At 65.3% G+C, this 55694-nt stretch carries 57 protein-coding genes, 1 tRNA gene and 1 riboswitch (2 of these 59 running past the window's edge); of the genes, 36 read left to right on the top strand and 22 right to left on the bottom strand.

Annotated elements, in window-relative coordinates; translation table 11 throughout:
* Positions 1 to 674, bottom strand: partial view of a LysR family transcriptional regulator gene (locus LWC34_RS19600; protein WP_233726627.1) — the 5' portion only. It extends 268 nt beyond the left edge of the window; only the first 674 of its 942 coding nucleotides appear in the window; its start codon is at positions 672 to 674; its stop codon lies beyond the left edge, outside the window.
* Between the two features lie 90 nt (positions 675 to 764).
* Here LWC34_RS19600 and LWC34_RS19595 point away from each other — a divergent pair, with 90 nt between their 5' ends.
* Complete coding sequence (locus LWC34_RS19595; RefSeq protein ID WP_233726626.1) at positions 765 to 1967, top strand: MFS transporter; 1203 nt, start codon at positions 765 to 767, stop codon at positions 1965 to 1967.
* On the opposite strand, the gene LWC34_RS19590 is transcribed toward LWC34_RS19595, so the two are convergent.
* A complete protein-coding gene (locus tag LWC34_RS19590; protein WP_233726625.1) occupies positions 1936 to 2724 on the bottom strand; it encodes an IclR family transcriptional regulator in 789 nt (262 codons plus the stop codon). The two genes, LWC34_RS19595 and LWC34_RS19590, sit on opposite strands and share 32 nt — an antisense overlap.
* Before the next feature lie 122 nt (positions 2725 to 2846).
* Here LWC34_RS19590 and LWC34_RS19585 point away from each other — a divergent pair, with 122 nt between their 5' ends.
* From LWC34_RS19585 to LWC34_RS19575, 3 genes are read left to right on the top strand one after another with little or no spacing between them, the layout of a single operon-like run.
* Complete coding sequence (locus LWC34_RS19585) at positions 2847 to 3164, top strand: bifunctional 3-phenylpropionate/cinnamic acid dioxygenase ferredoxin subunit (protein WP_233726624.1); 318 nt, start codon at positions 2847 to 2849, stop codon at positions 3162 to 3164.
* Positions 3164 to 4303: an NAD(P)/FAD-dependent oxidoreductase gene (locus LWC34_RS19580; protein ID WP_233726623.1), complete on the top strand. Its 1140-nt coding sequence runs from the start codon at positions 3164 to 3166 to the stop codon at positions 4301 to 4303. The genes LWC34_RS19585 and LWC34_RS19580 overlap by 1 nt, the downstream gene beginning before the upstream one ends.
* Positions 4300 to 5415 carry an aromatic ring-hydroxylating oxygenase subunit alpha gene (locus tag LWC34_RS19575; RefSeq protein WP_233726622.1) on the top strand — a complete coding sequence of 372 codons (1116 nt, stop codon included), beginning with the start codon at positions 4300 to 4302 and terminating at the stop codon, positions 5413 to 5415. The genes LWC34_RS19580 and LWC34_RS19575 overlap by 4 nt, the downstream gene beginning before the upstream one ends.
* Before the next feature lie 217 nt (positions 5416 to 5632).
* Here the strand turns inward: LWC34_RS19575 and LWC34_RS19570 are convergent, their stop codons facing one another.
* Positions 5633 to 6388, bottom strand: a complete 756-nt coding sequence (locus tag LWC34_RS19570; RefSeq protein ID WP_233726621.1) for an SDR family NAD(P)-dependent oxidoreductase — start codon at positions 6386 to 6388, stop codon at positions 5633 to 5635.
* Positions 6389 to 6430: 42 nt separating this feature from the next.
* Complete coding sequence (locus LWC34_RS57020) at positions 6431 to 6565, bottom strand: hypothetical protein (protein WP_284051630.1); 135 nt, start codon at positions 6563 to 6565, stop codon at positions 6431 to 6433.
* A gap of 125 nt (positions 6566 to 6690) precedes the next feature.
* A riboswitch (ZMP/ZTP riboswitch) is annotated at positions 6691 to 6772 on the top strand.
* A gap of 20 nt (positions 6773 to 6792) precedes the next feature.
* Here LWC34_RS57020 and LWC34_RS19565 point away from each other — a divergent pair.
* The 3 genes from LWC34_RS19565 to LWC34_RS19555 are packed head-to-tail and all read left to right on the top strand — an operon-like array spanning position 6793 to position 8362.
* Positions 6793 to 7629, top strand: coding sequence for a bifunctional 5,10-methylenetetrahydrofolate dehydrogenase/5,10-methenyltetrahydrofolate cyclohydrolase (locus LWC34_RS19565; protein WP_233726620.1), 837 nt, complete (start codon positions 6793 to 6795; stop codon positions 7627 to 7629).
* 22 nt (positions 7630 to 7651) lie between these two features.
* On the top strand, positions 7652 to 7948 hold the full coding sequence (locus tag LWC34_RS19560) for a type II toxin-antitoxin system Phd/YefM family antitoxin (RefSeq protein ID WP_233726619.1): 297 nt from the start codon (positions 7652 to 7654) through the stop codon (positions 7946 to 7948).
* Positions 7949 to 8362, top strand: coding sequence for a type II toxin-antitoxin system VapC family toxin (locus LWC34_RS19555; RefSeq protein WP_233726618.1), 414 nt, complete (start codon positions 7949 to 7951; stop codon positions 8360 to 8362).
* On the opposite strand, the gene LWC34_RS19550 is transcribed toward LWC34_RS19555, so the two are convergent.
* Positions 8359 to 9321 carry an aldo/keto reductase gene (locus LWC34_RS19550; RefSeq protein WP_233726617.1) on the bottom strand — a complete coding sequence of 321 codons (963 nt, stop codon included), beginning with the start codon at positions 9319 to 9321 and terminating at the stop codon, positions 8359 to 8361. The two genes, LWC34_RS19555 and LWC34_RS19550, sit on opposite strands and share 4 nt — an antisense overlap.
* 138 nt (positions 9322 to 9459) lie before the next feature.
* Between LWC34_RS19550 and LWC34_RS19545 the strand changes: the two genes are divergently transcribed.
* Positions 9460 to 10740 (top strand): UDP-glucose dehydrogenase family protein, encoded by a 1281-nt coding sequence (locus tag LWC34_RS19545; protein ID WP_233726616.1) that lies wholly within the window; start codon positions 9460 to 9462, stop codon positions 10738 to 10740.
* Positions 10741 to 10773: 33 nt separating this feature from the next.
* Positions 10774 to 12564, top strand: coding sequence for a gamma-glutamyltransferase family protein (locus LWC34_RS19540; RefSeq protein ID WP_233726615.1), 1791 nt, complete (start codon positions 10774 to 10776; stop codon positions 12562 to 12564).
* 672 nt (positions 12565 to 13236) lie between these two features.
* On the opposite strand, the gene LWC34_RS19535 is transcribed toward LWC34_RS19540, so the two are convergent.
* The 4 genes from LWC34_RS19535 to LWC34_RS19520 form a co-directional block, all read right to left on the bottom strand.
* Positions 13237 to 14529, bottom strand: a complete 1293-nt coding sequence (locus tag LWC34_RS19535; RefSeq protein ID WP_233726614.1) for an alginate O-acetyltransferase AlgX-related protein — start codon at positions 14527 to 14529, stop codon at positions 13237 to 13239.
* Between the two features lie 26 nt (positions 14530 to 14555).
* A complete protein-coding gene (locus LWC34_RS19530) occupies positions 14556 to 17333 on the bottom strand; it encodes a glycosyltransferase (RefSeq protein WP_233726613.1) in 2778 nt (925 codons plus the stop codon).
* Complete coding sequence (locus LWC34_RS19525) at positions 17326 to 18657, bottom strand: hypothetical protein (protein WP_233726612.1); 1332 nt, start codon at positions 18655 to 18657, stop codon at positions 17326 to 17328. The genes LWC34_RS19530 and LWC34_RS19525 overlap by 8 nt, the downstream gene beginning before the upstream one ends.
* 100 nt (positions 18658 to 18757) lie before the next feature.
* Positions 18758 to 19747: a hypothetical protein gene (locus tag LWC34_RS19520; protein ID WP_233726611.1), complete on the bottom strand. Its 990-nt coding sequence runs from the start codon at positions 19745 to 19747 to the stop codon at positions 18758 to 18760.
* A gap of 389 nt (positions 19748 to 20136) precedes the next feature.
* Between LWC34_RS19520 and LWC34_RS19515 the strand changes: the two genes are divergently transcribed.
* The 3 genes from LWC34_RS19515 (at position 20137) to LWC34_RS19505 (ending at position 22817) form a co-directional block, all read left to right on the top strand.
* On the top strand, positions 20137 to 21879 hold the full coding sequence (locus tag LWC34_RS19515) for a hypothetical protein (protein ID WP_233726610.1): 1743 nt from the start codon (positions 20137 to 20139) through the stop codon (positions 21877 to 21879).
* Positions 21880 to 21934: 55 nt separating this feature from the next.
* Positions 21935 to 22204, top strand: coding sequence for a YiaA/YiaB family inner membrane protein (locus tag LWC34_RS19510; RefSeq protein WP_233726609.1), 270 nt, complete (start codon positions 21935 to 21937; stop codon positions 22202 to 22204).
* Between the two features lie 277 nt (positions 22205 to 22481).
* Positions 22482 to 22817 carry a hypothetical protein gene (locus tag LWC34_RS19505; RefSeq protein WP_233726608.1) on the top strand — a complete coding sequence of 112 codons (336 nt, stop codon included), beginning with the start codon at positions 22482 to 22484 and terminating at the stop codon, positions 22815 to 22817.
* Positions 22818 to 22902: 85 nt separating this feature from the next.
* Here LWC34_RS19505 and LWC34_RS19500 read toward each other — a convergent pair whose 3' ends face one another.
* A complete protein-coding gene (locus tag LWC34_RS19500) occupies positions 22903 to 23247 on the bottom strand; it encodes an EthD domain-containing protein (RefSeq protein WP_233726607.1) in 345 nt (114 codons plus the stop codon).
* Between the two features lie 231 nt (positions 23248 to 23478).
* Positions 23479 to 23551: transfer RNA gene (locus tag LWC34_RS19495), tRNA-Gly, on the bottom strand.
* 262 nt (positions 23552 to 23813) lie between these two features.
* On the opposite strand from LWC34_RS19495, the gene LWC34_RS19490 reads away from it, so the two are divergent.
* From LWC34_RS19490 to LWC34_RS19470, 5 genes are all read left to right on the top strand, one after another.
* Positions 23814 to 25223: a sigma-70 family RNA polymerase sigma factor gene (locus LWC34_RS19490; protein ID WP_233726606.1), complete on the top strand. Its 1410-nt coding sequence runs from the start codon at positions 23814 to 23816 to the stop codon at positions 25221 to 25223.
* Between the two features lie 116 nt (positions 25224 to 25339).
* Entirely contained in the window at positions 25340 to 25780 is a 441-nt protein-coding gene (locus tag LWC34_RS19485; protein WP_233726605.1) for a DUF983 domain-containing protein, read from the top strand.
* Positions 25781 to 25789: 9 nt separating this feature from the next.
* Positions 25790 to 26041 carry a type II toxin-antitoxin system Phd/YefM family antitoxin gene (locus LWC34_RS19480; RefSeq protein ID WP_308200108.1) on the top strand — a complete coding sequence of 84 codons (252 nt, stop codon included), beginning with the start codon at positions 25790 to 25792 and terminating at the stop codon, positions 26039 to 26041.
* 45 nt (positions 26042 to 26086) lie between these two features.
* Entirely contained in the window at positions 26087 to 26950 is an 864-nt protein-coding gene (locus tag LWC34_RS19475) for an Fpg/Nei family DNA glycosylase (RefSeq protein WP_233726603.1), read from the top strand.
* A gap of 51 nt (positions 26951 to 27001) precedes the next feature.
* Entirely contained in the window at positions 27002 to 27460 is a 459-nt protein-coding gene (locus LWC34_RS19470; protein WP_233726602.1) for a hypothetical protein, read from the top strand.
* 60 nt (positions 27461 to 27520) lie between these two features.
* Here the strand turns inward: LWC34_RS19470 and LWC34_RS19465 are convergent, their stop codons facing one another.
* Genes LWC34_RS19465 through LWC34_RS19455 form a run of 3 tightly spaced genes read right to left on the bottom strand, consistent with a single transcriptional unit; the run spans position 27521 to position 30262 of the window.
* Complete coding sequence (locus tag LWC34_RS19465) at positions 27521 to 28111, bottom strand: LutC/YkgG family protein (RefSeq protein ID WP_233726601.1); 591 nt, start codon at positions 28109 to 28111, stop codon at positions 27521 to 27523.
* The gene (locus tag LWC34_RS19460) at positions 28104 to 29531 is read right to left on the bottom strand and encodes a LutB/LldF family L-lactate oxidation iron-sulfur protein (RefSeq protein ID WP_233726600.1); all 1428 of its coding nucleotides are present in this window, start codon (positions 29529 to 29531) and stop codon (positions 28104 to 28106) included. The genes LWC34_RS19465 and LWC34_RS19460 overlap by 8 nt, the downstream gene beginning before the upstream one ends.
* Positions 29513 to 30262 carry a (Fe-S)-binding protein gene (locus LWC34_RS19455; RefSeq protein ID WP_233726599.1) on the bottom strand — a complete coding sequence of 250 codons (750 nt, stop codon included), beginning with the start codon at positions 30260 to 30262 and terminating at the stop codon, positions 29513 to 29515. Before LWC34_RS19455 ends, LWC34_RS19460 begins: the two co-directional genes overlap by 19 nt.
* A 90-nt stretch (positions 30263 to 30352) precedes the next feature.
* Between LWC34_RS19455 and LWC34_RS19450 the strand changes: the two genes are divergently transcribed.
* From LWC34_RS19450 to LWC34_RS19390, 13 genes are all read left to right on the top strand, one after another.
* Entirely contained in the window at positions 30353 to 31639 is a 1287-nt protein-coding gene (locus tag LWC34_RS19450) for a histidine kinase (RefSeq protein ID WP_233726598.1), read from the top strand.
* A gap of 10 nt (positions 31640 to 31649) precedes the next feature.
* A complete protein-coding gene (locus tag LWC34_RS19445; protein ID WP_233726597.1) occupies positions 31650 to 32522 on the top strand; it encodes a S49 family peptidase in 873 nt (290 codons plus the stop codon).
* Positions 32523 to 32601: 79 nt separating this feature from the next.
* Complete coding sequence (locus LWC34_RS19440) at positions 32602 to 33456, top strand: LytR/AlgR family response regulator transcription factor (protein WP_233726596.1); 855 nt, start codon at positions 32602 to 32604, stop codon at positions 33454 to 33456.
* A gap of 82 nt (positions 33457 to 33538) precedes the next feature.
* Positions 33539 to 33970 carry a hypothetical protein gene (locus LWC34_RS19435; RefSeq protein WP_233726595.1) on the top strand — a complete coding sequence of 144 codons (432 nt, stop codon included), beginning with the start codon at positions 33539 to 33541 and terminating at the stop codon, positions 33968 to 33970.
* A 79-nt stretch (positions 33971 to 34049) separates the two neighbouring features.
* Complete coding sequence (locus tag LWC34_RS19430) at positions 34050 to 35795, top strand: sodium/solute symporter (RefSeq protein WP_233728761.1); 1746 nt, start codon at positions 34050 to 34052, stop codon at positions 35793 to 35795.
* A gap of 263 nt (positions 35796 to 36058) precedes the next feature.
* Positions 36059 to 36412, top strand: a complete 354-nt coding sequence (locus LWC34_RS19425; RefSeq protein WP_372496553.1) for a DUF485 domain-containing protein — start codon at positions 36059 to 36061, stop codon at positions 36410 to 36412.
* Positions 36409 to 38007, top strand: coding sequence for a monocarboxylic acid transporter (locus LWC34_RS19420; protein ID WP_233726594.1), 1599 nt, complete (start codon positions 36409 to 36411; stop codon positions 38005 to 38007). Before LWC34_RS19425 ends, LWC34_RS19420 begins: the two co-directional genes overlap by 4 nt.
* 42 nt (positions 38008 to 38049) lie before the next feature.
* A complete protein-coding gene (locus LWC34_RS19415; RefSeq protein WP_233728758.1) occupies positions 38050 to 38373 on the top strand; it encodes a rhodanese-like domain-containing protein in 324 nt (107 codons plus the stop codon).
* Positions 38374 to 38375: 2 nt separating this feature from the next.
* Positions 38376 to 39305, top strand: a complete 930-nt coding sequence (locus LWC34_RS19410) for a DUF4328 domain-containing protein (RefSeq protein WP_233726593.1) — start codon at positions 38376 to 38378, stop codon at positions 39303 to 39305.
* 35 nt (positions 39306 to 39340) lie between these two features.
* Entirely contained in the window at positions 39341 to 39844 is a 504-nt protein-coding gene (locus LWC34_RS19405; RefSeq protein WP_233726592.1) for a SigE family RNA polymerase sigma factor, read from the top strand.
* Positions 39844 to 40734: a hypothetical protein gene (locus tag LWC34_RS19400; RefSeq protein WP_233726591.1), complete on the top strand. Its 891-nt coding sequence runs from the start codon at positions 39844 to 39846 to the stop codon at positions 40732 to 40734. The genes LWC34_RS19405 and LWC34_RS19400 overlap by 1 nt, the downstream gene beginning before the upstream one ends.
* 469 nt (positions 40735 to 41203) lie before the next feature.
* A complete protein-coding gene (locus LWC34_RS19395; RefSeq protein ID WP_308200107.1) occupies positions 41204 to 41806 on the top strand; it encodes a hypothetical protein in 603 nt (200 codons plus the stop codon).
* Positions 41803 to 42513, top strand: coding sequence for a fibronectin type III domain-containing protein (locus LWC34_RS19390; RefSeq protein ID WP_233726590.1), 711 nt, complete (start codon positions 41803 to 41805; stop codon positions 42511 to 42513). Before LWC34_RS19395 ends, LWC34_RS19390 begins: the two co-directional genes overlap by 4 nt.
* A gap of 4 nt (positions 42514 to 42517) precedes the next feature.
* Here the strand turns inward: LWC34_RS19390 and LWC34_RS19385 are convergent, their stop codons facing one another.
* On the bottom strand, positions 42518 to 43681 hold the full coding sequence (locus tag LWC34_RS19385) for a M14 family metallopeptidase (protein WP_233726589.1): 1164 nt from the start codon (positions 43679 to 43681) through the stop codon (positions 42518 to 42520).
* A 38-nt stretch (positions 43682 to 43719) separates the two neighbouring features.
* On the opposite strand from LWC34_RS19385, the gene LWC34_RS19380 reads away from it, so the two are divergent.
* Positions 43720 to 44292 carry a TetR/AcrR family transcriptional regulator gene (locus LWC34_RS19380; RefSeq protein ID WP_233726588.1) on the top strand — a complete coding sequence of 191 codons (573 nt, stop codon included), beginning with the start codon at positions 43720 to 43722 and terminating at the stop codon, positions 44290 to 44292.
* Here the strand turns inward: LWC34_RS19380 and LWC34_RS19375 are convergent.
* The 7 genes from LWC34_RS19375 to LWC34_RS19345 form a co-directional block, all read right to left on the bottom strand.
* Positions 44251 to 45534 carry an ABC transporter substrate-binding protein gene (locus LWC34_RS19375; protein WP_233726587.1) on the bottom strand — a complete coding sequence of 428 codons (1284 nt, stop codon included), beginning with the start codon at positions 45532 to 45534 and terminating at the stop codon, positions 44251 to 44253. The genes LWC34_RS19380 and LWC34_RS19375 overlap by 42 nt on opposite strands.
* A gap of 12 nt (positions 45535 to 45546) precedes the next feature.
* Positions 45547 to 46638: a branched-chain amino acid ABC transporter permease gene (locus tag LWC34_RS19370; RefSeq protein ID WP_233726586.1), complete on the bottom strand. Its 1092-nt coding sequence runs from the start codon at positions 46636 to 46638 to the stop codon at positions 45547 to 45549.
* A complete protein-coding gene (locus LWC34_RS19365) occupies positions 46638 to 47534 on the bottom strand; it encodes a branched-chain amino acid ABC transporter permease (RefSeq protein WP_233726585.1) in 897 nt (298 codons plus the stop codon). The genes LWC34_RS19370 and LWC34_RS19365 overlap by 1 nt, the downstream gene beginning before the upstream one ends.
* A gap of 82 nt (positions 47535 to 47616) precedes the next feature.
* Positions 47617 to 49413 carry an AMP-dependent synthetase/ligase gene (locus LWC34_RS19360; protein WP_233726584.1) on the bottom strand — a complete coding sequence of 599 codons (1797 nt, stop codon included), beginning with the start codon at positions 49411 to 49413 and terminating at the stop codon, positions 47617 to 47619.
* A complete protein-coding gene (locus tag LWC34_RS19355; protein WP_233726583.1) occupies positions 49410 to 50186 on the bottom strand; it encodes an ABC transporter ATP-binding protein in 777 nt (258 codons plus the stop codon). The genes LWC34_RS19360 and LWC34_RS19355 overlap by 4 nt, the downstream gene beginning before the upstream one ends.
* Positions 50174 to 50956, bottom strand: coding sequence for an ABC transporter ATP-binding protein (locus LWC34_RS19350; protein WP_233726582.1), 783 nt, complete (start codon positions 50954 to 50956; stop codon positions 50174 to 50176). Before LWC34_RS19350 ends, LWC34_RS19355 begins: the two co-directional genes overlap by 13 nt.
* Positions 50957 to 51087: 131 nt before the next feature.
* Complete coding sequence (locus LWC34_RS19345; protein WP_233726581.1) at positions 51088 to 52242, bottom strand: cytochrome P450; 1155 nt, start codon at positions 52240 to 52242, stop codon at positions 51088 to 51090.
* A gap of 61 nt (positions 52243 to 52303) precedes the next feature.
* On the opposite strand from LWC34_RS19345, the gene LWC34_RS19340 reads away from it, so the two are divergent.
* The 5 genes in view from LWC34_RS19340 to LWC34_RS19320 are tightly spaced (at most 57 nt apart) and all read left to right on the top strand, a layout consistent with a single transcriptional unit that may run on beyond the window.
* Positions 52304 to 53032 carry a glycerophosphodiester phosphodiesterase gene (locus tag LWC34_RS19340; protein ID WP_233726580.1) on the top strand — a complete coding sequence of 243 codons (729 nt, stop codon included), beginning with the start codon at positions 52304 to 52306 and terminating at the stop codon, positions 53030 to 53032.
* Between the two features lie 9 nt (positions 53033 to 53041).
* Complete coding sequence (locus LWC34_RS19335) at positions 53042 to 53995, top strand: DUF5926 family protein (RefSeq protein ID WP_233726579.1); 954 nt, start codon at positions 53042 to 53044, stop codon at positions 53993 to 53995.
* The gene (locus LWC34_RS19330; protein ID WP_233726578.1) at positions 53992 to 54336 is read left to right on the top strand and encodes a DUF952 domain-containing protein; all 345 of its coding nucleotides are present in this window, start codon (positions 53992 to 53994) and stop codon (positions 54334 to 54336) included. The genes LWC34_RS19335 and LWC34_RS19330 overlap by 4 nt, the downstream gene beginning before the upstream one ends.
* 57 nt (positions 54337 to 54393) lie before the next feature.
* Entirely contained in the window at positions 54394 to 54912 is a 519-nt protein-coding gene (locus LWC34_RS19325) for a SigE family RNA polymerase sigma factor (RefSeq protein ID WP_233728756.1), read from the top strand.
* A 1-nt stretch (position 54913) separates the two neighbouring features.
* Positions 54914 to 55694, top strand: partial view of a hypothetical protein gene (locus LWC34_RS19320; RefSeq protein WP_233726577.1) — the 5' portion only. 8 nt of this gene lie beyond the right edge of the window; 781 of the gene's 789 nt are visible here — the first part of the coding sequence; its start codon is at positions 54914 to 54916; the stop codon falls past the right edge of the window.

Raw genomic sequence — 55694 nt, 5'->3', positions numbered from 1 at the left:
TCCCAGCCGTAGACCTCGCAGGCGATCTGCCTGGTCAGCCCGTTGGCCCGGAACGCGTCGTCAAGCGTCGCGCGAATCGCCCAGCCGCTGGGTGGTTCCACGAATCGCTCGCCGTCCAGTTGCGACAGTCGTATCGCGGTGTTGGTCGCAAGTGGATGATCCGGTGCGCAGGCAAGCACAAGCGGCTCGACGACCAAAGGCAGCACGACCAGGCGGGTATCGCTGGTCGCGGGCACCAGCGCACAGTCGAGTTCGCCGTTGTCGACCATGTCCAGCATCTGCTGCGCGCCTTCCTGGACCACAGTGATGTGGACGCCGGGATGTGCCAGCGCGAACTCGGCGAGCCAGGTCGTGAACGGCAGCGTGTGCCCGACGCTGTTCAGCGCGCCGACCCGCAACCGTCCAGCTAGGACACCTTGGACGTCCTGGACGGCCTGCTGTGCCGCGGCCGCCGCGTCCAGGGTGTGCCTGGCCTGCACGAGTAGCGCCTCGCCTGCCGCGGTCAGCCGGACCGGACGGCTGCCGCGCACGAACAGCCGGGCGCCCACGTCCTTCTCCAGCGCCCGCACCGAAGAGGACAAACCGGACTGGACGATCAGCTCCCGGCTCGCCGCGTTGGTGAAACTCTGCTCCTCGGCGAGAGCGACGAAGTGCCGGAGATTGCGCAGCTCCATGCCTCAGTATCTCTCACGGAGCTGATTGTCATCTCTTCTTGCTCTGTCAGAAATGAACTATCGCTGGCCTGGATGTTCTTAAGTACGACCATGACCGTTCTCGCTGTACGTCCACCGCGGATCAAGCACGCGCCAGGGTTCTGGTTCGTCGCCGTGGCCGTCCTGTCCCTGATGGCCTTCGGCACCGCACCAACCCCGCTATGGCCGCTCTACCAGGCACGCGACCACTTCGGCGCGACCACAGTGACCGTCGCCTTCGCGATCATGGTCGTCGGCACCGCGCTGAGCCTCGTCCTGCTCGGCCACATGTCCGACCGCTTCGGCCGCAGGCGGATCATCGCGCCCGCCCTGCTGGTCGGGATCGCCTCGGCAATCGTGCTGGCGGCCTGGCCGGACATTCCAGGCCTGATGGTCGGCCGCATCCTGACCGGTGTGGCGCTTGGACTGATGGCCTCGACCGCGACCCCGTACCTCACGGACCTGTATCACGAGGCGTATCCGGAAAGGACCGGTTCACCGGTGCCAGGACTGGTTGCCACAGCAGCGAATCTCGGCGGCCTCGCGGTCGGCCCACTGTTCGCGGGAGTCATGGCCCAATGGGTGCCCGCGCCACTGGTGACGTCCTATGTGGTGCTTGCCGTGATCATGGCAATCCTGCTGGTCATGGTCCTCTCGTCACCGGAGACAGTGGACACCGAACTGGTCGAACAGCCCAGCAGGTTCGCTTTGGAACCAGGACAGAAAGCCGCTTTCGCCAGCGCCGCGATGATCGGATTCTTCGCGTTCGCGGTTCTGGGGGTGTTTTCATCCCTCGGCTCGGTGATGGTCCGAGGTGAACTCGGAATCACCTCAACCTTCATCCTCGGCCTCGCGCCCTTCACCGCATTCGCCGCGTCGGCCGTCGGTCAACTCGCGGTTAGCCGCCACCAACTGGTGATCGGAGCCTGGCTTTTCCCAATCGGCCTCGCGGTGACGGCTATCGCATTGGCCGACCCAGCACTCGGAACATTTCTGGCAGGCGCGGCTTTGGCTGGCGGCGGCGCAGGTTTGCTGTTCAAAGGTGCGGTTACGCAGACCGTGATGGCAGCCGAGCCCGCGTCCCGGGCGGGTGTGCTCGCCGCGTTCTTCGTCATTTCCTACATTGGCATGGGTTTGCCATCGATCGCGTTCAGCATCGTCATCGAGTACGCCGCGATGGCGCCGACAATGATCGGCTTCGGCGCCGTTCTCACGCTCGGCACCATCGCGGCGGTGAGGGTGTCTATTCGCCGAAATAGCCCACACGTGAACTGATTTCGGCCGCGCCAATGCAGAGCTTCTCGGCCACCGTCGCGAACGACTCGACGGTGAGCCGATAGGCCGGTCCGGAAACGCTGACCGCGGCGATCACTTCGCCGCTGCTGCCCCTGACCGGTGCGGCGATCGCGTTCAGGCCGATCTCCAGTTCCTCGTTGGTGCTGCTCCACCCTCGGTCGCGGATCAGGTCAAGTTCGGACAGCAGTTTCGAGCGGCTGGTGATCGTGGCAGGTGTGTAGCGCTCCAGGGTGTCCATCGCGGTGGTCAACTGGTCTTCGTCGGCCCACGCCAGCAGGACTTTCCCGCTTGAGGTCGCGTGCAGCGGGGTTCTCTGCCCGATCCAGTTTCTCGTGGTCACGGCGGCGGTGCCGTAGACCTGGATGATGTTGGTCGCCTGCCCGGAGTCGAGGACCGCCACGTTCACGGTCTCGTCCAGCTCGTTGGCGAGTCGCTCGCAGACGGGCTGGCTCTCTCTTGGCAGGTCGAGTCTGGCCGTGGTGGCGCCGGCGAGCCGGACGATCCCGAATCCGAGGCGGTACTTGCCGCGCTCGGCCACCTGTTCGACCAGCCGGCGCTGTTCCAGTGCGCCGATCAGCCGGAACGCCGTGGACTTGTGCACATCGAGTTCGGCCGCGATCTCGGTGACCCCGGCCTCCCCTCGGATGGCCAAGATGTCCAGGATCGCCAGCGCACGGTCCACGGACTGCACAGGTGTCGACTGTGCTGGGACTGTTGCGGGCTTTTCGTTCCCCATGTCGCAACTCTACTCACGGGTCACGTAGTTCCCCTGGTTGAAGTCTTGACGCGTCCCCGCGTAAGCCTCACTCTGTTGCTTATCGCACGACATGTTGTGTATCGCACAACGGAGGCCCGAACATGATTCCAGTCTGCGCGCTGGGTGACATCCACCCTGGCGAGGCGGTCCGGCTTGACGGAGAACCCCCGATCTCCGTGTTCAACGTCGACGGTGAGCTGTACGCGATCGACGACACGTGCACCCATCAAGACGCCTCGTTGGCCGACGGCTGGCTCGACGGCTGCTTGATCGAGTGCCCGTTGCACGCCTCGTGTTTCGACCTGCGGACCGGTAAGCCCACCGGACCGCCAGCCAAAGTTCCAGTACGTACCCATCAGGTGGTCGTCCAGGACGGTCACATCTATGTCGTCGTAGCTCCGGTCCCGGCAGTTACCTGATGCGCACCATCACCGTGGTCGGCGCGTCACTCGCCGGCCTCTCAGCCGCGCGTGCGTTAAGGGCGCAGGAATTCGCGGGCCGCATCATCGTGCTCGGCGACGAGTCGCACGAGCCCTACGACCGGCCGCCGCTGTCCAAGGAATTCCTTGGCGGCACAGCGTCTGTCGACGACATCTCGCTGATGACGCCGGACGACAAAATCCTGGACCTCGACTGGCGCCTGGGTTCCCGCGCGGTTTCGCTGGATACTGCCGAGCGCGCCATTGTTCTTGATTCCGGCGAGCGCATCGTCACGGATGGAGTCGTACTGGCGACGGGTGCCCGTGCTCGCGAAATGCCTGGCGTTCACACGCTCAGGACACTCGACGACGCCGTGGCCTTGCGTTCTGCTTTCGTCCATGGCGGATCTGCTGTGGTGATCGGTGCGGGTTTCATCGGCGCCGAAGTCGCGTCCACCGCACGTCAGCTGGGACTCGACGTCACGGTCATCGAAACCTTGCCGACACCGATGGCTGGACCGCTCGGCCCGGAGATGGGCGCCGCGTGCGCGGGATTGCACGCCCGCAACGGCGTCACTCTGATCACGGGTGTGACGGTGTCCGGGGTGACAGCGCACGAGGTCTCGTTGGCTGACGGCCGCAAGATCCCAGCGGACATCGTGGTCGCTGGAATCGGCGCGATCCCCAACGTCGAATGGCTGGCCGGATCCGGTCTGGTGGTCGATGGAGGCGTGGTCACGGACGCGCGGTGCGTCACGAACATCCCGCAGGTCGTCGCTGTGGGGGACTGCGCGTCCTCGTTCAACGACCACGCGGGTGCGGTGATTCGCCTGGAACATTGGACGAACGCGTTGCAGCAGCCCAAGATCGCCGCCGCGAGCTTGCTCGGCCGGACAAGCGTGCACGCCGCACGGTTCTCGGTGCCGTACTTCTGGTCCGACCAGTACGGCGCACGTCTGCAGTTCGCCGGTCACCGTCGTGACGGTGACGAAGTCGAAGTCGTCGAAGGCTCAGTGGAAGGGTCGTTCGCCGCCGTCTACCGCCGCGACTCGCGGCCCGTTGCCGTGCTCGCCGTCGACCAGCCGCGTGTGTTCGGCCGCTGGCGCCGTGAGCTTGCGTCCGAAGGGGTGTTGAGTTGACCCTCAGCCTGCCGCCCAGCCTGCTCGCCACGCTGCCCGGCCACTACTACACGGATCCGTCGATCTTCCGGGTCGAACAGGAGCGGATCTTCGAATCGATGTGGTTCGCGGTGGCCAGATCAGCGGACATCGCCACCCCCGGCAAGTTCGAAACCGTGACCGTCGGCAGAGAAAGCGTGTTGGTCGTCCGTGGCCGAGACAGCCAACTGCGCGCGTTTCTCAATGTCTGCCGACATCGCGGCGCCAAGCTGTGCGTCGAAGACTCCGGCGAGGCCAAGCGAAACCTGCAATGCCCCTACCACGCCTGGACCTATGGCCTGGACGGCAAGCTGGTCGCCGCGCCGAACCTGACCAAGATGCCCGACATCGACCGAGTCGAATACGGCCTGATCCCCGTGCATCTTCGCGAATGGCTCGGCTATGCCTGGGTCTGTCTCGCCGACACGCCACCGTCCTTTGAGGACACGGTGACCGGCGCGGCCAGGGACCGCCTCGGCGACGCGGACATGATCAACCAGTGGGAAGTCGACACATTGGACGTCGGCCGCCGAATCGTCTACGACGTGAAGGCGAACTGGAAACTGATCATCGAAAACTTCATGGAGTGCTACCACTGCGCGACGATCCACCCGGAACTGACCGAAGTCCTGCCCGAATTCGCCGACGGCTACGCGGCACAGTACTACGTCGGCCACGGCGCGGCTTTCGCCGAAGAAGCCAAGGGCTTCACGGTCGACGGCAGCGCAGGCTTCGCCAAGATCGGCGGCGTAGGGGACGAGCAGGACCGGAAGTACTACGCGATCACGGTGAACCCGCAGGTGTTCATCAACCTGGTGCCCGACCACGTGATCTTCCACCGGATGTTCCCGATGTCCGAGGACCGGACGGTGGTGATCTGCGATTGGCTCTATACAAAGGAAGTGGTGGCCAGCGGGAAGGACGTGTCGCGCTCGGTCGAGCTGTTCCACCGGGTGAACGTGCAGGACTTTGACGCGTGTGAGCGGTGTCAGCCCGCGATGTCGTCACGGGCTTACGCGAGAGGTGGCGTGTTGGTACCGAGCGAGCACCACATCGTCGCCTTCCACGAGTGGCTCACGGCAAAGCTGGCTTAGTGGTGAGGCAATGCGGCCCGGTGAAACGCCGCATTGCCTTGCCAGCCAACGGATAGCGCGCCATCGCCCAAAACTGTCGTACCCCCGGAGTATCGTAAAATCAGGGGTCCCCCTGGGGAATTGCTGTTGCGGTGCAAGGCGCGCGAAACCCGGAATTGTCGTACCCCTGCGGTAACGTGAAATCAAGGGCGCCCCTGATGGCGGGGTTTGTCGCTTCTTAGCGAGGTGCCATTCGCAACGCGCCATCCATGCGGATGACCTCGCCGTTCAGGTAGTCGTGGTCGATGATCGCCAACGCCAGCTTGGCGTACTCGGCAGGCAGGGCAAGGCGCTTCGGGAACGGAACGCCTTCGCTCAGCGCGGCCCGGAACTCGTCGCTCACCCCAGCCAGCATCGGGGTGTCGACAACCCCGGGAGCGATGGTCATCACCCGAATCCCGGAAGTGGCGAGGTCCCGAGCGGCGGGAAGCGTCAAACCGACCACGCCACCCTTGGAAGACGAATAAGCGGCCTGGCCGATCTGTCCGTCGAAAGCAGCGATCGAGGCGGTGTTGATGATGACGCCACGCTGGCCGTTGTCGTCCGCGTCGGTTTTGGCGATCGCGTCAGCCGCCAGCCGCAACACATTGAACGTGCCGATCAGGTTGATTTCGATGATCTTGCGGTACACGTCCAGGTCATGGATGCCCTTCTTGGACAGGATCCGTCCGGCCGTGCCCACTCCGGCGCAGTTCACCGCGACCCGCAATGGCGCTGAAGCGGCTGCCTGGTCGACGGCGGCTTGGACCTCCGCAGGGCTGGTGACGTCGGCCGCCACGTATGTCACGCCGTCGACCGTTGGTGCCTTTGAGATCGCGCCGGGCAAGTCGAGTGCGAACACCTGGGCGCCTTGTTTCGCCAGTGCCTCGGCGGTCGCTCCGCCAAGACCCGACGCCCCACCGGTGACAACCGCCGCGATACCGCTGACCTGCATGCTTGCTCTCCTTCGGACTCCGACCCGGAGAGAGGCTATCGGTCAGGCGCGGTCGTGTGTTGTGACGTCCTTAACGGGCTGCCTGTGGTCGGTCGCGTGCAGCAGCAGTACCAAGGGCACTGCTGCGAGCACGGCCAGCACCACGAATGCGAGCACGATGGCCAGTACCTCGAACATGTCATCAATGGTCGTCTTCGCAGGCCACGGGCGCGTCGGCCGAGAGTGCGGTCTTCATGTCCGTCCGAGGGACTGCTCGGCTCACCGATTGCTACTACTCAGGTCTGACACAGCCCTTACCATGGAGCTCGGGTCGTGACTGGCGTTCGGGTGGATCACCACCGGGGAGCGGCCCCACCGAGCCTGCCGCGCGCCTGGGCGATTTCCGCACTACGAGGAGTCGCTGTATGGCATTGATCAACGGCACTGATGTCGCCCGCGACATCACCGAGCAGACCACGAAGCGGGCCTACGAATTCGAGCAGCGCACCGGGCGTAAGCCCTGCTTGGCCGCTGTTCTCGTCGGCGAGGACCCGGCGTCGGTCACCTACGTGAAGATGAAGCGCAACCGTAGCGCCAAGGCGGGCATCGAGTCCCGGTTCGTGCAGCTGCCCGCGGAGACCACGACCGAGCAGCTGGTCGCGGAGATCACCAAGCTCTCCGAGGATGACGGGGTCGACGGGATCCTGCTGCAGCACCCGGTGCCCGGGCACATCGACGAGCGGGCGGCGTTCGAGGCGATCGCGCCTGGCAAGGACGTCGACGGCGTCACCATGCACTCCTTCGCCGCCATGGCCTTCAGTGAGCCGGGATTCCACTCGGCCACGCCTGGCGGCATCATGCGGCTGCTGGAGGCCTACGACGTCGACCTGAAGGGCAAGCACGCGGCCGTGATCGGCCGTAGCCCGATCTTGGGCAAGCCCGTCGCGATGCTGCTGCTCGCGAAGGACGCGACCGTCACGATCTGCCATTCCAAGACCGCGAATCTCGACGAGATCGTCCGGACCGCGGACATCGTGGTTGCCGCGGTCGGCAAGCCCAACTTCATCACCGCCATCAAGCCCGGCGCCGTGGTGATCGACGCGGGCTACAACGAGGGCAATGTCGGTGACGTGGACTTCGATCAGGTGGCGGACGACGCGAGCCTGATCACGCCGGTGCCAGGTGGAGTCGGCCCGACGACCATCGCAGTCCTGCTCGAACAGACCGTGTCAGCGGCGATCCGGAGAAGTGAAGACATGTAACCACATGTGGTAACATTGGTCCATGACAGCTCCCACTGAGCCAGAACAGCCAGAGGTCGGGATGCGCGAGCTCTCCCAGAAGACCTCGCGTGTCCTGGCGCTGGTGAAAGCGGGCATCACCGTCACGGTTACCGACCGCGGGCAGCCCATCGCGCGGATCGTGCCCGCGGTCGGCGACCGGTATGAGCAGCTGGTCGCCGCCGGTGTGATCCGGCAGGCGAAGCGTCCGTTCGACGTGGCCGACCTGCCCGAGCCCGCGGAGAACAGCAGCGGCCGGGACTCGGCTGACTGGCTCGACGAGCTGCGAGGCGACCGCTGAATGCCCACCCGGATCTACGTCGACACGTCCGCGGTGGCGAAGCTGTTCGTGGCCGAGCGGGAATCGCTCGACCTACGGCAGTGGCTGGCCAGTCAGCCAGAGCTGCGGCTCCTCTCGTCCGCATTGCTTGGCGTTGAGTTGATCCGGCTGCTGAACCTGATCAACCCAACTGTTGTGCCCGCGGCTGAAGCCTTTCTGGCCAACCAAGTGGACATCGTGGAGATCACGCCGCCCGTCCTCGCCGACGCGACTGTGGTCCCGCCGCGTCGGTTGCGCACGTTGGACGCGATTCACCTGGCCACTGTCCTTGACCTTGGCAACATCGTCGATGCCGTGCTCACGTACGACAAATTCCTCGTCGAGGCAGCGCGCGAGGCGGGAGTGCCCGTGGCGTTTCCTGGCGCCGAGTACTAGCGGCGGCCCGGGGGACAGATCTCGTCGATGTAAGCGAGGTCCTCGGCTGACGGCCGCCACTTGACCGCGGTCGCGTTCTCGGCGACCTGCTCGGGTGTGGTCGCGCCCGCGATCACCGACGAGACCGGGCTCTGCGCGGTCAGCCAAGAAATGGCGAGCGTGGTCATCGAGATGCCGCGCTCGTCCGCAAACGCTTGCAGCCGCTCGATCCGGTCCCACGGCGCGTCGGCGAGCAGCTTGCGCCTGCCTGCCAGCCGGGTTCCTGCCGGTGGTTCGGTTTCCCGCCGGTACTTGCCCGTGAGCAGGCCGTTGGCCAGTGGGAAGTACGGCAGCACGCCGAGGCCGAACCGTCGGGCGGCCGGGTTGACGTCCCGCTCGGCCTCGCGCTCGAGCAGGGAGTAGTGGTTCTGCGCGGCGATCGGCTGGGACACGTGCTGGGTCTTGGCTGTCCACGCGGCGTCGGCGATCTGCCAGCCGGCGAGGTTGCAGACCCCCGCGTAGCGGATCTTGCCCTCGGTGATCAGCTCGGACAGCACGCCGAGGGTCTCGCCGATCGGTGTCTTCGGGTCCGCCCGGTGCAGCTGGTACAGGTCGATCCAGTCGGTGCCGAGGCGCCGCAGCGACGATTCGACCGCGCGCCGGACGTACCGCCGCGAACCGCGTGCGCCGAAGTCAGGGCCGTTGCCGCCTTGCATGTCGACGCCGAACTTGGTGGCGATCACCGCGTGGTCTCGCCGACCGGATAACGCCTGGCCGAGCAGCTCTTCGCTGCGGCCACGCGGCGCGCCGTAGACATCGGCGACGTCGAAGAACGTGATTCCGGCGTCGAGTGCGGCGCCGACGACGGCCCTGGAACCGGCGAGGGACTCCGCTGGTGTGCCCGGCCGGCCAAGGTTGTTGCAACCGAGTCCGACGGCACTGACCACGAGCCCGGACTCACCGAGATGTCGGTGCTCCATGCAGCGGGACCCTATGTCGGAGCGAGCCGGGAGAGCCAGCCGCGTACGTCGCATGGAGTATTCGAGCTCGCCAGCTGAAGTTTCTACGTAGGTCAACTCCGGCTGCGACGGTGCCACTGACAGGATGGGGTGGTTCGGGTGCAGCGAAAGATCGCAGTGGTCGGCACCGGTTATGTCGGCCTCACCACCGGTGCTTGCCTGGCGGCGTTGGGACATCACGTTGTCTGCGCGGACATCGACTCGGCAAAAGTCGACCGGTTACGACAGGGCCACGTGGACATCCTCGAGCCGGGCCTTGACGAGCTGGTCACCAAGGGACTCGCGGCAGGCAACCTCGAGTTCGTACTCGGTGCCAGCAATGCCGTTTCGCCCGACACCGAAGTGCTTTTTCTCTGCGTTCCCACGCCAATGGGCGCGGACGGCGCCGCTGACCTGCGCGCGGTCGAATCCGTGCTGGCCGAGGTCGGCGACTTGTTGCCGCCCGGATGCGCGGTGGCGACCAAGTCGACAGTCCCGGTGGGAACCGCGGAACGCTTGCGGCACATGGTGAACGTGCCGATCGTGGCCAATCCCGAGTTCTTGCGCGAAGGCACCGCGGTCGACGACTTCCTGCACCCCGACCGGATCGTCGTTGGTTCGGCGGATCGCGAAGCAGCACAACGGGTTGGCGATCTCTACGCGAAACTGCAAGCGCCGACGCTCGTGCTCGACGCAGCCAGCGCCGAGATGGTCAAGTACGCCGCGAACTGCTTCCTGGCGGTGAAACTGTCCTATGTCAACGCGATCGCGCAACTGTGCGACCGGGTCGGCGCGGATGTCCGTGAGGTGACCGAGGGAATGGGCCTCGACCCGCGGATCGGCCGATCGTTCCTCAAGCCGGGACCGGGCTGGGGCGGATCGTGCCTGCCCAAGGACACCAACGCGTTGCTGCACGTCGCGGAGCAGGCCGGGCTGGACTTCGGGTTGCTGCGGTCGGCGATCGAGCAGAACGAACGCCAGCAGGAAGACGTGGTCGCACGGATCAGGACGGCCTGCGACGGGACCATTCGTGGCGCGCGGATCGGCTTGCTCGGCCTTGCCTTCAAGGCTGGCACGAATGACCTGCGGGATTCGCCCGCGATCCGGATCGCCGACGCGCTGGTGGCCGAAGGCGCGGAGATCACCGCGCACGACCCGGCCATTACGGGCGAATTGCCGGGTATGCGGCTGGTCGATGATCCTTACGAGGCAGTCAAAGGCGCGATCGCGGTGGTCGTATTGACCGAATGGCCGGAGTTCCGCACATTGGACTGGACCAGAGTGGCCGAGCTGATGGACGGGTTCACCGTCGTGGACACCCGTGACCTGCTGGATGGAAACGACCTCGGCAAGGCAGGGCTGCGCTGGACAGCGATCGGCAGGCCATCCGGCTCCGGTTGAATCGATCGAACCGCGTGACTTAAATGATGAGCTATGTTCACGACTCGCCCCGAGCTGGCCGGTACACACGGGATGGTCGCCTCCACCCACTGGCTGGCCTCCGCGGCGGGAATGGCGATGCTGGAGGACGGCGGCAACGCGTTCGACGCCGCGGTCGCCGCGGGTTTCGTGCTGCAGGTTGTTGAACCGCACCTGAACGGCCCCGGCGGCGAAGTGCCCGCGGTGTTCCAAGCCGCGGGGGAGCCACGGCCGCGCGTGTTGTGCGGCCAGGGCGTGGCGCCAGCGGCAGCGACCATCGAGCACTACCGTGACCTCGGCTTGGAACTCGTTCCTGGCAGCGGATTGCTGGCCGCGACCGTCCCCGGCGCGTGGGATGGCTGGCTGATCCTGTTGCGTGACTACGGAACCAAACGTTTGCGGGACGTGCTCGACCGGGCAATCGGCTACGCCCGGCACGGATTCCCCATCGTGCCAAGGATTCCGGAAACAATCGACGCGGTCGCCGACCTGTTCAAGGACCATTGGCCCAGCTCCGCCGCACTCTGGCTGCCCGACGGTCGCTCGCCCGCCGCAGGCTCGCGCTTCTGCAACCCGGCGCTCGCCGACACCTGGGAACGCTTGTTGGCCGAAGCCGAAAGCGCGGGCACGGACCGGGACGCGCAAATCGAGGCCGCCCGGCGCGCCTGGTACCAAGGTTTCGTCGCGGAAGAGATCGATTCCTTCGCGCGCAACACCTTCCGTGACGACTCCGGACGCGACCACGCAGGAGTCCTGACCGGCCAGGACATGGCGAGCTGGCAAGCGTCCTACGAGGACGCGCTCACAGTGGACTTCGGCCCGTGGACGCTGGTCAAGTGCTGCGCCTGGACCCAAGGACCGGTCCTGGCGCAACAGTTGCGTCTACTGGACGGCTTCACCGACCGACTGTCCTATATAGACGGTATACCCACCGCGGAGACCATCCACCTCGCGATCGAATGCGCCAAACTGGCCTTCGCCGACCGGGAAGCCTGGTACGGCGACTGCCCAGACGTGCCGTTGACCGCGTTGTTGTCCGAGGAATACGCCGCCAACCGGCGTTCGCTCGTGACAGAGCAGGCCTCGTACGAACTGCGTCCAGGCTCACCCGGCGGCCAACCACCCAGGCTTCCTGCGTTCGCGGTGCCGTATTTCGTGCCAGCAGACGAGATTTCCGGTGCACTGGGCGAGCCGACGGTTGGCAACAGCGGAGTTGTCCGCGGCGACACCGTGCACGTCGATGTGGTGGACGCGGCCGGGAACATGATCTCGGCGACCCCGTCCGGCGGCTGGCTACAGTCCTCGCCGACCATCCCGTCATTGGGCTTCTGCCTCGGCTCACGCGCCCAGATGTTCACCCTGGAACACCATTTCGCCAGCTCACTGTGCCCAGGTCACCGACCACGAATCACCCTCTCGCCCTCGATGGCGTTGCGGGACGGCGTGCCCCGACTCGCGTTCGGCACACCCGGCGGAGACCAGCAAGACCAATGGCAGCTGTGTTTCTGGCTTGCTCACATCGGCGCCGGACTGAATATGCAGGAAGCGATCGACGCGCCGAACTGGCATTCCGGCGCGTTTCCGAGCTCGTTTTTCCCGCGCTACTGGCAACCTGGTGAGCTGGTGGTGGAGTCACGGATTGGTGAGGCCGCGATGACTGAGCTTCGAGAGCGCGGTCACCTGGTGACCGACGCGGGCCCTTGGGTATTGGGCCGGATGTCAGCGGTATCGCGTGATCCGGCGGATGGCATGCTGCGCGCAGCCGCGAATCCACGTGGAATGCAAGGGTATGCCGTGGGTCGCTAGACCTTGTTCTTACCGGGCCGTTTGAGCAACACGTGCACTAACCGGCCGAGAAAGAACGCCGTGACCAGAGCCACGAGCGCGACATGAACCCACATGAGGCCTCCGTCGGGGTGGTGGGTCTTACGTTCTTTGGACGCCTACGAGGCTGCGCCGGTTGAGTGTGTGATCTGGGTAACACCGCGCCGACACGCGCAAGCACTCCCCAATCGGGTGACTGTTGTGCCGTGAAGGTCACCTTCGCGGCGTTAGACGCGCGAGGGCCTCCTTTGACGCGTTAGATGCAAATGCCGGAACTTGACCAAGTCCGCGGGCTGACCGCTTCCGCGCACCTCAAGGTCCATTAAGGACAGAAATTCGCCTCGTCAGTCACACATGTCACACCAGCCCCACCTACCACGGAACGCACTGCCGTGAAGGCCACCTTCACGGCGTTCAACGCACCCAACTCGGCCCTCACACCCCTGAACGTCACGCAATGCCCGCACCCCTCGCCCGGGCGGCCACACCCCACCCACGCCAGCCACAGATCATCGCAGGTCAACCGCCCGCCCCCGGCTACAGTCTCGATCGAACTCCGAACCTTAAGTTCCTGGCATGCGCGAGGGCCTCCTTACGCGCGTTAGATGCCGCGAAGGTGGCCTTCACGGCGTGGCATTGGTCCTCGCACCTTGCCTACCGGCGGATCGGCCGGTCCTTCAGTTCCTTCACGATCCCCGCGACCACCTCGGGCTGTAGCACCTGGCTGTTGCCGGACGCGATCGTCCGCTCGACGATCTCCACGGCCACGACATCGTTCTGGGCCAGCATCTCCCCGGCGGCCTTGCCGTTGTCATCCTTCGTCGTCGCGTAGTGCAGCACGGTCAAGTCACCGAACGAAGCCGCGAGATAACGCAAGGCCCGGATGGTGAACGAGTCGCTGAGCATTCCCACCGACTCCGTCACGGTCCCCTGCCCGGTCGCGTGCCCCACCTGGACCGGCGTCCTGAACTCCGGTGAGAGGTCACGGGTCTGGTCCCGCTCGCCATCCGCCTTCAGCGAGTACGAGAAGCCCGTGTTTGTCCCGGTCAGGCCGATCAGCGGCGGTGTGTCCGCCCCGATCGAGTACTCCTTGACCGGCTGCGTCACCCATTTCCGGGTGATGGTCGGGTGGATCGCCTCGGCCAGCCTGCGGGTCATCACCAGGCCGCCTTCGTCCCACCAGTGGCCGTCCAGTGGCGGATAGACCGGTTTGCCGAGCTGCTGGCCTCTGGCCTGCAGCTCGCCGCGCAGGTCGAGCACGCCTTTCTCGGCGGTGAGCAGCGGCCAGAGCTCGTTGTTCACCTTCTGCAGGCAGTCCTTGCCCGCGAAGGTGTTCGGCAGGTTCTCCGGCACGATCGTCGTCTTGTCCGGCGCCACCACGAGCACGAACTTGCGGCCGGATGCTTCGACGCCTTCCCGCAGCTTGCGGATGGAGTCCATTGTGGAACGCAGGTCCCGCGCCTGGTTGCAGCGGCTGACCACGTCGTCGCCGTAGTACATCCAGCCGTTTTTGCCCTCGATCGCCAGCGGGACCGTCACACCCGGGTTGATCTGGCGTTTGTCGCTGCCTTGCGGTCCGGGCACCACGGCGACCGGGCCGGAGGACTGTGGGCTGCGACCGAGGTTCGGTGGTTCGCCGAACACACCTCGGCTGATGCCGTTCACCGCGTCGATCGCTTCCTTGCGGAAGGGCAGGTGGTCGTTCGACCAGCCGTTGAAATTCGTGAAGAACGCCCAGCCGTCACCGGGGTTCGGAAATGACGCGAGCCGATGGTTTTCTATTTCGGTCGGACGTAAACCTAATACCCAGGAAATGGCCGGAAGGCCGAAGAAAACAAGGGCGCAAATGATCGCCGTCAGCTGCCGAACACCATGCCGTGGCCGGTAGAGGGTGTGTTCGCGGGGCAGCCACGCCTCGTGCACGGGAGGCAGCGTCGATTGCGCCATATCCTCACCCTAGCCCGAATAAGCGGTCAAGATCCGTGATCATCGGACTCCCTGCGGGCGAGGCGTTCGTCCAGCATCCGTTCCACCTTGCCGAGCTGCTCGGTCAGCTGCTCGATCCGGTCGGAGACCTGGTTTTCCAGCAGATCGATCCGGATGTTCTGCGCGTCGGTCGTGTCCACGAACCGGCGGTTGAGCCGGTCGAGCGCGGTCTGTACGCCGTCGGTCAGCGCGCCCATGACCTTGCGCTGGTGCACGTCGTAGTGGTCGATCAGGCGAAGGACCATGCGACGTAACGCGGGCGCGAGCGGCATGCGTGACGGGGCGTTTGTTTCGGCACGCCACCGAACGGCTTCACGCGCGTCAGCCAGCGGCCGGAGCACGGGATCGGTCACAGCCAAGGACTGCGTTGGCCGCTCAGACTCGCCGGTCCGCCAATGCCGGTACGCCTCCTGCAGCTGAATCTTCACCCAGGAAGCGGCGGCCTCCGGCGAACGGTGGCGCAGCACGTACTCCCGCGCGGCGCGGCCACGCCGGTCGGCTTCCGTCGGGTTGTCGGCGATTTCCCGCATGGCGGCCGCGGCGGCGTCGAGATCGGGATCCGCCCACAGCGCGTGCTCCTGATACGGCGGCCAGCCCTTGCCCACTTCGACCATCTTGTACGGGATCGGCCAGCCGACATCCGCGTTGAAGAACTCCGTGGTGCTGGAGTAATCCGTTGAGATGACGGCCATTCCGCGCATCATCGCCTCGGCGACGGTCAGCCCGAAACCTTCGCTGCGGTGCAACGACACGTATCCGTCGCTGTCGGCGTACAGCTTGTTGAGCTCGGCAACGCTGAGGTACCGCTCGAGAAGTTCGATCCGCGGGTCGCCGCCGATCTCGTGCAGCAAGCGTTCCACCGCGGCGGCGTGCAGCTGACCGTTGGTGGCCTTGATGACCAGCTTGACATCGGTGCGGCCGTCGAATGCCTTCTTGAAGGCTTTGACCACGCCCCAAGGGTTTTTGCGCTGGCCAGTGCTGTTGTAGTCGAAGGCGAAGAAGAACTGGACCGGTTTGCCGGACGCACGCGGCGGCCGCGGTGGCAGACCTGGATCCAGCACAGGCACCGGGATCACCTTCACCGGCACCGAAGTGTGTTTGGCGAACGCCTTGGCGCAGAACTCGCTGACCGTCCAGATCTCGTCGACGAAGTCGTAGCCGCCGTGCTGCGACGCCGGGAAGTCCTCGAGTTCCCACGCCCACAGGCCGATCCGGTAGCGCTCGTGGCCGATCTCCGGGTAGCTGGACATCAGCAGGTCGGTCTGGTCGCCGTTCACCGCCATGATGGTGACCGGGAACCGTGGCCTGCCAGCGGTCGGCGGCAGGTCCAGCGCGGTGCTGCAGGCCAGCGAGTGTTCCTCGACCACCGACACCAGCGGGACACCGGCCTGTTCGACGACCTTGCTGATGATCCGGCCCATCTCGCCGAGACCCAGTTCCGCGGTCAGGTAACCGGCGATGTTCACGCCGAACTCGTCGACTGGGGCGCGCAACGCGCGAGGTTCCTTGGGCAGCGCCCACTTCGGGAGCTTGGCCTCCTGCACGCCGTAGGTCCGGCACCACTGGCGGAATGCCGCCGCGTCCAGCCCACACGGCGACGGGAACGCGCGCTGCAGGTCGGTGCGTTTGTTCCAGATCGCCATCACCAGCCGGTTCATTCCGGCTGCTTCTTCCGACGGCGAGCTCGGTGTGGCCAGCCAGCGCTGGAAACCGGCGCCGCCGTCGGTCCCGAACGGGTGCGGCGGGATCTCGGTGATGGCCCGCTTGAACCGCATGTGTTCAGCGTCCGGCTCTTCGGCTTCTATCCACGCCTCGCGGAACATCCGGCGCAACGGCTTGGTCAGCTTCGTGCCGTCCGGCAGCTGGTCGAAGCCGTAGCGGACGGACTCGCGATATCCGTTGGCCAGCAACGATTCCCGGTATGCCGCGGACAGCGTGGCGACCTCGGGGTGCTCGGAGAGCCGGATCCGCGGCTTGAGCTCGCAATGCTTGCTCAACAGCCACGGGTTCTCCGGCCGGTAGCCTGCGAAGTGGAAGAACCGCACAGGGATCTCGCCCGCGAGCAGCGCGCCGTCCGCGTTCCGGCTCAACGGTCTCTCGTGCAGGTTCCAGTAGGCGACGTTGAATCCCGCGTCCCGCAGCACGGTGTGCTTGAACAGGGCCGGGACCTGATCAACCCAACGCTGGTCGGCGAACATCTGCTCGCCCGCGTTCATGATCGCGTTCTGGCGCAGCCGCTCGGCCCAGTAGTCCAGGAAACCGCTGGCGCCCTTGCCGACCGCGAGGAACCCGAGGTCGAACGTGCCCTCGGCGAGAATCGCCGACTCTTCCGGTTGCTTGCCGTCACGCGGAAGCGGGCTGAAAAACCGTGGCGTGAGCACGATGTCATCGCTCGCCGCGAGCGCGGCCACCTCGGGCATCGGCGCGTAGACCTGGATGTCCGGGTGCAGGTACACGACAACGTCGCTACGGGTGAGCAAACTGCGTAGCAGCAACGGTTTCACCGCGCTGGCCAGTTCGGCGGCGGTGTACGAGGTCGCCATCCGCAGATAGTCGGCCTCGTCGATGTCCAGCAGCTCCGGACCGACCAGCTGATAGCCGGTCTCGGTTTCGCCCCCTGGCACGCCATCGGTCACGAGTACGACGAACTCGTGGCCTGGATGGTGTTCCAGGAACGACTTCGCCAGTACGCGCGCGAACGGAAGGTAGTTGCGCGCGACGACCGTGCACGCCGTGGACGCGATGGCGCTGGGTTCGTCAGCCATTCGCGGCCAGGATCTTCAACTGCTCGGCCAGGATGTCGTTGTACAGCTCGGTCACGGTGACCAGGTCGTCACCGGTGACCTGGATCCGCACCAGGGTGCCCTTGTGCGCGTAGTGCGCGCGGATCACCGCGGGTGTCTTGTCCGACTTGTCGATCTTGGCCGCGAGCACACCGGTCGGCTGGTTCGGGATCGCGGTCAGTCCGTAGATCAGCTGCTGCTCGCCCAGCTTGTCCTTGGTCGCGGACGCGGTCTCGGCCGACGTCGTCTCGACGGTGAAGATCGACGGGTGCAGGTCCTCGGGGGTGGCGGACTCCGACATCCGGGCCTTGCCCGCACCGGCGTCGGTGATGATCTTCTGCTCGTCGGTGGTGAGGAATTTCACTTGCTGGGCTTCTGTCCAGGTCGTGATCCGGTTGTAGTCCTCACGGACCTTGCCGGGCAGATCCATGATGGACAGATTGTCCCTCGGCTTCACCGTCGTGGTCGGCGGCTGCGTCGGCGTTGGCGGCGGGGTGATGGCGCCGGGCTCGTTGTTGTCCGAGCCGCCGGCGAAGATGAAGTAGCCACCGACCGCGAGGCCGATCACCAGCACGACAGCGACAAGGATCTTCGCGGTCTTGCCGCCCTTGGACTTGGTGTCCTCGGCGAAGACCTCCGGCCCCTGCGCGAGCCACGTCGGCTGCAGCGACGGCATCGGCTGGTCCTCGACGCCCCACTGCGAACCCTGGTTGGGGTTCGGCGGCGTGGACTGCCACGGCGCCTGGTGCTGCATGCCGGGCGGCTGTACCGGCCGGACGACCTGGGTGCGCTCGGCCTCGCTACCACCACCGGACTGTGAGCTGACGACCTGCGTCACATCCGGGTTGCCCGCCTGCTGCTGGCCGACGACCTGGGTCGAGTCGTTCGTCGGCTCCCAGCGGAAAGCCTGCGGGAACGGCCCGCTGCTCGGCTGCTGGCCCGGCTGGTGGACCTGGGTGACCTCAGGCGGCTGCTGGGCCGGGAAGGGGTTGCTCGGCGGCTGCTGGGCCGGGAACGGATTGCTCGGCGGCTGCTGAGCGGGGAACGGATTGCTGCTGGGCGGCTGCTGCGCCGGGAAGGGGTTGCTCGGCGGCTGTTGCGCCTGGAACGGATCGCTCGCCGGTTGCTGGGCAGGCGGCTGCTGAGCCTGGAACGGGTTGCTGGCCGGCTCGGAGACCGCAGGGGGCGTCGTCGCTCCCGTCGCCGTCGCGAGCAGCTGGTCCCTGCGTTTGCGGTAGTCGTCGGCGTGGATCCGCCCCTCCGCAAGCGCCTGATCAAGCTGCCTGAGGTCTTCCTGCCAGGACATCCGACCCTCCAGAATCGTTCAACGGGTCTCATTGTTGCGCATGCTCGGTTAACCGCCGACGTGACTGTCGCCCGCTGGATATGCGCTGGATACGGATACGTTATTTCGGCTTGATGGACGCGGTGGTCGTCTCGATCACGCGCTTCATCGTCGTCGCCAGCTGCCGTTCGTTGTTCGGCCCCGTCTGCAGGATGACCAACCGCACCGCCCCACGCTCGATGGGATACACCGCTTCGTAGATCGCCGCGCCGTCGTTGAGGATCTTGGTCAACGTCACCTTCGCAGGCAGACCCTCGTACGAAGCGGGGACCATGTTGGCCCGCTTTCCTCGCTCGACCGCACTGGAGACGATTCGTTGCCCGCCGGTGTCCGTCTGGGTCTGATAGGCGAACATCTGATAGTTCAGGGTGCCGATGATGACGTTGCGGAAGTAGACCTTCTGCAGGTCGGTCGCGCTGAGGTACGCGGCCTCGTCCGGCCGGATGATGTTGTAGGTCTGCAGCTGGTCGACGGTCAGCACGCCCGAGGTGGACAGCGGCGAGTCCGTGGGGTTGGGCAGCTTGTCGATCGACAGGTCGCTGCTCGGCGCTGTGGTCTGCGGCACCGTTAGTGGGCTCTCGTCGTCCTTGCCGCCGCTGAACGCGAACCACCACGTTCCTGCGGCCACCAACGCGAGCACCACGACGGCGATCACGAACTTCGGCACCCTGGACTTCTTCGCAGGTCCCGTCGGCGGGGTGCTGAAGACCTCCGAGCCGATGATGGGTGGCGGTCCCGATGGTGGCTGCATGCCCATCGGTGGCTGCTGCTGGTGCTGTGCGGGCCGTGTGGCGTTCCACCCGACCGGCTGGACCTGCTGCGTCACGTCCGCGGTCTTGCTGGTGTCCGGTTTGGTGTCGCCGTTGAACGCGTTGGCGATCGACGGTTTGGCGATGGACGGTGACTTCTGCCGTTGCACGCGTCGCAGGCTCACTGCGCCACTCGATGCCGCCGCGAGCAGTTCGTCACGCCTCTTGCGGTATTCCTCGGCGCGAATGGTGCCCGCGGACAGCTGGTCGTCCAAGCTTTGCAGCTCGTCCTGCCAACTCATGTGACAGCCCCTTCATCCCGGTACGGATGCCAAGTCCGATTCTCGCTCCCAGCGGCCAGTCGTGGGCCAAAGCCGGGTCGGATGTGTGTATCGGCAAGGTCGGCACCCTGCCGGGAAGGACGGTGGTGGATCCTCTCCATCGGCCATGCGTTCACCGTTGTGGGTGAATCTTGCCACTGTTCTACAACGGATAGTGCATGGCGGTCGGCCAAATGGGCTCATCGGGATGTCAACGGTCGGCCGCACGCGCCAAGTGGACTGGACATTTTGCATTCGCACAGGACTGACTGGATCGGTCGACCGGGAACCGTGAAGTATTGTCGCCGCGGGGTTGTGCGCTGTTCACGCGGACGGCGTGCCCGCAGTGTCCGGTTGTTCCAGGGGGACAGTTGATCACAGAAACGGCCGTCCCTCGACAGACTGCCAAGCAGAGACCCGCGCTGCCAGCGGTGTCGCGGGCACAACGCCTGCGTGAGCCGGTGCTCGTGGTGCTGACCGGGCTGCTCGTGACGCTGGCGTTCTACTGGCGGATCGTCATCGATCTGCGGTCCACTGTGCTCTTCGACCTCGGCGACCCGTTGCTGCAGGCGTGGGAACTGGCGTGGGCACGCCACTTCCTGTTCAACGGCGGGGATTTCTGGACCGGCAACATCTTCGCGGGTGCGGAGAACAACTTCGCGTTCACCGACTCACTGCTCGGTTATCTGCCGTTCAGCCTGGTCGGCGGCACCGGCGCGAGCGACTCCATCCTGCGCTACAACCTGGTGTTCATCTTCGCGGCCACATTGGCGTTCGTCGGCGGATACATGCTGGTCCGCCAACTCGGCGGCACGTGGCACGCGGCCGCGCTCGGCGCGGTCGTCTTCGCGTGGGCGCCATGGCGTCTCGCCCACGTGCACCACCTGAACCTGCTGTCGACAGGCGGGATCGCGCTGGCCCTGTTCGCGCTCGCGCGTGGCCACGGTTTCTCGCTGCGGCACGGTTTCCGGCCAGAACTGGCCAGACCCGGCTGGGCGTTGGCCGGCTGGCTGATCGCGGCGTGGCAGATCACCATCGGCTTCGCGACCGGACTGCCGTTCCTCTACGTCCTTGGCGTGATCGGCGTCGTGCTGCTGGTGACGATGCTGCGCAGGCGTGCGCAGATCAGCAAACGCCTGTGGATCGCCGACAGCGCCGGCGTCGTGGTGTTCCTGACGATCACGCTGCTGATGGTGCAGCCGTACCTGACGGCCGTGAAGCTCTACCAGTTCAAGCGGACCCTGGACGAGCTGAAGACGTATTCCCCGCCACCGCAAGGATTCATCACCACATCGCACTTCTCTTGGCTGTGGAGCGACACCGGTTTCACCGCGTGGACGTGGGACATGGAACCGGCGCCATGGGAGAAGTGGATCTTCCCCGGTCTGGTCCTGCTCGTCTTCGCGGCGATCGGACTTGCATTCAGTGCATGGCCGCGCAAAGTCCGGGTGGTTCTCGGCATCGCCGTAGTGGTCAGCGGAATCCTCGCGCTGGGAACGAGTTTCTTCCACGGCACCTTCAGCTACCTGCTGCTGTGGAAGTTCATGCCGGGCTGGGACGCGCTGCGCACGCCAGGACGGCTGATCCTGTGGACCACCCTGTTCTTGATGCTGCTCGCGGCCGGTGCCGTGACCAGGATGGCGCAGTCGCTGGGGCGCAAGTACAAACAGCGAATCGTCGGGTTGATCATGATCTTGCCCGCGCTCGGCGCGCTGACCGAGGCCGTGCCGGTCTTCCCGTACGCGCATCCGCCCGCCATGCCCGCCGGGCTCGAGCAGGAGTTCGCCAACCCCGGTGGGCCGGTCGTGGTCCTGCCGATGGACCTGACCGGCGACTCGATCCCGATGCTGTGGTCGACCAAGGATTTTCCGGTTCTCGCCAACGGCAACACCGGCAACTACCCGAAGGTGTGGACCGAGCTCACCACGGCGACAAAGGCCTTCCCGAGCGTCCGCAGCGTCGCGGCGTTGAAGCACTACGGGATCCACAAGGTCATCGTGGTCAAGCCGATGCTCGAGGGCACCCCGTACACCCGGTCGCTGACCCGGCCGATCGCGGACTTGCCGCTCACCAGGACCGACACCGGCGACATCGCCGTGTTCACATTGCGATGATCTGCGCGTAGAACTACTCATGACAGGGATGCCCTGGTCACAGGACCCTTCGGTCATGCCTAGGAATACACCAGCGTTCTACGCGCAAGCCGTCGCTTCGTTCGCCATCGCGCTCGTCGCGGTGACCATCGGGGTCTTCATGCTGCCCGTCGATCCATGGGTCCGCGGGTTCCTGAGTTTAGGCCTGCTCTACACCGTCACGTCGGCGTTCACCCTGGCCAAGTGCATCAGGGACAAGCAGGAGGACAACGCCGTGCACAAGCGCGTCGACCAGGCAAGGCTCGACAAGCTGATCACCGAGCACGATCCGTTCAAGACGACCTAGTGGCGCGTCTCGAAACGTTCGCCGGGTTTCTCGACGGCCCAGCTTCCCGCTGGACGCACCGGCCAAAGGCGCCGGTACACCCGATACAGGCACCTTCGTCCGGCACGCCCAGCGAAAACCTGGATCCGCCGAATAAACCCAGCAACGTCCCGAGACACACCACTAGCAGAGCAAAGTGGTGCACTTCGTCGTCGTTGTGGTCGGTTGCGTCGTCGGAGTCGTGGACGAGGGCTTCGTCACCTCTTTGGTCGTGGTGACGGTCTTCTGAGTCGTCGTCGTGGTCTTCGAGCTCGACCCGGAGCTGCTCGACGAGCCGGACGAGGACGCGGTGGAGCTCGACTCGGAACTCGATGAGGTCTGGTCGGTGATCTGCGTCGCGCTCACCGGAGGCGGGACGGACGAGGTCGTACCGTCCGTGGCCACGTGTTCCAGCCGCACAGGCACTGGCTTGTCTGTGCGGCTACTCGTGGCACCGACCGCGAACAAGGCCGCAGCGGCAGCTCCTAGGAACGCCCCCACGACCATACGTAACGGCGCGCCTCGTCGATCGAGCACGCGTTACACCTATCGGGTTACCCCGATCGGGTCAAGCCAAACAGGACTATTTGACTAACCGTAGTGCCCAAACAGCCAGGCCGAGATGCGACAAACGGCCTGGTCTACCCGGCCCCTCGGACAGCCGGAGGGCTGCCGCGAGGTCACTGATCGTAGATGACTTCCTCGGTGGTGTTGAGCACGGCGGTCTTCGAGACATCGGCGAAGTTCTCGACGTCTTTGAGCGCGGCGTCCCATTTCCCGGAACTGGCGATCGCCTGGAAATCCGCCATGTCCTCGAACCACACCTCGACCACCCCGTCATAAGGCGCGGCAGCGACACCCTCGAGGACCAGCCCGGTGTTGTGCTGCTGGACATACCGAAGCGTGTACCGCTTGACCTCGGGAATGCTCATGACCAGCGGAGCATGCACGTTCGTCCAATAGTGGTCGAACAGCTCCTTGCTGAGATCAGCCCGCCTCGTAAGAAACTCATTCCACTTGTACATCCAGAGCCTCCGCCACCTAGCCCAGCACAGTCGAGGCTAGTCCTCAGTGGACAAAAGAGCCGGAATTTCGACTGGCAACCAAAAGCCAAACCACCCCGAGCGAGACCCAACCGTAGCCAAAAGGGCGCGAAGCGCCTGCAGTAAAGCTGGGGGGTTCGGGGGCATCCCCCCGATGTAAAGGCGAGCGACAAGGCCTGCGCTTTCCGCAGGCACACGTCCCCTGAGCGAGCGAGCGGATGACGGGACTCGAACCCGCGACCCTCACCTTGGCAAGGTGATGCGCTACCAGCTGCGCTACATCCGCATGGCGTCTTTCGACGTTGAGGACACTCTACCGGATGCTCGCCATGCGTTTTTCGGCGGGATGACCTCCCCCGTGCGGGTGTAGTTCATTCGCACCACACATGAGCGATTCAGTGCGCCGATCGGCGCAGCTGATCAGGTTATCTGGCTCACGTCGATCGTCGGATGTCACCAAGAGTCTTCACACTACCCACACTCGGCGACGCCCGAATGTGGCATGTTGTTCAACGTTCGCGTGTATCCGGAGGGAGGTACCTAGCCGGATGACCGCAACGGGCAACCCTGCTCTCGACGCTGGCGAGGAATTCCACGACCGGGATCTGCTCGCCGCCCTGCGCGCCGGGGAAGACGCCGCGTTTGGTGAGCTGTTCTCAAGGCACGCGGATGCCGTGAGACGGCTGGCGCGGAGTCTCGCCGCCGATCGCGCGGACGCCGAGGACCTTACTGCGGAAGCGTTCTTCCGGGTGCTGCAAGCGATTCGCCGCGGCTCCGGCCCCGTCGACAACGTCCGCTCCTACCTGCTGATCGTCACCCGGCGAGTGGCGTGGGAGTGGAGCGAGCGGCGCCGGGACGTCCCGGTGTCCGACGAGGTGCTGTCGCATCGCGCGGGCGAGAACCCGGACACGTCCGGCCAGGCACACGAACGAAACCTGATCACGCGGGCGTTCACCAGCCTGCCTGAGCGCTGGCGCAGCGTGCTGTGGAAGGTCGAGGTCGAAGGCGAGCAGCCCGCGGTCGTCGCGGACAACTTCGGCCTGAGCCCCAACGCCACCGCCGCGCTGGCCCGCCGCGCCCGCCGTGGCCTGCGCGCCGCGTACCTCCAGGCGCATCTGTCCACGCATCACGGATCGACCGGCTGCCGGTCGGTTCTGGAAAAGCTCGGCGCGTACACCGCCGGGACGATCAAAGGCGCCGAGCGGCGCCGCGTGCGTGCCCATCTGGTCAGCTGTTCGTCGTGTCAGTCGACACACGACGAGCTGGTGGACGTCTGCGCGGGGCTGCGGTCCTACGCGGGCATGATGGCCGCCCCGGTCGCGCTCGGTGGGCTGGTGGCGCACAAGACCGGGTTCTGGGCCACGCTCAAGGGCCTGGTCGCGTCCACAGGCGCCAAACTGACCTTGGCTGGCTCGTCGGTCATCGCCGCTGGCGTGCTCGGCATGAACGTGGTGCCCGGCGCGGACAGCACAATCCTCGCCGCATTGGACTTCACCGGCCAAGGCCCGTCCGAGCTGGTGATCACCGAATCCGTACTGCCGGAAATGGGCGGCGTGGCCGGGGCACTGTCGTCCTCGCTGCGGTCGACAGGGACCGCACGCGCTGCCGCGCCGCAGGATTCGGAACCTGCCCAGGACGCGCCAGCGGCACGACAGGCTGACTCCGCGCCCGTCTCGGCGCACGAGACCGAGACGATGGTGGTCCCGGGTGACACGTCGGGAAGGCCACGCGACATCGCCGACGAGTCGGAGAACGGCTCCAGCGTGTTGATCGGCCCGCCGGAGACCTGCCCGCCCCCGACGAGCACCACGGACAAGACACTCGCGTCCGAAACAGAGACCACGACGGTCAAGCCGACGCCCTCATCCAGTCAGACCTCGACGAAAAAGCCGGTGCAGACCACCAGCGACGCACCCGAACCAGCGGCAGCGGAAAGCACTGACAAGCCGACGCGCTGAGTGACGATCGACTTTCACCCGCTGGGCCTAGTGGCGACACGGTAACGTTGAACCGTGCGCGATTGCCGAGTGTGGATCGGCGCCTATACAGACGTGTCGAGCGGGAGGCGACGAGCATGACGCGCCTGGTACGTGGTGCAGATGGCCGCATGTGGACCGTGCGTGGCGAGCTGGAGTGGGGCCGCAAGCCCGCGACGGCCGAAGACTTCGAGCACGACGTGAGCGGCGGGCCCGGAGCAGGCATCGTGATGGCCTTTCTGGTGGTCATCCTCGGTCTGATCTGGGTGTTCCGGATGCCGGAAGACGTCGTGGTGCCAGCGTGGGTCGTACTGGCCCTGCTGATGATCTTCCTGTTCTTCCCAGCCCGCTGGGCCCTGCGCCGCCCATGGAAGCTCGTCGCCGAAACCGGCGACGGCACGCCGGAAGCACCCGTCGAGAAGTGGGTCGGCACGGTGCGCGGAATGTTCACCGTCCGCTCGGAGGTCGCCAAGGTGGCCAGGGACATCCAGCGTGACACCATGCCCAGCTTCGACGGCCCGCTCCACCCGGTGGAGTGAACTGACGCTATGCGGGTGATGAGCGATTCCGAGTGTCGCCTGCGGTACGCCGAGACTCTGGATCCTGTGATTGACGGTCGCGAGGAAGTCGTGATCACTCGTGCGGGACATGAGCCCGTTGTGATCGTTCCGTACGATGACTATCGGTCACTCATGGAAACGGTTCATCTGTTCCGGAGTCCGGAGAATGCGCGGCGTCTGATCACTGCCATTGACCGACTCGAATGTGGTGGTGGCACCGGCCGCGACCTCGTTGACTGAGGTCCATCTCGTGACAGCCGGGGATATCCGGGTGAGACTGTCGGTGTGCCAGAACTACCTGAGGTCGAGGCGCTCGCGCATCACCTGCGTGAGTTCGCGGTAGGCCGTACCGTCCACCGTGTCGACGTCGCCTCCTTGCAGGTGCTGAAGACGGCAACACCCCCATGGACCGAGTTGCACGGGCGAACCGTGACCGGTGCGGGCCGCTACGGCAAGTACCTCGACATGGACTGCGACGGCCTGCATCTGGTCGTCCACCTGGCCCGAGCAGGCTGGCTCAGATGGGCAGACACCCTCAGCGCCGCCCCGCCCAAGCCAGGCAAGGGGCCGCTGGCGTTGCGCGTCCACCTCGGCCCGCCCGGCGAAGGCCCTGGGTTTGACCTGACCGAGGCTGGCACGAAAAAAGGCCTTGCCGTCTGGATCGTGACCGACGTCCAGCAGATCCCCCAGATCAAGAACCTCGGCCCGGACGCGCTGTCCCTGTCACTCGACGACCTGAAGAACCTGCTGACCGGCCGGACCGAGCGGCTGAAGAACGCGATCACCGACCAGCGCCTGCTCTCCGGCATCGGCAACGCCTACTCCGACGAGATCCTGCACACGGCCAAGCTTTCGCCGTACGCGACCGCAGGCAAGCTGTCCGACGACGCGCTCGCCCACCTGCACGAGGCCATGCTGTCCGTGCTCAAAGATGCGGTCGACCGCTCAGTCGGCCAGTCCGCCGCGCGCCTGAAGGGTGAGAAGCGCTCGGGATTGCGGGTGCATGCGCGCACCGGGCTGCCGTGCCCTGTCTGCGGGGACACGATTCGGGAGGTCTCGTTCGCCGACAAGTCGTTCCAGTACTGCCCGACGTGCCAGACCAACGGCAAGCCACTCGCCGACCGCCGGATGTCCAAGCTGCTCAAGTGAGGTCCACCGGCCACAGTTGCACAGACTTCTGAAAAAGTTCAGAATTGATGTATGGCTACCGAGGTGCAGTGGAGCGACCTGCAACGCGACCCGAAGAGCGTTGCCGCACTCGCCGATGAAGGCGACGTGCGAGTGCGCAGGCGTGACGGCGTAGCCCTCCTGCTGACCAGGGAAGACCGAGTGCTCAGCGCTGCGGAGGGTTCGGTGGCCGCCGCCAGGGCTCTGCGCACTGTATTGGCCCACTTGCCTGCGGAAGTGGTCGCGGTCGCGCTGCAGGACGAGTTTCCGTGGACGGAAGTCCTTCCCGAAGACGAGCGGGCGCAGTTCGTTGCGGACTTCGCGCGAGCGTTTCAAGCATCCGCGGAACTTGAGCAATGGTCGGTTCTCGCGCAGACCATCAGAGAATGGCAGAGCACTGCGGCTATTCACGCCGATCCGCTGCTGGCCAAGCAGTTGGCGGGACCGATCGACGATGACTTCGGTCCGATACCCGCGCCTTCGGACGTCTGAGCGTGGCTGCGAAACGCGGAGACCGGGTCAGTCCGCCGTGCCGACCTGGTGGCTGGGGGACTAGCCCACGAACAGGACCTCGAGGGTGCGGGGGCCGTGTACGCCTTCGACCCGGTCCAGTTCGATGTCGCTGGTGGCGGAAGGCCCGCTGACGAAAGTCAACGGACGCGTGGGCTCGAGCCGAGCCAAAGCTTCAGGCACGGTCCCGGCGACCTGATCCGCCCGGACGACAACGAGGTGATAGTCGGGCAGCAGAGTCAACGCCCGACGTCCCTGGGCGACGCCGCCGTCGAGCACGATGGTGCCGGTTTCGGCGATTCCCACGGCGCACCCGGTCAGCACCCCGTCGCAGGAATCCAAGTCAGCGTTGGACAAAGGCTCGTGCAACCAGGTCACCGAAGGCACGAGCCACGAGGAAGGCACATCCGAAGGCACGGCAATCCGCTTGCCCGCCAAGGCTTCCCGGATGGCAGGCACCGGGTCCGAGACCCGATGCACGATCGCCCGGTAGTCCGCCACTCGTTCGGCGAAAAGGTCAGGCACCGAAGGGAAATCCCGGGTGCGCTGATAGTCCCGGGGGACGGAAACATCCGGACGGGAGCCCAAAGCGGCACGGATCCGGTCGAGGATCACAGCTCGGGAATCAGCCACGGGTCCGCTTCCACCAGGCACTGAACGACTCCTTCGCGGGTGCGGGCAGATCCCGGCTGTCTGTCCACTTCGAACCGGGGAACGGCAGTTTGCGGATCTTGCCACCACGCGCCATCAACCGGCCGAAAGTAGCAAGCCTTTGGGCCACGTGGAACCGCCGAGGACCGGCCATGACCCACGACATCGCGGCCATCCCGACCGCCTCGGGACTGTAGGACGGTTTCGCGGCCACAGCTTCGGAACGCAGATGCACCAAAACCGACGGGATGTCGATCCGGACCGGACACACCTCGAAACACGCGCCGCACAAGGAAGATGCGTAAGGCAAAGAAGCCGCGTGCTTGTCGTCCATGTCACCGCCCAACTGCGGCGTCAGGATCGCACCGATCGGTCCGGGATACACCGAGCCGTAAGCCTGCCCGCCAGTTCGTTCATACACCGGGCAGACGTTCAAGCAAGCCGAACACCGGATGCAGCGCAAGGCCTGGCGCCCGACCTTGGAAGCCAAAGTCGAGGTGCGGCCGTTGTCCACCAGCACGAGATGGAAGTTCTGCGGGCCGTCGCCAGGCGTCACGCCCGTCCAGATCGACGTGTACGGGTTCATCCGTTCCGCGGTCGAGGACCTGGGCAGCAACTGCAGGAAGACTTCCAGGTCCTGCCACGCGGGCACGAGCTTTTCGATGCCCATCACGCTGATCAGGGTTTCCGGCAGGGTCAGGCACATCCGGCCGTTGCCCTCCGATTCCACGATCACCACCGACCCGGTCGATGCCACGCCGAAGTTCGCGCCGGACACCGCGACCTTGGCGGACAAGAACTTCCGGCGCAGGAAGGCCCGTGCGGCCGCCGCCAGTTCGACTGGTTCGTCGGTCAGGTCCGCGGTATCGGGCATCGTGGCCTTGAAGATGTCCCGGATTTCCGTTCGGTTCTTGTGAATCGCGGGCACCAGGATGTGCGACGGCCGGTCGTTGCCCAGCTGCACGATCAGCTCGGCCAGGTCCGTCTCGATCGGCGCGATCCCCGCTTCCTCAAGCGCTTCGTTCAGGCCGATTTCCATGGTGGCCATCGATTTGATCTTCACGACCTCGTCCGCGCCCGCTTCCCGGGCCAGCCGGACCACGATCTCGTTCGCCTCGGCCGCGTCCGCCGCCCAGTGCACGACTCCGCCGCGCGCCTTGACCGACTCCTCGAACTGCAGCAGATAGGTGTCGAGGTTGAACAGCACCTCGTCCTTGATCGCCTCGCCGGACAGCCGCAGCTGCTCCCAGTCCGGCAGTTCGGCAACCGCGGCAGACCGTTTGTTCCTGATCAAACCCGTGGCGTGCTTGAGATTTCGGCGCAACTGCGAATCGCCCAAAGCCGTGCGCGCGGCCGTCGGGAACGCCGGGCTGCCCAGCCATGTCACCGGGTTGCGGTCCATGGCTCCTCCTCCGTGCTCGCCAGGATCTCCGCCAGGTGCACCGGATGCACTCCTGTCTGCAGCCGCGACAGTCCGCCGCCGATGTGCATCAGGCACGAGTTGTCGCCAGCCGAAAGCACCGAAGCGCCCGTGTCCAGCACGCACGACATCTTGTCCGCGAGCATCGCCGAGGACACGTCGGCGTTCTTCAGCGCGAACGTCCCGCCGAACCCGCAGCACGACTCGGCCGCGGGCAGTTCGACCAGATCGAGGCCTTTGACCGCACGCAACAGGCGCAGCGGCTTCTCGCCGACACCGAGCATCCGCAGCGAGTGGCACGTCGGGTGGTACGTCACCCGATGGGGGAAATATGCGCCGACGTCTTCGACCCCGAGCACGTCGATCAGGAACTCGGACAGCTCATAGGTCGGGCTCGGTTCAACGCCGAGCTCGGGGTACACGTGTCGGACCATGCCCGCGCACGACCCGGACGGCACGACGACCGCGTCGTAGCCCGCGAACACGGTGGCCACGTTGCGGGCCAGCGGGGCGGCTTTGGCGCGGTAGCCGGTGTTGAAATGCATCTGCCCGCAGCACGTCTGGGCCTCGGGAAACTCCACTGAACAGCCGAGACGCTCCAGCAGCCGGACCACCGCCCGCGCGGTGTCCGGGAAGAACGTGTCGGTCAGACAGGTCGCGAACAGCGCGACTCGTCTGGTTGCTTGCTCGGTCGGCACTCGAACACTCGGCACGGGGACACCCTGCCTCAAAGATTCATCGGATGTCTACTAATCTCGGGCCCAGAGCTTGCCTGTGTGTACCGAGTACCAGAGCATTGACAAGTGGTCCAGTTCCTGACCGAGCGAGTCGTCCTCGGCGTCATCGCGACGCTGGCTGTGCTCGGCCTCTTCGTCTTCCTGTGCCGGACCCGGCGGGTGAGCACGTCGGTCGATGAAGCGCAGCTAGACGCCATCCAGCGGCTGTCGAAAGCCGCGCCGGAGCTGCGCGGCGGGCTGACCGAGGCCTCCGCCGACCAGACGGCCAAGCACCTGGTCGAGCTGCTCAAGTGCGTCGCGGTCGGGCTCAGCGACGCGAACGGCTCGCTGCTGTCATGGGACGGACAGGCCAATCACCACTACCGGGACCTGGCCGACCACATCGTCGCCGCGGTCTCCCGCGGCCAGCGTGAGCACGTCCAGCACGAGAGCCTGCCGTGCAGCAGGCGCGGCAGCTGCCCGATGCGTACCGCGGTGATCGTGCCGCTGATCGTGGAGGGCACGGTCGAAGGCGCCTTGATCGTGGTCGGCGGGATGAACTCCGGCCGGCTGATGCGGATGGCCGACGAGGTGGCCAAGTTCGTCTGCATCCAGCTTGAGCTGGCCAAACTCGACGAGGCCAAGCAGCAGCTGGCCCAGGCCGAGGCGCGGGCGCTGCGGGCGCAGATCTCGCCGCACTTCGTCTACAACGCGCTGAACACGATCTCCTCGCTGATCCGGACCGATCCGGAGCAGGCTCGCGACCTCGTTCAGGACTTCGCGGACTTCACCAGGTACTCGTTCCGGGCGTCGGGATTCTTCACGACACTTTCGGAGGAACTTCGCAACATCGATCGCTACCTGACCATCGAGAGCGCCCGGTACGGCAACCGGCTCGCGGTCCGGTTGAAGATCGCCCCAGAGGTCCTGTCGGTGGTGGTGCCGTTCCTGGTGCTGCAACCGTTGGTGGAGAACGCGGTGCGCCACGGCATCGCCCGCAAACCCGGTGGCGGCACGGTCACCGTGATCGCTCAGGACAACGGCTCCGAGGCGCTGATCAGCGTCGAGGACGACGGCGTCGGCATGGACGCCGACCGCCTGTTCGCCGATCTGCGTGACGCCCACAAGACCGGCTCGCACGTCGGCATCGGCAACATCAACCAGCGCATGCGTTCGGTGTTCGGCGACGAGTACGCGCTGATGGTGGAGACCGCGCCGGGCGCGGGGATGAAGGTCATCCTGCGCGTGCCGAAGTCGTTCCCCGGCGTGCGGCCCGCGCTGCCGGACTATTCACATCCCGAAGCGGACGACGACTATGCCCCGGTCCCCGGGCCTAGTTCGCCATCCGCCAACGGTCACACGCCGAGTCCGTAGAGTTTTCGTCATGAGCGTGACCGAGAAGCTGGTGTCCCGGTTGCCCGGGTTGGGCGACCGGATCGACCGCAAGCCCGTCGTCGCCGTGATCAAGCTGCATGGAGTGATCACACCGACCCCGTCGCCACTCGGCCGGGGGGCGATCAACCTCAACTCGGTTGAATCCGCGTTGACCAGGGCGTTTGACCACGACCGGCTGGTCGCGGTGGCTTTGCAGATCAACTCGCCCGGCGGCGCGCCGACCCAGTCGGCGCTGGTGGCCGAACGGATCAGGCAGCTCGCCGCCAAGGCGAACGTGCCGGTGATCGCGTTCTGCGAGGACGTGGCCGCGTCCGGCGGGTATTGGCTGGCGTGCGCTGCCGACGAGATCTACGCGCACCAGACCTCGCTGGTCGGTTCGATCGGCGTGATCAGTGCCGGATTCGGTCTTTCCGGCCTGTTGGAACGAGTGGGTGTCGAGCGGCGCGTGCACACCGCGGGCACGAACAAGATGCGGTTGGACCCGTTCCAGGTGGAGAAGCCTGAGGACGTCGAGTGGCTGGTCGGGCTGCAGGGCCAGCTGCACAAGCAGTTCGTTGACTGGGTCAGCGAGCGGCGCGGCGAGAAGTTGAGCAAGGACCACGACGACGTGTTCTCCGGCGAAGTGTGGACCGGGGCCGGAGCGGTCGAGCGTGGTCTTGTCGACGGGCTTGGCTCGCTGCGTGGCGTGATCTCGGAGCGGTTCCCCGACGCCGAGATCTCGATCGCCGAACCGCGACGGCCGTTGCTGGCCCGGCTGGGGGTCGGTGGCGGTGCCGGCGTTTCGTCGATTGGGACCGGGTTGCTTGGCGCTGCGATCGAAGCGATCGAGCAACGAGCTACCTGGTCACGATTCGGTCTGTGATCCTGTTCGTACACAAAACTTCACTCGGCAGGGTGGCGGTAGGGATGAACATGGACATGAGGATGGTGCGATAGGCAAGATGCACCCCACCGTGACTAACGAGAGCGCTGCCGGACTCGTCGTGCTGTGCGTCGACGACGAGAAGGCCGGCATAGAGATGATCACCGAGCGGCTGGAGAACAACCGGCACGTTCGCAAGATTCTGACGGCCTTTGACGCCGCCGAGGCACTGCGTGTGCTCAGCGGCAACGACGAAGAGCTGGTCACCCGGCGCAAGGCCGGGATGCCCGCGGTGGATGCTGTTTTCTGTGATCTGAACATGCCCGGGCTGACCGGGATCGAGATGGGCCGGGTGCTCTCGGAGTTCAACCCGGCGCCGTGTCTGGTGTTCGTCACCGGTGTCGGTGGCGACGAGGCGGTCGACGCCTTCGAACTCGGTGCGGTGGACTACCTGCTCAAGCCGCTGAACGACCAAGCACGCGTCGACAAGGCGGTCGACCGGGTCATCGCGAAGCTGCGGCTGAACAACCTGCCTGCTCCCGGCGCCGCTCCTGGTGGGGTTGCGGTGCCGGAGAACAGGGACGACGAGGTGATTCCGGTCGAACTGGCCGGGACCACGAAACTGGTCGCCCGCAACTCGGTCCGGTGGGTCGAGGCACAGGGCGACTACGCGCGGCTGTATACATCGGATGGGTCGCATCTGGTCCGGATTCCGTTGGCGCAGTTGGAAGAGCGCTGGGGCAAGGTGGGGTTCGTGCGGATCCACCGGTCGTACCTGGTGCCGTTGAACCTGATCACCGAGCTGCGGATGGGTGCGTCCGGGTACACCGTCGTGATCGGCAGCGAGGAGAAGGAGCTTCCGGTGAGCCGCAGGCACACGCGGGAGTTGAAGGACAAGCTGGTTCGCTCGCCGCGCGCAGGGTTCGGTAGTTAGGGATCATGAGCGAGCTTGCGAGGTCATCATTCAACACAGTGTCACTGCTCATGCGACGTGAGAGCCACAGCGGGAGCAGTGCATGAGTAGACATTCGGCGGGCACCGGGCCCGGCAGATCCCCGAAGGATCCGCAAGAGAACGGTGCCGCCGGTCCACCACCCCGCCGTAAACGCGTCGTGCTCGCGGATTCCCGTGCGCCGGTGACAGTTCTGCGTACGGTTGTCGAACTGGAAGAGCAGACCAGTTACGGCGAAGAACTAGTCCGAGGTTTCATCCGCATCCAATTCCGTACCGCTGTACGGCTTGCGTTGCTCGCGGTGGTGCTGCTCTGCAGCCTTCCGGTGTTGTTCTTCTTCGTACCAGCGATTTCCGATGTCACGCTGGCTGGTGTGCGGCTGCCGTGGCTGTTGTTGGGGGTCGCCCCCTTCCCCGTCCTGTTCGGTATCGGATACTGGTACAACGTGCTGGCTGAACGGCACGAACGCGACTTCGTCGACATGGTCGAGAAGTAGCCCGAAGGGTTGTCCAGTGGGTGGCACGGCCGTTGAGCTGAACCTGTGGGCCGTGTCCGGCATCGCGCTGGTCGCGGTGATGACTTTCTATGTCGGTTTCCGGAGCTCACGCGCCGCGAGCACCACTCAGGACTTCCTCGTCGCGCGGCGGACCGTGCGATCGAGGCGCAATGCCGCCGCGGTGTCCGGCGAATACCTTTCGGCCGCGTCCTTCCTTGGCGTCGCGGGCCTGATTCTCAAGGACGGCGTCGACGCGCTGTGGTACCCGATCGGGTTCACCGCAGGCTATTTGGCGTTGATGTTGTTCGTCGCCGCGCCACTTCGGCGGTCCGGGGCGTACACGCTGCCGGACTTCGTCGAGGCGCGGCTCGGCTCGGCCGGGCTGCGCAAGCTGGCGACGTTCTTCGTGATCTTCATCGGGATCCTCTACCTGCTGCCGCAGTTGCAGGCCGCCGGCCTGGTCATGTCACGCATCATGCCTGTCCCGCAATGGGTTGGCATGGTTCTCGTGGTCGTCATCGTCGTGGTGAACGTGTTCGGCGGCGGCATGCGGGCGATCACGGTCGTTCAGGCGTTTCAGTACTGGCTCAAGCTTTTCGCGATCGCCGCGCCGTGTTTCATCCTCTGCGCCATTTTCATCGGGCGTGGCGGCGTCGGGATGAACGAGACGGAACTGACTGCCAAGACTCCGCCGACGTTCACCGAGACCACGACGGTCACCGTGGACACACCGGTTCGCTTGCAGGTCAAGGAACCCGTGTGGTTGTGGGCGGATGGTGTGGTCGACGGCGCGCCCGCGTCCGGTGAGGCGTTCTGGCGGCCCGAGATCGGCGAAGTGACCGTCGACGCGGGCACGACCTTGCGGTTCAACGCGGGCAGTGCTGTTCCGGTGGTCGTCGGGGCGCCTGCGGACAACGAAAGCTGGGGGAAGCCGTCGTCCGGTGGCGCTGGCGACCTGTTCACCACGTACTCGCTGATCTTCGCGACATTCCTTGGCACGATGGGACTTCCGCACGTCCTGGTGCGCTTCTACACCAACCCGGACGGCAAGGCCGCGCGTCGCACGACGTTGCACATCATGCTGCTGCTGGCGCTGTTCTACATGTTCCCGCTGCTGATGGGCGCGTTGTCGCGGATGTACGTGCCGGAGTTGCTGGTGACCGGGCGGACCGACGCCGCTGTCACCGCGTTGCCCGCGAAGATCGTTCCGGGGATTGGCGGGGAGATCCTTGGCGCGGTGACCGCCGCTGGCGCGTTCGCGGCTTTCCTGTCGACGTCGTCCGGGCTCGTGGTGAGTGTGTCCGGCGTGTTGTCCACGGATGTTTTGCGCGGCCGGGTCCGTGACTTCCGGTGGGCCGCGCTCATCGCGGGTGTCGTGCCGCTGGGGCTGGCATTGGTGTTGCGCCCCAACGATATTTCGCTGAGCATCGGTGTCACCTTCGCGCTCGCGGCTTCGACGTTCTGTCCTGTGCTGCTGCTTGGGATCTGGTGGCGCAAGCTGACCTGGGTCGGTGCCGGTGCCGGGATGATCGTCGGTGGCGGATTGGTGATCGGCGCGATCGTGCTGGACGGGGTCAGCCGGTACACCGGCGATTGGGCGCCGTCGTTCATCAGGCAGCCCGCGCTGATCACGGTGCCGATCGCGTTCTTCGTGGTGATCATGGTCAGCAAGGCGACGCATAGGCGGCAGCCGCACGACACCAGCCGGACGTTGCTGCGCATGCACGCGCCCGATCCGCTTGGCTTCATCCGGGATCGCGATGTGGCTCGTTTCGGCACTGCGGAGGAGCGGGCTCGGTTGGCGGACGGTCGTCACCGTCGGTGAATCCAGCATTGCGCTGGGTCGGCTAAAACGTGTCGTTGCCGTACTGAATATTTCTACGCAGGGTTTAACCGTCCCTCGAATGGGTAATCCCAGCTTCCTTCTTTCGTGCGATAGCGATCATGAAAAAGGTATGACGGCATCTCGTCGGACGATAATGACCGTTCGTCGCATCGCCGAACAGGCTGAGCGACAGCGCCCGATCGGCCGCTTACGGGAAGGTCAGCTTGTACCTAACGTCCGACCAGGACTAGCGGGAGGTTCACGTGAGCGCAGACGAGCGAACAGGGACCGAAGAGCTGCCGCCGGACACGGCACGGTGGCGTGAAGTTCAAGAATCCGCCGATTTCGCTGAGTTGAGGCGCCGGTTGCGCCGGTTCGTCTTCCCCATGACCGGGCTTTTCCTGGTCTGGTATCTGGTTTACGTACTGCTCGCCGACTACGCCCACGACTTCATGTCGACGCGGCTGTTCGGCAACATCAACGTGGCTCTTGTGCTGGGAATTCTGCAGTTCGTGTCGACGTTCGTGATCACGACTTTGTATGTCAGGTACGCCAACCGGAAGCTTGATCCACAGGCCGAGAAGATCCGCGCGGAGATCGAAGGAGCGGACAAGTGACGCTCGCCCAAGCGCTTGAGGGATCGAGCCCGGCGCTGAATATCTCGATCTTCGGCGCTTTCGTGGTGATCACTTTGGTCGTGGTGTTCCGGGCGAGCAAGAACACCCGTACCGCGGCCGACTACTACGCGGCCGGTCGCGCGTTCACCGGTCCGCAGAACGGAATCGCCATTTCCGGCGACTACCTGTCGGCCGCGTCGTTCCTCGGTATCGCCGGTGCGATCGCGCTGAACGGGTACGACGGTTTCCTTTATTCGATCGGTTTCCTTGTCGCCTGGCTGGTGGCTTTGTTGCTGGTCGCGGAACTGCTGCGGAATACCGGGAAATACACGATGGGCGACGTGCTGGCGTTCCGGATGCGCCAGCGCCCGGTCCGTGCGGCCGCCGCGGTGTCCACGCTGGCCGTGAGCTTCTTCTACCTGCTCGCCCAAATGGCCGGTGCCGGTGGCCTTGTCGCGCTGCTGCTCGGCATCAACAACCCGGTGGGCCAGGGCGCGGTGATCGCCGTCGTCGGCCTGATCATGATCGTGTACGTGCTGGTCGGCGGCATGAAAGGCACCACGTGGGTGCAGATCATCAAGGCCGCCTTGCTGATCGTCGGCGCGGCGGGCATCACGGTCTGGGTGCTCGCGCGATTCGGCTTCAACCTCTCGGCCGTGCTCGGCGGCGCCGCGGACAAGGCGGGCGCGGCCGTGCTCGACCCAGGCAAGCAATACGGCAAGACCGGCCTGACGCAGCTCGACTTCGTCTCGCTCGCTCTGGCCCTGGTGCTGGGAACAGCAGGTCTGCCGCACATTTTGATGCGGTTCTACACCGTGCCGACGGCCAAAGAGGCGCGTCGATCCGTGGTGTGGGCGATCTGGCTGATCGGCATCTTCTACCTGTTCACGCTGGTCCTCGGCTACGGCGCGGGCGCTTTGGTCGGTCCGGAGGCAATCAACGCGGCGCCGGGCAAGGCCAACTCGGCGGCGCCCCTGCTTGCCCAAGCGCTTGGTGGGCCAGTGTTGCTCGGGTTCATCGCGGCCGTGGCGTTCGCGACGATCCTCGCGGTGGTCGCGGGGTTGACGATCACGGCGTCGGCCTCGTTCGCGCACGACGTCTACGCCAACGTGATCAAGAAAGGCGAAGTCGACGACAAGGACCAGGAGGTCCGCGTCGCCCGGATCACCGCGCTGGTCATCGGTGCCGTGGCGATCGTCGGCGGCATCGTGGCCAACGGCCAGAACATCGCGTTCCTCGTCGCACTGGCGTTCGCCGTCGCCGCGTCCGCCAACCTGCCGACGATCCTGTACTCGCTGTTCTGGAAGCGGTTCAACACTTCGGGTGCGCTGTGGAGCATCTACGGCGGTCTGGCCGTGTGCATCCTGCTGATCGTGTTCTCGCCCGCGGTGTCCGGCACCGCCACCGCGATGTTCCCTGGCGCGAACTTCGACCTGTTCCCGCTGGCCAACCCCGGAATCGTGTCCATCCCGGTCTCGTTCTTCCTCGGCTGGCTCGGCACGGTCCTGTCCAAGGAACGCGACGACGCCAAGTACGCGGAGATGGAGGTCCGAGCCCTCACCGGCGTGGGTGCCGAGAAGGCTGTCCAGCATTAACGGCGTACCTACGCGGATCGTGGCAGCATTCGGGGCGTGACTATGCCCAACGTGCCGTCCGTGACGGTGCAGGACGTACCGGCCGACGTGACCCTGCTCGACGTACGTGAGCAGGACGAATGGGACGCCGGTCACGCCCCGGAAGCGCTGCACATCCCGATGGGTGAGCTGGTCGAGCGGCTCGAAGAGCTGCCGAGTGACAAGGACGTGTACGTGATCTGCCGCAGCGGCGGCCGGTCCGCGCGCGTTACCGCGTACCTCAACGGCAACGGCTGGGACGCCACCAACGTCGACGGTGGCATGCAGTCCTGGCAGGCCGCGGGCAAGAACATGACCAGCGAGCAGGGCGAACCGGTGGTCATCTAGGCGTGCACCCGTACTACCAGGGCAGACCGCCCGCGCAGCAACCAGTCCGCTGGGTGGCCACCGTGCCACCCGGCGCGTACCAGCGCGGCCAAGGTGGCTACCGGCGCAAGCGGCCGTACACCGGTCCGCCCGCGTATCCGACGCCGCCAAGGTGGGGTTTCCCCAGCCTGGCGTGGCGTTGGCCAACGTCGGTTCCTGGCGCCCGGCCAGAGATGCCCGCGGCGGTCGACCGGGTCCGGTACATCGCCAAGCACGCCGTCGCGATGCTCTGGTTGCTCGCCGGTTTGGCCGTGCTCGCGACCGTCGCCGAGCTCTGGCGGTACATCTTGTTGCTGCAGAGCCGATTTGGGGCACTGAGCAGCACCACAGTGTCCGTTTCGGACACATTCGTCTACACAGGAGCGATCCTTGCCCTGGCCGTCGGTGCGATCGCGGTCGCGCTGACGATCTGGTGGCTTTACGTGGCCCGGCAAGCCGCGACGGAAGTATCGGGCTACCAACCCGGCCGTACGGACAAGCAGTTCTTCTGGGGCATGTTGATCCCAGGGATCAACCTCGCCGTCGCGGGATCGGTCTTCGCCGAGCTCGAACACGCCGCCCAGCGCGGCGAATCAACGGGTCGCCCAAAACCCGGCAAGCTGGTCCTGTGGTGGTGGGCCGTCTGGATCGTCGACGGCGTGCTGATGGCGGTCACGTTCATCTGGCGCTTCCGTGAAGGCGTGCAGGCCCACGCGGACGGGGTTGTACTGGCGGCGCTGACAGACCTGCTCGGTGCCGCGTTGGCCGTGCTCACGATCCTGCTGATCCGTCGGCTCGTGAAGTTGCTCGCGCCCATGGACACCGCGACACTGCGCCCAATGCGCGTGGTCAAAGTGACCGACGCCCCCGCACCACCCCTGCGCTCGACTCGCGCATTTGGCTCGTCTCGCTGATGCAACCCGCCGTTTCGTATCGGCGTTGAGACCCCGTGGCACGATTCGACAAGGAGTTCGCCGAGTTCTTCTCGGCACGCTTCGACTACGCCAGACGCACCGCGTACGCGATGTGTTACGACTGGGCCGAAGCGGAAGAGCTCGCGCAGAATGCTTTTGTGCGGCTGTATTCGCACTGGCCCCGGGTGGTCCACACCAACCCGGACGCGTACTTGCGAACTGTGGTCACCCGCTTGTTCCTGGATACCCGTCGTCGCGGCCGAAAGCGTGAGCACCTGGTCGCTGAACTCCCGGAACAGCTCTTTGTCGACAACCACGACGCGGCAGAGGACAGGCCAAGCCTCATCGCCGCACTGCAGAAGGTGCCGCCCAAACAGCGGGCGGTACTGGTTCTGCGGATAGTCCAGGACCTGTCGGTAGAGCAGGTAGCCGAAGCGCTGCGCTGTTCAACGGGCACGGTCAAAAGCCAGACCGCTCGCGGCCTCAAAACGCTGCGTGAGGCGTACGAGCAGGTCACGGCCGCTTCGAGGTGTGCATGATGCTGGACGACCAGCAGCTGAGAGAGGCGCTGCGAGTAGAGCTCAACAGCCAACCCGCGCCCACGGTGAAGACGGAACTGTCGGACATCATGCCGCGCGGCCTACGCCGCAGGCGATTCCGGCAAATCGGGTCGGTGGCTGCGGCAATGGCAGTCGTCGCGGGCGTTGGTGTCGTGGCAATGACCTTCGGCGGAAAGCCAAGCCTGGTCAACGAACCGGCACAGACCACTGACATCCCGTTGGTGGTTCCGAAGGACGTGAACTGGCGCAGAGCGGACCTGCCGACGAAGGCACCAGAGTTCACATTCAATCCACTCCCTGGAGTCGCTGGGCCGGGTCAGCCAGGGTGCAGCGGACCGCAGTCCTCGGATGAAGTGCGTCCCAGCTGGATCTTCCCCGAGTGGAACGCGACCACGAAGCTGGTCACGATCTTGCGGGAAGTGGCCGCGCCCGCCCAGATCGGCGAACCGCGACTCGAGGAAAGCCATACCGGAGTTCGTTACTACTTCGTGGACATCACAGACAGCGGCGGCGCTGGCAGCCTCATGCTCTCGACCGGCACGTTCGGTATCAGGCCGACAGCCATGGCGGATGCCACTGCCTTCAACGAAAGCAACTGTGAACCCCCCAAGCGTTTGGTCAGTTCACGGGGCGCGGTCGTCCAGATCTATCCGATCAAGCCGGGCGGAGAGGGATCAGCGTTCTATTCACTGTCCTTGTCGGTGTATCGGTCCGACGGTCGGGCCTACCAGCTGATCCTGCAGAACTACGGCACTCGCGACCTTGGCGAACCAGTTGGGGGCATGCGACCCATCGTTGGGCCGGGCAGGCCGACGTTGCCGTTGACCGAGTACCAGCTGTCGCGACTGGGCGAGGCCCTGATGGACTGAATGACCTCGCGGCACTGGGCGCCGGATGTCAAAAGGGGCAGCGTTTTCTTCCTCTGTCTACTTGTTCCGGCACCTGGAAAACTATTGCCAGGAATGCTGAACGGCATTCACAGAGTCCGGTTTCGACGGATACTGAACTGTTGATTTCGTTTACCGAGTAGACACTCCCGTCGGCGACAATTCGCCATGCCGCTGGCCCGTCCGTGCGGACGTACGGGCCAGTAAGGTGCGACGACTGTCGCATGTGGCACTGGTCTAACTGGCGGCGTTCGGCTGCGTCCAGGGAGTTCTCGTGGCCATACGTGATCGCGCCGAGTTGTGCAATATCTCCGACAGATGTCCGCCTTGTCCGGGAGAAATCGCCTACTTTCCCGGCGCTCGGTTTTTCGGCATCATCACCGCCACTCGTCCAGGCGGCATTTTCTCCGCACGGACAACGAATCCCTTGATCGCCTGTCGGAGGACACCTGTGGCAAAGAAGCCCGCTTATCTACTCGCCGCGCTCGCCATGGCGGGCAGTCTCGTACTCGCGGCACCAGCGGCCACCGCGCAGGAGGGCGGCGGTTCCTGGAAGAACTTCTCGAACAGCTTCAGTCCGCAGGAGCGGGGCTGCGGGAGCATCAGTGGCGACCGCTTCAGACTCACCTGCGGCAGCTCGAGCGGCGACCAACGCGCCGAACGCCGTTACAAGGAGTACTGCGGCGGGACCCACCAGTTCCAAGGTTCGTTCCGGATCAACACCATGAGCGGCGACAAGATCAGCCTGAAGCAGACGTTCGGCCCTTCGGATGCCGACTTCATGCTGGCCGTCACCAGCGGCCGCAGCCTCTACTCCGTTCGTAACGGGAAGAAGACGCTTCGCCCGGACAAGTTCGCGACCAACGGCCGCACGATCCGGGTGAACACCGTCTACTCGGGAGGAAAGCACCAGATCTGGATCAATGGCGGGACGCCGATCACGATCGGCGGCAACGGTGGTTGCCACTACGACAAGGTCGGCGCCTACCGCACCGAAAGCGGCAGGGCGGGGATCGACGTCAGCTGGACCGGAATCCATTTCTACACGCGATGATCAGGTACTTGGCGGCGGTGTCGCTCGTGGTGCTGGCCAGCTGCTCGGCCAGCCCCACGAGCGATGCCCCGAATACCCCGGCACCCGCGCGAACCGACCTCACGGCCAGTCTGACGTCGCCGCTCAATGTCGACCTCAGCTGGCATGTGGTGGACAAAAGCATTGCGGGACAAGTGATCGAGTACTCCGACCAGGAAAACGGCGAGTACATAATCCTGGACTACCTCCCGCCAGGGCAGACTTCGTACAAGCACGCTGACCTCATGCCGGAGACCAAGTTCTTCTACCGGGTCAGGGCGTACTACGGGACGCCGTCGCCCGCGGTCGAACTCACGCTGCCGCCCGGCGAGTCGGACGAGAACGCGGCGCAGGACTGGCTCGAACCCTCGACCAGGCCGGGCCCGGCCGCGTCCGCGTCCGCCCGTGATCCCCAGGGCGCGCCGACCGACTTCACCGTGACGATGGCGGATCGCAACGGCGTCAAGCTGACCTGGACCGACCGGACCACCGACGAGGAAGGCTTCTTCGTCGAGAGCAAACCGGCCGGTGCGGCGGACTTCCAGATCGCCGCGACGACCGAAGCGAACATCAACACCTATGGCCTGGCCACCCAGCCGACGGAGAAAAAGGCCACCTACCGGGTGGTTCCGTTCAAGTTCGGCGAGGCGAGCAACATCGCGGTGCAGACGACCGGAAAGGCGGCCTGAGCGGTTACGACCTCGCAGCCGTGAGGATCGCGCCGAGCTGAGTCCCTACCAGGCGGTCAAGCGGGATCGGTTGTGCCACAGCGCTTTCCTCGGCCAGCCAAGTCTCGAACAGCTCGGCATATGCCTGGCGCGCACGTCGGATGGTGGCTCGGTGGTTGCCAACCCCGAGCTCACCATCGAGGATCCGCAGTGCGGTCGTGCACGCGCGAAGCCGCAGCATGTGTGCGGTCTCGTGGAATCCGAACCGTTCCGCTGTGGTCGCTTCTCCTTCCGTTGCGTGCGTTCGCATAGCGCTCGCGATATGCACCGCTCTCGGTCGAAGGGCCGCGTAGGACCTCAGGAAAGGCGAGTCCTGTACGACAAAGTCGGCGATTGGCAGGTCAGGCATGCGGTCGATGTCCTCGATCATGTCCGCTGCTGTCGCAAGCACGTCCACGCGTTGCTCGCCTGAGCTCGCTGTGTCCGCGCTGCGTTCGTCCGACCACATTGGCACTTCAATGACCAGGCTGAACGTTCCGTACTGGCTCGCATAGTGCACGCTGGACATCCCGGGCACAGATTCCTGGCTGGGGAAGAGGAAAACGCCAGGCCGGATCTGTTGTGTCCCAGGCATTTCAGCCTCGCCGACATGCAGTGGAACGCCAGTCGGCAGGGTGGCGAGGGCGTCGGCCAGCCCAGGCCGGTCCTCGCTGACGTAGTAGAAAACGCCGCCGAGCTCGGCATTGTGCAGCGAGCACATCAGGTCAGGGCGGACCTCGTCGATCACCTTCCGCAGTGCTCGGGTCTCCGGCAGACCGTCAGGGAACGTCCATTCCACCTGTTCATCGAACGGCGGCCGATAGAAACCGTGCAGGTAACGCCTGCGATCGAGCGGCCCGGCGTACCAGCTTTCGTTCAACCGCGCGCCATCCGGATCCACGCAGCCGATGATGTGCCACGTGTGGCCAAGGTCGTTCTCGCTGACGGTTTCCGCCAGGGCCAGCACGGTCAGGAATCCGATTGGCTCGTTCGGATGCGGCCCGGCGAAGACCAGCGCGTTTCGTGGACCGTCGCCGATGCTGATCATCGTGATCGGTTCGCCGAGCCTCGACGTTCCGACCTCGCGCAGCTCGCTGTACTTCGCCAGACCGGCGCTCACATCGTCTGGACCTGGGAAACCAACGCTCACAGATAATGACATTATCCAGATAGTGCTATTATTTCAACGTGCCGAGCAGAGCTGAGACGCAGGAGCGCAACCGTCGCGCGCTGATCACTGCGGCGATCGATCTGATCGCCGCGCAGGGGTATCGGGCCGCGACCGTCGAGGCCATCGCGGCCAAGGCTGACCTGACGACCGGCGCCGTTTACTCCGCCTTCGGCGGCAAACGGGAGCTGTTCCTCGCGGCCATCCAGCACTGTCGGGCTGAGCAAGCGCTTGCGCTCAGCGGCAGAACCCCGGTTGAAGTGCTACGCAGCTTCGGCGCGGCGATGGCGGCCATCGGGTCCACATCGGACGCTCGAAGGCTGTTCCGGTTCGAACTCGAACTGGCGCCATTGGTGCTGCGCGACCAGGTGTTCGCCCAACGGCTCGACACCGACCCGATCGTCGACGCGCTCGCCGAAGCCCTTGGCGGTACAAGGGAAGCAGAGCGTGTGGCCATGTCGGCCGCCGCGCTCGCGCGTGGATTGCTGCAGCAGTGGTTGTTGCGCGACGCCGAGGTCGACGTCGCGCTTGTCACCAACGCGTGTGCTTCGCTAGCTGGTCTTCTTGAACTCGTAGGTCCGGGCGGCCTCTGAGGAAATGTTGTACTTCACGGTTTTCAGGCCGAACGGCTTCGTCGGGTCGACCGAGAACAACGTGCTCGACCGCGGCGGGTTGCGGGTTTCGGCGGCGCCGTACTGGTAGTCGTCGGTCAGGCCGTCGAACGACACCTTGCCGAGCTGGTTCATCGCGTTCATGATCCCGTCACGCGACAGATTGCCCAGCTCAACGGCCTTCTCCAACACGGCCGTCATCGCGCGGGCCTGGTTGTAGCCGAACGCCAGGTAGTAGTCCGGCTGCTGGCTCGGGCCGAACTGCGTGGTCCTGGCGACCAGGTCCTTCATGCCCGTGACCTTGTCGTCGCCCCACTCCGTGCCTTCGGCCACGATGATCGTGGTCTGCTGCAGGTATGGCGTGATCGGCGACTTGGACAACGCCGCCGCGTACGCGGGGGATTGGGCGTACCAGCGCGGCATGAATCGCGCCTGCGCGGCCGTGCCCCAGATCTTGCCCGCGTCGCTCGGGGTCGCGGTCAGGAACACCATCTGGCAGCCCGCACCGGCCAAGGCCTGGATCTGGCCGGTGAAGTTCTCCGTGCCGGTCTTGTACCGCTGGGTGTTGGCGATGGTGAAGCCGTACTTGCCCGCGGCGTACTGCAGGCCTTGCAGTCCGGCTTCGCCGTAGACGTCGTCCTGGATCATGTTGCAGATCTTGGAATCCTTGGTGCCGCCGCCCTCGGTCATGTAGTAGTCGATGGCGTTGATCACCTGGATCTGGTACGGCCCGCCGACCGGAAGCAGGTTCGGCTCACGCACCCACAGCGCGTCGAGCGATGCGGGCGCGGCCAGCATCTTGTCCGTCTTCAGCTGCGGCAACACCGCCAAAGTCGGTGCGGTGCCGAGGATCTGGGTGAACGCGACGACGTTGCCCTTCACCTTGTTGTACTGCTGGACGGTCACGTCCGGCCGGTACTGGGTGTCCTCCTGCACAAGCTCCACTTTGTACTTACCGGCCACGCCGCCGCGCTGGTTCAACGCGTCGAACCAGATCTTGTTGCCTGCGGTCAGCGGCAGCCCGATCACCGCGACCGGGCCGGAAAGCGGGGAAAGCACACCGAGTTTGATGGTGGTCCCGTCGAAACCGGTGGTGGACGGGGGTGCTCCGCCGGTACCGCCGGAGCCACCGCTGCCTTGGTCCCCGGCGCCACCGCAGGCGGTTACGACGAACATGGCTACGACCAGCATGGCGGCCAACGCCAGTGTGATGCGTCGATGCATGGTGACGGCCTCCTAATAAGAGAATGGCCAAGACTTGAAGTAAGCCTTGATCCGTAACCAGATCCCGGCGAGACCCCGTGGTTCGAGTACCAGGAAAAGCACGATCAAAACGCCGAAAATGGCCTGGTTCAACGCGAACACGCTGATGAACCCCTCGCCGCCGACACTCGTCTGCACGCCAGGAATGGCGTCACCGAACCGGTCGATCAACGCAGGCAGCGCGCCGACGAAGATAGCGCCGAGAATCGACCCGAACACCGTGCCAAGCCCGCCGACGATGACAATCGCGATGTACTGAATGGACATCAGCAGATTCCACTCGTCCGGACTGACAAACTGTTGATACGACCCAAACAACGCCCCGGCAACCGAAGCGATCGCACTGGAGATGACGAAGGCGCCGATCTTGTACCGCCCGGCCTGCACCCCGATGACCTCGGCAGCCTGGTCCCGATCGCGGACAGCCTGTAGCGCGCGCCCAGGCCGCGTCCTGACCAGATTCTTGACGAGCAAAGCGATGATCGCGACCAGCACCCAGACAAGCCAGAAATAGCCTTGGTTGCGTGAATACACCTCACCGGCGAGCTCGACGCGGTTGAAATCGATCGGCCCGAGGCTCACCTGGGAGTTGATGGATGTCCCGGAGTTTCCGCCGGTCAGACTCCGCCAGTTGCGCCACAGGTGCTCGCCGACGAATACCAGTCCAAGCGTGACAATGGCGAGATAATGGCCCCTGAGCCGCAACGCGAACGGCCCGATGACAGCACCGAGCAGACCGCCGGCCAAAGCCGCAACCGGCAACCACAGGAAAAGCGGAAGCTCACTGCCTGCCCAACCGGTGACATAAGCCCCGGCGCCGATGAAGAACGCATGGCCGAGCGAGATCTGTCCACAGTAGCCGGTCAGCAGGTTCAGCCCGATCGCGCCGACGGCCGTGATACCAACGTAGATCAGGACACTGAGCCAGAAATCGTCCTGCACGACCATGGGCAGCAGAACGAGTCCGACGAGCATGGCCGCGAGACCTGTCCTTGCCATCGGAGAGCCGAAAAGGCGCAGGTCCTGCCGGTAGTCCCGGACGAGATTGCGGTGTGGCTTTGCCATCAGACTCGCCTCACGTCCTTCGTCCCAAGTAGACCGTATGGTCGAATCAGCAGAATCACGATCATCAGCAGGTAGGGAACGATGATGGAGACGTTGTCCCCGGCCCACGAGAACAACTGGTCCTGGTAGCCGCGGGTCAACGCCTCAGCAAGCCCAATCACCAACCCACCGAGTACGGCGCCGGCGGGCGAATCCATCCCACCGACGATCATCGCCGGAAAAGCGGCCAAAGCGATGAACCCGATCGACGGACTCAACCCGCCCGGCCCCGCCGCCATCGCAATCCCAGCCAACGCGGCAAGAGCAGCGGCGATCGCCCACGACACCGCGTAGACCTTCTTGGCACTGATGCCCTGCGCCAAGGCGGCTTCGGGATCGAAGGCCGTCACCCGCATCGCCAATCCGAGCGGAGAGAATTTGAAGAACAGGAAGAACCCGACGACAACGGCCGCGGTGAGCCCGATCGTCCACAGGTCCTTCACGCCGAACACCAACCCGCCAACCTCGACGGTGTTGATGTTCCAGGGATTGCGGACCTGCAGGTTGTCGAACCCCCAGATCGCGGTGATCACCGGCTCGAGAATGAACAGCAGCCCGATGGTGATCATGATGACCGCGAAGGGCGGTTGCCCCACCATTCGCCTGAGCACAATCCGCTCGAAGCCAGCGCCCACCAGGGCCGCGGCCAGGCACGCCAGCAGGATCGCGATCCCGAAGGCGAGCACAAGGTTGTTGGAGAAGGTGTAGCCGAGGTACGCGCCGAGCGCGAGCAACCCGCCCTGCGCGAAGTTGATGACGCCGGTCGACTTGAAGATGACCACGAACCCAAGCGCCACCAAGGCATACGTTGAGCCCAGGGCCAACCCAGCGAAGCAGTTCTGCAAGAAGGCGGTCATACGGCAAACTCCCAGCGTGCTCCTCGTGAGTGGTTATGAGGGTTAGAACACGCATAACCACTCACGAGCTTTTCCTGGGCTTTCATTGGTACATCGCCTCGATCTCGGCGTGGAAGGCGCGTTCGATCGCTGTGCGCTTCACCTTTTGGGTTGCGGTCAACTCGCCGTCCTCGTGGTCGAGTTCCTTGGTGATCAGGACGAATCGCTTCACCTGTTCGACCTGTGACAGTTCCTTGTTGGCCGCACTGACCACATTTCTGATCAGCGCGTACACCTCTGGCTTGTCGGACAGGTCCGCGTAAGTCGTGTAAGCAAGGTCGCGGCGGGTTGCCCAGTTGCCGACGGTGTCGAGTTCGATTCCGATCAGCGCGGTCAGGTATTTGCGGCGGTCGCCGATCACCACGGCCTCACGCACGAAAGGCGAGACCTTGAGCAGGTTTTCGATTTCCGATGGTGAGATGTTCTTGCCACCGGCCGTGATGATGATGTCTCGCTTGCGGTCGGTGATGGTCAAGAAGCCGTCGTCGGACAGTTCACCGACGTCTCCGGTGTGCAGCCAGCCGTCCGCGTCCACGGTGTCGGCGGTAGCGGCGGGATCGTTGAGGTAGCCCTGGAAGACCCCGGAAGACCGCGTCAGGATCTCGCCGTCGGCGGCGATCTTCAGTTCCACGCCGGGCAAAGCGCGTCCGACCGTGCCAAGTCGGACGTCGCCAGGTGTGGTCAGGGTGCAGATCGCGGTGTTCTCGGTTTGTCCGTAGCCTTCAAGTACCGGGATTCCGATTGCCCACAGGAATTCCAGCACTCGCGGGGCGATCGGGGCGGCGCCGGAGATGGGCACGCGGACACGCGACATCCCGAGCTTCAGGCGCAATGCCCGGAACACCAGCAGCTCGCACAAACCAAGCACTAGTTTGTCCACGAGAGAAGTCCGCCCGGCCATCCGGCGTGGCGCGATCCGGGCACCCTGGGCAAGGCAAAGCCGGTAAACCGCACGTTTGAGCCACGAAGCGTCGCTCATCCGGATCTCGACCCCGGCCATCATCTTTTCCCAGACCCGCGGTACCCCAAGGAAAACCGTGGGCTGCACGTCCCGAAGGTCCTGGGGGAACGCATCGCCGCCCTCACCGAAGTTCACGGTCGACCCGGCCCACACGGCGTCGATCACCGAGATCAGTCGCTCGGCGACGTGACACAACGGCAGGTAACTCAGCACCTCATCGCGCATGCCTGCGCCGAGCGACGGGACGAAGGTCTTGGCCGAGGCGACCAAGTTGGCGTGTGAGATCAAAGCGCCCTTGGGCGGACCGGTCGTTCCCGATGTGTACACCAGGATCGCGGGCGATGACGGATCCAAAGCGGACACCGAGTCCGCGAACGAAGAATCCGATGAAGCCATCAGGTCCGCGAACGTCATGATCTTGTCGTGCCGCACCCCACGCGGATCGATCACCACGATGTGTTGCAACGCAGGCAGATCCGCGTGCACCGACAGCACCTTGTCCAGCTGCTCTTCATCCTCGGTGATCAGCACCGATACGGCCGCGTGCGCAAGCACATAGGAGATCTCAGAGGCAGGGGACGTCGGATAGATCCCCACGGTCACCGCGCCGAGCCCCTGAGCGGCAAGGTCGGCGATCACCCACTCAGGACGGTTCTCCGAGTGGATCGCGACCCTGGAACCAGGTTCCACGCCCAATGAACGCAAACCAGCAGCCACCCGCGCGACCTGAGCGGCGTACTCCGACCACGTTGTCTCACGCCACCGGCCCCAATGCTTGTGGCGCAAAGCAACGTCGCGCGGATGTGTAGAAGCCAGCTCCAGCAACCGAGCAGGCAGAGTTGATATGTCGACATTGGACTGCTGTAGTGTCGCACTCATGCCGCACCGCCCAAATATGCCTCGATGACCTGCGGATCGTCCTGCACCTGCGCCGGTGTCCCGGACGCGATCACCACACCGAAGTCCAACGCGAGCACTTGCGTGGCCAGGTCCATCACCAGCCGCATGTCGTGCTCGACCAGGATCATCGTCAGCGGCAGCTGCCTGCGTACCTCGGTCAGATACCGCGCCATGTCCTCGGTCTCTTCGAGGTTCATGCCAGCCACGGGCTCGTCCAGCAACAGCAGCGTCGGCTCCATCGCCAAAGCTCGGCCGAGTTCGGCGCGTTTCGCCACGCCGTAAGGCAACAAACCGGCGGGCATCCGGCGATATGACTCCAGCTCAAGCAGTTCGATGATCGACTCGACGGCCTCGCGATGCGCCAGTTCCTCGCGTTTCGCCCTGCCCCACCACAGCATCCCGGACACCATCCCGGTCCGCATCAGGTGATGACGCCCGAGCATCAGGTTGTCGATCAGACTCAGGTGCTCGAACAGCCCCAGGTTCTGAAACGTCCGCGCCACGCCCAAAGACGCGATCGCCGCGGGCGACCTGCCGGTCAGCGCCGTCCCGTCCAGCGTGATCGTGCCCTGCTGCGGCTTGTAGACACCGTTGAGACAGTTGAATATCGACGTTTTCCCGGCGCCGTTCGGCCCGATGATCGCGTAGAGCTCGCCCGCGCCGACGTCGAAGCTCACCCCGTCCAGCGCGGTCACGCCGCCGAACCGCAACACCAGGTCCCGCACCTCAAGTAAAGGCGTCAGGCGCTCCAACGCTTCCTCCTGCGGTAGCTCTTGATGTCAGCGAACGACCGCCGCTCGCCGGAACCCAGGTAGAACTCGCGGATGTCCTCGTCGGCAAGCAGATCCGCGGCCGGCCCGTCCTTGACGACCTTGCCGCTCTCCAGCACGTAGCCCGAGTTCGCGATCGCCAGCGCCATCACCGCGTTCTGCTCGATCAGCAGCACGCTCGTGCCCTGCTGGTTGATCTGCACGATGATGTCGCGGACCTGTTCGACCAGCCGTGGCGCCAACCCCAGCGACGGCTCGTCCAGCAGGAGCAGCCGAGGTGAGGCCATCAGCGCACGGCCGATCGCGAGCATTTGCTGCTCGCCGCCGGACAGGTACCCGGCGATGGATTTCCGGCGATTGGCCAGCACCGGGAACAGATCGAGCACGCGGGCGTAGGACTCTTTGACCTCGGCGCGCGATCGTCGCGTGTACGCACCGGCCCTGAGGTTCTCGTCCACCGTGATCTCGGCGAACACCCTGCGGCCTTCGAGCACCTGCGCGATGCCTTTGCGGACGATCTTGGCCGGGTCGGCGCCGGTGATGTCGTCGCCGTCGAGCCGGACCGTGCCCTTGGTGATCTTGCCGCGATGTGGGACGAGCAAGCCGGTGACCGCACGCAGCAACGTTGTCTTTCCCGCGCCGTTCGCGCCGAGCACCGCCACGATCGACCCGGCTGGCACTTCCAGGCTCAAGCCGCGTAAGACCAGGACAACGTCGTCGTAGACAACTTCCAGGTTGCTGACCGACAGCATCCGCGCCCTTCCTTTGCGACGGCGGCAAACCGGGCGTAGTGATCTAGATCACGACATATCGGAAGGTAGCTCCGTGGCTCTCGGCCGAGCAAGCATCAGGCCGAACCGTGACCTGACGCGTCGGTAGGTAGTTAACCGATCACTGGGAGCGTGCGCAGGCCTCTGATCACGAACTCTGGGCGCCGTTCAGGCTCGCCGTCCAGCGCCAGATCCGGCATCCGCGTGGTCAGCGCCTGCAGCGCGGCCATGATCTCGACGCGGGCGAGCGGCGCGCCGACGCAGTAGTGGATTCCGGCGCCGAAACCCAGGTGCGGGTTGGGATTGCGGCCGACGTCGAGCACATCGGGCTGCTCGAAGACCTCCGGGTCACGCGCGGCCGCGCCGAGCAAAGCGGCGATCTTCTCGCCCGGCTTGAGGGTGTGGCCCGCGATCGTGACCTCTTCGGTTGCCGTGCGTTCGAACATCTGCAGCGGTGCGTCGTACCGGATCAGCTCTTCCACAGCCGTTGGCAGCAATGAAGGATCGTCGAGCAGACGCTGCCATTGCGCCCGGTTGCGCATCAGCGCGAGCACGCCGTTGCCGATCACGTTGACCGTCGCCTCATGACCGGCCATCAGGAACAGCACGGCAGTTGCGACCAGCTCGTCCTGATCCAGCTTCTCGCCGTCGTGCGCCGCGACCAGGTCGTTGATCAGGCTGTCCGGCGCCGGATCGTTGGCGAGTTCTCGCAAGTACGCCACGAACTCGCTGGCAGCCTCCTCGGCCTCACGCCGGGCCTGGTCGGGCAGGCCGTATTCGTACATCTTCACGATCGCGTTCGACCACGGCACGAGCTTCGGCCGGTCGGCCTTGGGCACGCCGAGCAGCTCGGCGATTACCTCGACCGGTAGTGGCGCGGCCAGCTTCTCCAGCAGGTCACCCCCGCCTTTCAGGTCGTCGACGAGTTGTCCGGCCAGTTCGTTGACCCACGGGCGCAGCCGTTCGGTGTGCCCACGCCCGAACGCGGCCGAGACAAGCCTGCGCAGTCTGGTGTGCGTCGGCGGCTCGTTCTCCAGCAAAGAGTTGCGGTGCAGCAGGTTGAACGACGTGAACTGCTCGACCGGAGTGGCGTCCCGCCAGATCCGGCCGAGACCCCGGTTGCGCAGCACCTCGGAGCTCGCGGCATGCGACACCGCGACCGCGATCCCAAGATCAGGATGTACGTGGACCTGGGCTTGGTCACGCAACGCTGCGAACGTCGGGTACGGATCGGCGACGAAATCTGGGTCCCGAGGGTCAAACGGCATGTCAGCAACCGTATGTCCGCAGTTCACACCGTTGCTAGGTCACCCGTGCGACGATCACGGCGTGTTGCCAGAAGTCGTCGCACACCGAGGTGCCTCCGCTGACCTGGCCGAGCACACGCTCGCCGCGTACGAGCTCGCGCTGCAGCAGCGGGCCATGGGCCTGGAATGCGACGTCCGGCTGACCAAGGACGGCGAGCTCGTCTGCGTACACGACCGCCGCGTCGACCGGACGTCGTCAGGCACTGGTGTGGTCAGCACCATGACCATCGCCCAGCTCGACGAGCTGAGCTGGGGCGATGCCCAGCCTGGCGTGCTGCGGCTGGACACGTTGCTGGAAATGCGCCCGCCAGGCGTGCGGCTGTTCGTCGAGACCAAGCACCCAGTCCGCTACGGCGGGCTCGTCGAGGCAAAACTCGTCGCCCTGCTCGCCAGACACGGCCTGGCCAGGCCGTCCAGCAAAGAAGAGTCACCGGTCGTGGTGATGTCCTTCTCCACCCAGGCGATTCGCAGGGTCCAGCGGCACGCGCCGCAACTGCCGACCGTGATGCTCGTCGGAACCCGCATGGTCCCGCGGATCGGCGACTACCTGGGCCCGTCCATCGAACGCCTGCGCGCGGACCCCGGATTCGTGGAACGGGCAGGGCGGCCGGTGTATTGCTGGACGGTGGACGAGCCAGCGGACATCCGGCTGTGCCAACAGATCGGCGTACGGTTCATCGCGACCAACAAGCCCGCCGCGACCTTGGAAGTACTGCGCGGTACGGTCCCGGAGTCCGAACCGTCGAGATAGGGAGTTGTTGTGGGCAAGGGCGCCGGGGCGAAGCAGGCCAGGAGAGCACGGCGTTCGGCAGCCGGTGACGAGGGGATCAACCCGCGCCAGGCGTGCCCGTGCGGCTCAGGCAAGCGTTACAAGGCGTGCCACGGCGCGCCGGGCGGAGTCACCGAGGTCGCCGTCGCGCGGCCGTTCGAAGGTCTTGCCGGTGAGTGCGAGCTGGTCGCGCTGCGTGAATTCGTGCCGTCGGCCACCGTGCAACTGAAGCTCGCGAAGGACCCGAAGCGCGCGGTCACGCTGGGCACTGTGCTGCCGCTGGCGTCCGCGGGCCTGGTTCGTGGTGACGACAGCGAAGCCGCGTTCATCGGACTGCAGGTGCAGACCCGCTCGCTGGACATCAGCCGGGACGTCGCCAGGGCGATCCAGTGGACGCAGGACGCGGAGCCGGGCGACGTGCTGAGCGTGGTCAACCAGGACGACGAGCACACCGAGCGGCTGCAGGACATCCTCGACGTGGACGCGCCGTTCGAGCCGGAAATCCACGACAACTTCAACTGGTGGCTGGCCCAGGACGTCGAGCCGACCGGCGACGTTGCCCTGTCGCTTGAGCGCGCCAACGAGGCGATCATGCCGACCCAGCGTGTGGGCGATGCGGCGTACTGGACCCTCGCTGGCGACAAGGCATACCTGCGTTGGGTCCGCCCCGAGCCCGAGGAAGCGTTGATGGCCGCGCTGGCCAGGCTCAGCGCCGCTGGCGGCCTGTCCCTCGGCGAGGGCTCGAAGTACGCGGGCTCCTTCCGTGCGCACGGCCTGCTCGTACCGGTGTGGGACCTGGACAACGAGATGCACTCGCGCGAGTGGGAGAAGCCGGTCGCCGAGCTCGGCGCGCGGTTGACCGAAGCACTCGTGGACAAGCCGCTGACCAGCGACGAGCGGCGCGCCAGGGACGGTCTCATCGGCCGGCAGGTCACTATCCGGTGATTCTGCACATGTGTGGCCGGGACGAATGGCCACCGCACGACGTGTACCGCGCGGAGTCGCTGGACGTCGAAGGCTTCATCCACTGCTCGGATTTCGGCACTGTGCACCTGCCGGCGAACCTGCTGTTCAGCGGGCGGACCGATCTGGTGCTGCTGGTGATCGACCCGGCTCGGCTGGACGCTCCAGTGAGGTGGGAGCGTCCAGCCGTCGGGCCGCCCGACGGCCCATGGTTCCCGCACGTCTACGGGCCGATCAACCAGGACGCGGTTGTCGACGTCATCGACTTCCCGCCAGGTCCAGACGGGATTTTCGCGTTGCCCGAGGTGCTGGCGAATTCGTGATGGATCTCGAGGCAACCCCTGCGCGGCCTTGGGCGTGTTCTGCGTGTGACGGTGGGAATGCTCAATCCCGATCTGGGGGAGAGCCACGCCGTGGATGACTTTGGCGAGTTCGTCCGGGCCGCGTTGCCCGGACTGCTCCGCTACGGCCACGCGCTCACCGGCAATCCGCACGACGCGGCTGACTTGGTGCAGACCGTGTTAGAGAAGATCGGTTCGAGGTGGGCGCGCGTTGTCAAGAACACCGGCGACCCGCTCGCCTATACCCGCCGCGCCATGGCGAACACGCACATCAGCAGGTGGCGCCGCACCCGGAAGGAAAGTCTTGTCGCCGAACTGCCTGACATCGCGGCGGTGGCGGCCCGAGACCCGTTTGACAACGAGCCCCTCTGGCAGGCACTGCGTGCACTGCCACCGAGGCAACGTGCGGTAATAGTGCTGCGCTACTACGAAGGCCTCTCGGAGGCGGAGATCGCCACAACCCTCGGAGTGAGCGCGGGGACGGTGAAGAGCCAGGCGAGCAAAGCGATGGCGACATTGCGAAACCGCCTGCAGGCGACCGAGGAAGGGAGGTGTTGAGATGGATCTGGACGACGAGCTGAACCGCCTGTTCAAGGACGAACGCCTGGACATACGTGTCGCCCCGGACGCCGACACACACGTCGTCCAAGGCGCCAAGCGAGTGAAGCGCCGCCGCGTCGCGGCGATGTCCGCAGCCGGAGTGCTGAGCGCGGCATTGCTCGCAGGCGGTGCGTTTGTGCTGGCACAGCCAGGTCCGACGTCGTCACAGACCGCTGATCAACCTCCGCTTCCGGTCGACAACTCCTCGTCGTCGTCAGGAGTCCCGCCAACCGGCGCGCCTGGCGAGCCGACGGCCCTGCCCACGTCGTCGCCGGTCGAGACAAGGCCCCTCACGCCGGAAACATCCGGAAACAGCAGCAGGCCAACGACGATGCCGCCAACATCGACACTGCCGCCCGTCGCGCCAGGAGCGCAACTGGGCCCGCGAGGCTTCGCGAACATGGCGCTCGGTATGACCGAAGAAGAACTGTTCGCGACGGGCCAAGTGCAAGGGCCCCCGAAACCAAACCCCGGCTGCATCTCGTACAGCCTGAAGACGGCATCGGGAACCGTGTGGTTGTCGGCAGACAAAGGCGTTGTCGGCTTTGTGATGCGGGGTGGCGTCGCCACACCGGAACGCGTCGGCATCGGCTCAACGACGGAATCGGTCGAAGCCGCGTACGCCGACTTCGACGGCACATCGGCAAAGGTGCCTACGAACGCGGCCGCGATATACAAATTCGGCTTCGCCGCAGGGAAAGTGAGCAGCATCAGTTTGCTCACGGACCAACAGGCCTGCG

The sequence above is a fragment of the Kibdelosporangium philippinense genome (genome assembly GCF_021390435.2).
Lineage (GTDB): Bacteria > Actinomycetota > Actinomycetes > Mycobacteriales > Pseudonocardiaceae > Kibdelosporangium > Kibdelosporangium philippinense.
The sequence above is the reverse complement of the archived record's forward strand: the minus strand, read 5'-3'. Positions and strand labels throughout refer to the sequence as shown.

Coding starts and splice junctions, on each gene's coding strand:
- LWC34_RS57020 (WP_284051630.1), bottom strand. CDS start 6,565: ATGTTCGAGGTACTGGCCATCGTGCTCGCATTCGTGGTGCTGGCCGTG.
- LWC34_RS19555 (WP_233726618.1), top strand. CDS start 7,949: ATGCCCACCCGGATCTACGTCGACACGTCCGCGGTGGCGAAGCTGTTC.
- LWC34_RS19595 (WP_233726626.1), top strand. CDS start 765: ATGACCGTTCTCGCTGTACGTCCACCGCGGATCAAGCACGCGCCAGGG.
- LWC34_RS19325 (WP_233728756.1), top strand. CDS start 54,394: ATGCTCAATCCCGATCTGGGGGAGAGCCACGCCGTGGATGACTTTGGC.
- LWC34_RS19565 (WP_233726620.1), top strand. CDS start 6,793: ATGGCATTGATCAACGGCACTGATGTCGCCCGCGACATCACCGAGCAG.
- LWC34_RS19485 (WP_233726605.1), top strand. CDS start 25,340: ATGACGCGCCTGGTACGTGGTGCAGATGGCCGCATGTGGACCGTGCGT.
- LWC34_RS19490 (WP_233726606.1), top strand. CDS start 23,814: ATGACCGCAACGGGCAACCCTGCTCTCGACGCTGGCGAGGAATTCCAC.
- LWC34_RS19375 (WP_233726587.1), bottom strand. CDS start 45,534: ATGCATCGACGCATCACACTGGCGTTGGCCGCCATGCTGGTCGTAGCC.
- LWC34_RS19390 (WP_233726590.1), top strand. CDS start 41,803: ATGATCAGGTACTTGGCGGCGGTGTCGCTCGTGGTGCTGGCCAGCTGC.
- LWC34_RS19440 (WP_233726596.1), top strand. CDS start 32,602: ATGCACCCCACCGTGACTAACGAGAGCGCTGCCGGACTCGTCGTGCTG.
- LWC34_RS19585 (WP_233726624.1), top strand. CDS start 2,847: ATGATTCCAGTCTGCGCGCTGGGTGACATCCACCCTGGCGAGGCGGTC.
- LWC34_RS19445 (WP_233726597.1), top strand. CDS start 31,650: ATGAGCGTGACCGAGAAGCTGGTGTCCCGGTTGCCCGGGTTGGGCGAC.
- LWC34_RS19430 (WP_233728761.1), top strand. CDS start 34,050: ATGACTTTCTATGTCGGTTTCCGGAGCTCACGCGCCGCGAGCACCACT.
- LWC34_RS19345 (WP_233726581.1), bottom strand. CDS start 52,242: ATGCCGTTTGACCCTCGGGACCCAGATTTCGTCGCCGATCCGTACCCG.
- LWC34_RS19550 (WP_233726617.1), bottom strand. CDS start 9,321: ATGGAGCACCGACATCTCGGTGAGTCCGGGCTCGTGGTCAGTGCCGTC.
- LWC34_RS19530 (WP_233726613.1), bottom strand. CDS start 17,333: ATGGCTGACGAACCCAGCGCCATCGCGTCCACGGCGTGCACGGTCGTC.
- LWC34_RS19525 (WP_233726612.1), bottom strand. CDS start 18,657: ATGTCCTGGCAGGAAGACCTCAGGCAGCTTGATCAGGCGCTTGCGGAG.
- LWC34_RS19510 (WP_233726609.1), top strand. CDS start 21,935: ATGCCTAGGAATACACCAGCGTTCTACGCGCAAGCCGTCGCTTCGTTC.
- LWC34_RS19535 (WP_233726614.1), bottom strand. CDS start 14,529: ATGGCGCAATCGACGCTGCCTCCCGTGCACGAGGCGTGGCTGCCCCGC.
- LWC34_RS19590 (WP_233726625.1), bottom strand. CDS start 2,724: ATGGGGAACGAAAAGCCCGCAACAGTCCCAGCACAGTCGACACCTGTG.
- LWC34_RS19470 (WP_233726602.1), top strand. CDS start 27,002: ATGGCTACCGAGGTGCAGTGGAGCGACCTGCAACGCGACCCGAAGAGC.
- LWC34_RS19520 (WP_233726611.1), bottom strand. CDS start 19,747: ATGAGTTGGCAGGACGAGCTGCAAAGCTTGGACGACCAGCTGTCCGCG.
- LWC34_RS19350 (WP_233726582.1), bottom strand. CDS start 50,956: ATGCTGTCGGTCAGCAACCTGGAAGTTGTCTACGACGACGTTGTCCTG.
- LWC34_RS19435 (WP_233726595.1), top strand. CDS start 33,539: ATGAGTAGACATTCGGCGGGCACCGGGCCCGGCAGATCCCCGAAGGAT.
- LWC34_RS19540 (WP_233726615.1), top strand. CDS start 10,774: ATGTTCACGACTCGCCCCGAGCTGGCCGGTACACACGGGATGGTCGCC.
- LWC34_RS19400 (WP_233726591.1), top strand. CDS start 39,844: ATGCTGGACGACCAGCAGCTGAGAGAGGCGCTGCGAGTAGAGCTCAAC.
- LWC34_RS19480 (WP_308200108.1), top strand. CDS start 25,790: ATGCGGGTGATGAGCGATTCCGAGTGTCGCCTGCGGTACGCCGAGACT.
- LWC34_RS19370 (WP_233726586.1), bottom strand. CDS start 46,638: ATGGCAAAGCCACACCGCAATCTCGTCCGGGACTACCGGCAGGACCTG.
- LWC34_RS19415 (WP_233728758.1), top strand. CDS start 38,050: ATGCCCAACGTGCCGTCCGTGACGGTGCAGGACGTACCGGCCGACGTG.
- LWC34_RS19365 (WP_233726585.1), bottom strand. CDS start 47,534: ATGACCGCCTTCTTGCAGAACTGCTTCGCTGGGTTGGCCCTGGGCTCA.
- LWC34_RS19460 (WP_233726600.1), bottom strand. CDS start 29,531: ATGGACCGCAACCCGGTGACATGGCTGGGCAGCCCGGCGTTCCCGACG.
- LWC34_RS19570 (WP_233726621.1), bottom strand. CDS start 6,388: ATGCAGGTCAGCGGTATCGCGGCGGTTGTCACCGGTGGGGCGTCGGGT.
- LWC34_RS19500 (WP_233726607.1), bottom strand. CDS start 23,247: ATGTACAAGTGGAATGAGTTTCTTACGAGGCGGGCTGATCTCAGCAAG.
- LWC34_RS19580 (WP_233726623.1), top strand. CDS start 3,164: ATGCGCACCATCACCGTGGTCGGCGCGTCACTCGCCGGCCTCTCAGCC.
- LWC34_RS19360 (WP_233726584.1), bottom strand. CDS start 49,413: ATGAGTGCGACACTACAGCAGTCCAATGTCGACATATCAACTCTGCCT.
- LWC34_RS19560 (WP_233726619.1), top strand. CDS start 7,652: ATGACAGCTCCCACTGAGCCAGAACAGCCAGAGGTCGGGATGCGCGAG.